The sequence below is a fragment of the Kribbella sp. NPDC051586 genome, from assembly GCF_044453965.1.
GTDB lineage: Bacteria > Actinomycetota > Actinomycetes > Propionibacteriales > Kribbellaceae > Kribbella.
In genome coordinates, this window is record NZ_JBITDF010000007.1 from 1 (window position 1) to 48,279 (window position 48,279).

The 48,279-nt window shown below is 69.1% G+C and carries 44 protein-coding genes; 20 read left to right on the forward strand and 24 right to left on the reverse strand.

What is annotated here, in order from left to right:
* Positions 1-125: 125 nt before the first annotated feature.
* Positions 126-404: a helix-hairpin-helix domain-containing protein gene (locus tag ACIA58_RS41030; protein WP_396409299.1), complete on the reverse strand. Its 279-nt coding sequence runs from the start codon at positions 402-404 to the stop codon at positions 126-128.
* Between the two features lie 73 nt (positions 405-477).
* On the opposite strand from ACIA58_RS41030, the gene ACIA58_RS41035 reads away from it, so the two are divergent.
* Entirely contained in the window at positions 478-957 is a 480-nt protein-coding gene (locus ACIA58_RS41035; RefSeq protein ID WP_396409300.1) for an AAA family ATPase, read from the forward strand.
* A 4-nt stretch (positions 958-961) separates the two neighbouring features.
* Here ACIA58_RS41035 and ACIA58_RS41040 read toward each other — a convergent pair whose 3' ends face one another.
* The 7 genes from ACIA58_RS41040 to ACIA58_RS41070 form a co-directional block, all read right to left on the reverse strand.
* Positions 962-1,609 (reverse strand): hypothetical protein, encoded by a 648-nt coding sequence (locus tag ACIA58_RS41040; RefSeq protein ID WP_396409301.1) that lies wholly within the window; start codon positions 1,607-1,609, stop codon positions 962-964.
* 290 nt (positions 1,610-1,899) lie between these two features.
* Positions 1,900-3,714, reverse strand: a complete 1,815-nt coding sequence (locus tag ACIA58_RS41045) for a glycoside hydrolase family 76 protein (protein ID WP_396409302.1) — start codon at positions 3,712-3,714, stop codon at positions 1,900-1,902.
* Position 3,715: 1 nt separating this feature from the next.
* Positions 3,716-6,436 (reverse strand): AbfB domain-containing protein, encoded by a 2,721-nt coding sequence (locus ACIA58_RS41050; RefSeq protein ID WP_396409303.1) that lies wholly within the window; start codon positions 6,434-6,436, stop codon positions 3,716-3,718.
* 109 nt (positions 6,437-6,545) lie between these two features.
* A complete protein-coding gene (locus ACIA58_RS41055; RefSeq protein ID WP_396409304.1) occupies positions 6,546-9,662 on the reverse strand; it encodes a chromosome segregation ATPase in 3,117 nt (1,038 codons plus the stop codon).
* Positions 9,659-10,321 (reverse strand): hypothetical protein, encoded by a 663-nt coding sequence (locus ACIA58_RS41060; protein ID WP_396409305.1) that lies wholly within the window; start codon positions 10,319-10,321, stop codon positions 9,659-9,661. Before ACIA58_RS41060 ends, ACIA58_RS41055 begins: the two co-directional genes overlap by 4 nt.
* The gene (locus ACIA58_RS41065; protein WP_396409306.1) at positions 10,314-10,913 is read right to left on the reverse strand and encodes a hypothetical protein; all 600 of its coding nucleotides are present in this window, start codon (positions 10,911-10,913) and stop codon (positions 10,314-10,316) included. Before ACIA58_RS41065 ends, ACIA58_RS41060 begins: the two co-directional genes overlap by 8 nt.
* Positions 10,910-12,100, reverse strand: coding sequence for a hypothetical protein (locus ACIA58_RS41070; protein WP_396409307.1), 1,191 nt, complete (start codon positions 12,098-12,100; stop codon positions 10,910-10,912). The genes ACIA58_RS41065 and ACIA58_RS41070 overlap by 4 nt, the downstream gene beginning before the upstream one ends.
* A gap of 280 nt (positions 12,101-12,380) precedes the next feature.
* On the opposite strand from ACIA58_RS41070, the gene ACIA58_RS41075 reads away from it, so the two are divergent.
* From ACIA58_RS41075 to ACIA58_RS41090, 4 genes are read left to right on the forward strand one after another with little or no spacing between them, the layout of a single operon-like run.
* A complete protein-coding gene (locus ACIA58_RS41075) occupies positions 12,381-13,172 on the forward strand; it encodes a TrmH family RNA methyltransferase (protein ID WP_396409308.1) in 792 nt (263 codons plus the stop codon).
* Between the two features lie 45 nt (positions 13,173-13,217).
* On the forward strand, positions 13,218-14,195 hold the full coding sequence (locus tag ACIA58_RS41080) for an SGNH/GDSL hydrolase family protein (RefSeq protein ID WP_396409309.1): 978 nt from the start codon (positions 13,218-13,220) through the stop codon (positions 14,193-14,195).
* 35 nt (positions 14,196-14,230) lie between these two features.
* Positions 14,231-14,869, forward strand: coding sequence for a maleylpyruvate isomerase N-terminal domain-containing protein (locus ACIA58_RS41085; protein ID WP_396409310.1), 639 nt, complete (start codon positions 14,231-14,233; stop codon positions 14,867-14,869).
* Between the two features lie 14 nt (positions 14,870-14,883).
* Positions 14,884-15,084 carry a hypothetical protein gene (locus ACIA58_RS41090; protein ID WP_396409311.1) on the forward strand — a complete coding sequence of 67 codons (201 nt, stop codon included), beginning with the start codon at positions 14,884-14,886 and terminating at the stop codon, positions 15,082-15,084.
* 27 nt (positions 15,085-15,111) lie between these two features.
* Here ACIA58_RS41090 and ACIA58_RS41095 read toward each other — a convergent pair whose 3' ends face one another.
* From ACIA58_RS41095 to ACIA58_RS41105, 3 genes are read right to left on the reverse strand one after another with little or no spacing between them, the layout of a single operon-like run.
* Positions 15,112-16,017, reverse strand: a complete 906-nt coding sequence (locus ACIA58_RS41095) for a hypothetical protein (protein WP_396409312.1) — start codon at positions 16,015-16,017, stop codon at positions 15,112-15,114.
* Positions 16,018-16,054: 37 nt separating this feature from the next.
* Complete coding sequence (locus ACIA58_RS41100; RefSeq protein ID WP_396409313.1) at positions 16,055-17,332, reverse strand: SWIM zinc finger family protein; 1,278 nt, start codon at positions 17,330-17,332, stop codon at positions 16,055-16,057.
* A complete protein-coding gene (locus tag ACIA58_RS41105; protein WP_396409314.1) occupies positions 17,325-20,144 on the reverse strand; it encodes a DEAD/DEAH box helicase in 2,820 nt (939 codons plus the stop codon). The genes ACIA58_RS41100 and ACIA58_RS41105 overlap by 8 nt, the downstream gene beginning before the upstream one ends.
* A gap of 103 nt (positions 20,145-20,247) precedes the next feature.
* Here ACIA58_RS41105 and ACIA58_RS41110 point away from each other — a divergent pair, with 103 nt between their 5' ends.
* Positions 20,248-20,847, forward strand: a complete 600-nt coding sequence (locus ACIA58_RS41110; RefSeq protein WP_396409315.1) for an alcohol dehydrogenase catalytic domain-containing protein — start codon at positions 20,248-20,250, stop codon at positions 20,845-20,847.
* Positions 20,741-21,211, forward strand: coding sequence for a zinc-binding dehydrogenase (locus tag ACIA58_RS41115; protein WP_396409316.1), 471 nt, complete (start codon positions 20,741-20,743; stop codon positions 21,209-21,211). The genes ACIA58_RS41110 and ACIA58_RS41115 overlap by 107 nt, the downstream gene beginning before the upstream one ends.
* A 20-nt stretch (positions 21,212-21,231) precedes the next feature.
* On the opposite strand, the gene ACIA58_RS41120 is transcribed toward ACIA58_RS41115, so the two are convergent.
* Positions 21,232-22,563 carry a diguanylate cyclase gene (locus ACIA58_RS41120; protein WP_396409317.1) on the reverse strand — a complete coding sequence of 444 codons (1,332 nt, stop codon included), beginning with the start codon at positions 22,561-22,563 and terminating at the stop codon, positions 21,232-21,234.
* A 122-nt stretch (positions 22,564-22,685) separates the two neighbouring features.
* Here ACIA58_RS41120 and ACIA58_RS41125 point away from each other — a divergent pair, with 122 nt between their 5' ends.
* Complete coding sequence (locus ACIA58_RS41125) at positions 22,686-22,883, forward strand: DEAD/DEAH box helicase (RefSeq protein ID WP_396409318.1); 198 nt, start codon at positions 22,686-22,688, stop codon at positions 22,881-22,883.
* Between the two features lie 67 nt (positions 22,884-22,950).
* Here ACIA58_RS41125 and ACIA58_RS41130 read toward each other — a convergent pair whose 3' ends face one another.
* Positions 22,951-24,195 carry an MFS transporter gene (locus ACIA58_RS41130; RefSeq protein ID WP_396409319.1) on the reverse strand — a complete coding sequence of 415 codons (1,245 nt, stop codon included), beginning with the start codon at positions 24,193-24,195 and terminating at the stop codon, positions 22,951-22,953.
* A 396-nt stretch (positions 24,196-24,591) separates the two neighbouring features.
* On the opposite strand from ACIA58_RS41130, the gene ACIA58_RS41135 reads away from it, so the two are divergent.
* Positions 24,592-27,156: an MXAN_6230/SCO0854 family RING domain-containing protein gene (locus ACIA58_RS41135; RefSeq protein ID WP_396409320.1), complete on the forward strand. Its 2,565-nt coding sequence runs from the start codon at positions 24,592-24,594 to the stop codon at positions 27,154-27,156.
* 171 nt (positions 27,157-27,327) lie between these two features.
* Positions 27,328-27,876: a hypothetical protein gene (locus ACIA58_RS41140; protein ID WP_396409321.1), complete on the forward strand. Its 549-nt coding sequence runs from the start codon at positions 27,328-27,330 to the stop codon at positions 27,874-27,876.
* 99 nt (positions 27,877-27,975) lie between these two features.
* On the opposite strand, the gene ACIA58_RS41145 is transcribed toward ACIA58_RS41140, so the two are convergent.
* From ACIA58_RS41145 to ACIA58_RS41155, 3 genes are read right to left on the reverse strand one after another with little or no spacing between them, the layout of a single operon-like run.
* The gene (locus ACIA58_RS41145; protein ID WP_396409322.1) at positions 27,976-29,367 is read right to left on the reverse strand and encodes a sensor histidine kinase; all 1,392 of its coding nucleotides are present in this window, start codon (positions 29,365-29,367) and stop codon (positions 27,976-27,978) included.
* On the reverse strand, positions 29,367-31,016 hold the full coding sequence (locus ACIA58_RS41150; RefSeq protein WP_396409323.1) for an FAD-dependent oxidoreductase: 1,650 nt from the start codon (positions 31,014-31,016) through the stop codon (positions 29,367-29,369). The genes ACIA58_RS41145 and ACIA58_RS41150 overlap by 1 nt, the downstream gene beginning before the upstream one ends.
* A 52-nt stretch (positions 31,017-31,068) precedes the next feature.
* Positions 31,069-31,827 (reverse strand): FadR/GntR family transcriptional regulator, encoded by a 759-nt coding sequence (locus tag ACIA58_RS41155; protein WP_396409324.1) that lies wholly within the window; start codon positions 31,825-31,827, stop codon positions 31,069-31,071.
* A gap of 131 nt (positions 31,828-31,958) precedes the next feature.
* Between ACIA58_RS41155 and ACIA58_RS41160 the strand changes: the two genes are divergently transcribed.
* The 9 genes from ACIA58_RS41160 to ACIA58_RS41200 are packed head-to-tail and all read left to right on the forward strand — an operon-like array spanning position 31,959 to position 41,515.
* A complete protein-coding gene (locus tag ACIA58_RS41160) occupies positions 31,959-33,470 on the forward strand; it encodes an ABC transporter substrate-binding protein (RefSeq protein ID WP_396409325.1) in 1,512 nt (503 codons plus the stop codon).
* On the forward strand, positions 33,467-34,414 hold the full coding sequence (locus ACIA58_RS41165) for an ABC transporter permease (protein WP_396409326.1): 948 nt from the start codon (positions 33,467-33,469) through the stop codon (positions 34,412-34,414). Before ACIA58_RS41160 ends, ACIA58_RS41165 begins: the two co-directional genes overlap by 4 nt.
* Positions 34,411-35,229, forward strand: a complete 819-nt coding sequence (locus tag ACIA58_RS41170; RefSeq protein ID WP_396409327.1) for an ABC transporter permease — start codon at positions 34,411-34,413, stop codon at positions 35,227-35,229. Before ACIA58_RS41165 ends, ACIA58_RS41170 begins: the two co-directional genes overlap by 4 nt.
* On the forward strand, positions 35,226-36,179 hold the full coding sequence (locus ACIA58_RS41175) for an ABC transporter ATP-binding protein (RefSeq protein ID WP_396409328.1): 954 nt from the start codon (positions 35,226-35,228) through the stop codon (positions 36,177-36,179). The genes ACIA58_RS41170 and ACIA58_RS41175 overlap by 4 nt, the downstream gene beginning before the upstream one ends.
* Positions 36,172-37,041, forward strand: a complete 870-nt coding sequence (locus tag ACIA58_RS41180) for an ATP-binding cassette domain-containing protein (protein WP_396409329.1) — start codon at positions 36,172-36,174, stop codon at positions 37,039-37,041. The genes ACIA58_RS41175 and ACIA58_RS41180 overlap by 8 nt, the downstream gene beginning before the upstream one ends.
* Positions 37,038-38,471 carry an aldehyde dehydrogenase family protein gene (locus ACIA58_RS41185; RefSeq protein ID WP_396409330.1) on the forward strand — a complete coding sequence of 478 codons (1,434 nt, stop codon included), beginning with the start codon at positions 37,038-37,040 and terminating at the stop codon, positions 38,469-38,471. The genes ACIA58_RS41180 and ACIA58_RS41185 overlap by 4 nt, the downstream gene beginning before the upstream one ends.
* An 11-nt stretch (positions 38,472-38,482) precedes the next feature.
* A complete protein-coding gene (locus tag ACIA58_RS41190) occupies positions 38,483-39,244 on the forward strand; it encodes an SDR family NAD(P)-dependent oxidoreductase (RefSeq protein ID WP_396409331.1) in 762 nt (253 codons plus the stop codon).
* A 22-nt stretch (positions 39,245-39,266) separates the two neighbouring features.
* Complete coding sequence (locus ACIA58_RS41195) at positions 39,267-40,637, forward strand: amidase (protein WP_396409332.1); 1,371 nt, start codon at positions 39,267-39,269, stop codon at positions 40,635-40,637.
* Between the two features lie 2 nt (positions 40,638-40,639).
* Positions 40,640-41,515, forward strand: coding sequence for a hypothetical protein (locus ACIA58_RS41200; RefSeq protein ID WP_396409333.1), 876 nt, complete (start codon positions 40,640-40,642; stop codon positions 41,513-41,515).
* On the opposite strand, the gene ACIA58_RS41205 is transcribed toward ACIA58_RS41200, so the two are convergent.
* From ACIA58_RS41205 to ACIA58_RS41225, 5 genes are all read right to left on the reverse strand, one after another.
* The gene (locus tag ACIA58_RS41205; protein ID WP_396409334.1) at positions 41,512-42,159 is read right to left on the reverse strand and encodes a hypothetical protein; all 648 of its coding nucleotides are present in this window, start codon (positions 42,157-42,159) and stop codon (positions 41,512-41,514) included. The genes ACIA58_RS41200 and ACIA58_RS41205 overlap by 4 nt on opposite strands.
* A 102-nt stretch (positions 42,160-42,261) precedes the next feature.
* Positions 42,262-42,573, reverse strand: coding sequence for an NADPH-dependent F420 reductase (locus ACIA58_RS41210; RefSeq protein ID WP_396409335.1), 312 nt, complete (start codon positions 42,571-42,573; stop codon positions 42,262-42,264).
* A gap of 17 nt (positions 42,574-42,590) precedes the next feature.
* Positions 42,591-43,325, reverse strand: coding sequence for an SDR family NAD(P)-dependent oxidoreductase (locus ACIA58_RS41215; protein ID WP_396409336.1), 735 nt, complete (start codon positions 43,323-43,325; stop codon positions 42,591-42,593).
* 38 nt (positions 43,326-43,363) lie between these two features.
* Positions 43,364-44,299 carry an SDR family oxidoreductase gene (locus ACIA58_RS41220; RefSeq protein ID WP_396409337.1) on the reverse strand — a complete coding sequence of 312 codons (936 nt, stop codon included), beginning with the start codon at positions 44,297-44,299 and terminating at the stop codon, positions 43,364-43,366.
* A 49-nt stretch (positions 44,300-44,348) separates the two neighbouring features.
* Complete coding sequence (locus ACIA58_RS41225) at positions 44,349-44,996, reverse strand: NADPH-dependent F420 reductase (protein ID WP_396409338.1); 648 nt, start codon at positions 44,994-44,996, stop codon at positions 44,349-44,351.
* 185 nt (positions 44,997-45,181) lie between these two features.
* Here ACIA58_RS41225 and ACIA58_RS41230 point away from each other — a divergent pair, with 185 nt between their 5' ends.
* A complete protein-coding gene (locus ACIA58_RS41230) occupies positions 45,182-46,090 on the forward strand; it encodes a LysR family transcriptional regulator (protein WP_396409339.1) in 909 nt (302 codons plus the stop codon).
* 96 nt (positions 46,091-46,186) lie between these two features.
* Here the strand turns inward: ACIA58_RS41230 and ACIA58_RS41235 are convergent, their stop codons facing one another.
* The 3 genes from ACIA58_RS41235 to ACIA58_RS41245 form a co-directional block, all read right to left on the reverse strand.
* Complete coding sequence (locus tag ACIA58_RS41235) at positions 46,187-46,573, reverse strand: VOC family protein (RefSeq protein ID WP_396409340.1); 387 nt, start codon at positions 46,571-46,573, stop codon at positions 46,187-46,189.
* A gap of 354 nt (positions 46,574-46,927) precedes the next feature.
* On the reverse strand, positions 46,928-47,821 hold the full coding sequence (locus ACIA58_RS41240) for a carboxymuconolactone decarboxylase family protein (RefSeq protein ID WP_396409341.1): 894 nt from the start codon (positions 47,819-47,821) through the stop codon (positions 46,928-46,930).
* The gene (locus ACIA58_RS41245) at positions 47,818-48,162 is read right to left on the reverse strand and encodes a 4-oxalocrotonate tautomerase family protein (RefSeq protein WP_396409342.1); all 345 of its coding nucleotides are present in this window, start codon (positions 48,160-48,162) and stop codon (positions 47,818-47,820) included. Before ACIA58_RS41245 ends, ACIA58_RS41240 begins: the two co-directional genes overlap by 4 nt.
* Positions 48,163-48,279 lie beyond the last annotated feature (117 nt).

Genomic DNA, 48,279 nt, shown 5'->3' on the forward strand with positions numbered 1-48,279 from the left:
GATGGTACTGCGACCGGGAGGTCGTGGGAGAGTAGGACGCCGCCGGACATTCACACTGTTAAGGGCCACCCCACCCGGGGTGGCCCTTAACACATATACAGCCCGGTTTCTCGTGGCCGGCCTTCTCAAAGGGCCCGTTCGGCGAGGAGCAGTTTCCGCTGCGGTGTGTAGGACCACCACGGGCGGCCCGGGTGGCCGTCCGCCTGATCTGTCGCCGACATGATCGTGTCCAGGAGACACGGGTCGTGACGTACACCGTCCCGGTCGCAGATCGTTTCGTAGATCTCGAAGGGATCGCGGCCGGCTAGGTCGTCGACCTGCGTGATTCCAGCGCGACCCAGATACCCGGCTACCGCGGCGCCGACATTCATGAGGCTGGTCAGGTCGCTTGATGACTTAGGCATAGTCCGACGATGCCTCGGCAGTACACCCGGCGTCTTGAACAGATCGGACACTCGCGCCACTTAGGATCGGTGGGTGGCTGTGTTGGTGTTGATCGTGGGTTTACCTGGTGCCGGCAAGACGTCGTTGGCCCGTCGGCTCGAGGAGGAGCGCAAGGCGCTCCGGCTCACGCCTGACGTGTGGATGGACGCGCTTTTCCACACCAACGAGTTCGACGGACGCCGTTGGGTACTGGAGTCCGAGCTGTTCTGGGGCGTCGCGGCGAGGGCACTAGAGCTTGGAGTCAACGTGATCCTCGACTACGGCTGTTGGTCGGAGGAAGAGCGCGACCTTTTTCGCACCAGGACGCAACAGCTGGGCGCGAGCGCGGAGATGATTCTTCTGGATCTGCCGATCGAGCAGTTGTGGGAGCGGATCGAGAAGCGGAACGCGGACCTGCCGGCCGGCACCTTCCGGATCAGTCGGGAGGAGCTGTACGAGTGGAGCACCCGGTTCGAGGTGCCGACGCAGGACGAGCTCGAGCGTTGGGACCAACACAGCGTGGTGACCGAGTAGCGATCTACTCGGGCGCGATCCCGACCAGTGCGGCGGCCGCGCAGATGTGGACCGGCGTGAGGTCGATGGGGGAGACCGGCGCCTGGAGGAGCGTGCCGCGCTCGTACGGCGTGAGCGTGATGTCGATGCCCGGTGCGCCGGCTACCAAGCCGCGGACGTACGTCAGCCAGCCCATCATCGGAATGCCCCGACGGAAGACGCCGGCCGCCGCGGCGAGCTCGGTGTCGGCGATGCTGGCCCAGCCGGGCTCCCAGATCGTGACGACCGCACGGAGCACCTGGGCGAAGCGCTCCGACTGCTCCAGCGCGTCCTCGTCGCTCCAGTGCAGCGTGAGCTGATCCGAGACCGTCGTCATCGTGCCGCCCATGGACAGATCGAACAGCCATGGCAGCTCGCCGGTGCTCTGCAGGTGGAGACGCGTCGTACTGGTGCCGTTCGCGAGCACCTTCGTGGTGGCCTCGACCATCTCTTGGAGCGGAGTGGAGCCGTCGGCCTCGAGGACGTGGTACCCCCAGCGCTCGTCCTGGGTCCAGTTGTGAACGTCGGGGAACGCGACGGCGACGGCGGTCAGCGTGCGGCCGACGCGGAGCGCGCGGTGCTCGACAGTCTCGTCACGGTGCGACCATTGGGCGCGGAGCAGCCAGGAGCCCATTCACGCCCTCCGATCATGAGGCGGCCGGATCTGCGGAGGTAACACTGCGGCACCGGATGACACTGTGGCGGATGACACTGTGGCACCAGCTGCCATGGCGGCGCCGGATGCAGGTGACGGTACGCCGTGATACGACCGCTTGACCAGAGGTCCGCCTACTCGGTGTGAGCAGGGGACAGCGATCTCTGGAAGCGTCACTGCACCAGTCTGCTGCACCTACCGGTCAGTGGTCAGCACCGGGGTCCGATTTTGGTAATCACCCAACGAAATCTGGACAACTGTCAAAGAGTTCAGCTCTTCGAGGTCGCCGCCAGCAGCCCGCTCAAGGCGCTCGCCTGCGTACGCCAGTCCCGCACACCTCCGCCGGCCCACCGTTGGCCGAGTCTGTTCAGCGAGTCGCGGTCGGTCTGCCAGATCGAGTCGGCCTGCCGCTGAGCATATGTCCGGTACGACGCATCGCCGGTGGAGTGGGCCAGATCCATCAGATACCGCATGAACACGCCCTTGAACTGCTTCTGGTTGTCGTCGCAGCTGCCGGCCGGGTCGCACGATTCGCTGAGGATGCCACCCGGACTGAGCAGCGAAGACGACATCGCGGCATCGCCCAACTGCCGAGCCTCGGCGAGCAGCGAACCGTCCCCGGTCGCCCGCCAGAGCTCGAGCGCCCCACCGATGGCCAGCCCCTGGTTGTACGTCCACACGGTCTGGCCGTTGTTGGCGCACGAGCCGGTCAGCCCGTCGTTCACCAGACCGGCCGAGTTGATCATGCCGCTGGCGCGGAACCAGTTCCATCCCGTCGTCGCCCGCTGCAACCAGACCGTGTCGCCGGCCAGCCGGTTGTGCAACGCCGCGGCCAGCCGGACGTAGAGCCCGTTGGTCACTGCGTTCTTGTACGTTCGCTCGCGGTCCCACCACACACCGCCGCCGCACGTCCCCGTGTCCCAGTAGCCCTGCACGTAGTTCGCGATCGTGACCGCCATGTCCAAGTACCGCTGGTCGCCAGTCAGGTCGTACGCCTCGACCCAGGCGATGCCCCACCACTCGGTGTCGTCGATCGCCCGGCTGATGAAGTTGCCCTCCAGCGCGTCGCCGCTCTTCTGGCCGGCTGGGAACACGCCCTTGTTCTTCTCGAACACCTCGTTCACGATCCACTGCAGATCGGTACGGCGGGTGCGCTGCTGGTAGTCCATCAACGTCGTCACTGCGACCGCAGAGTTCCACCAGCTCGAGAGCCACCACGCGGTGTAGGGCTGGTACGAGTACATCAACGCGTCGGCGGCTGCGTCGGTCCGATCAGTTGCCGGCCGCGCCCACGCCGTACAGCTGCCGCCCTGGCCTTCGACGGCACGCCCGCAAGCGCGGACAGCGCCGCCGTACAGCTTGGAGAGTGGATCGGTCGTTGCATAGAGCCGAGTGCTCGTCGAGGTCGCGCCGGAGCCGACGCTGGTCCGGCCGAGCGATGAACCGTCGGGCCATGACGCGCCTTCGTTCCAGGAGCGGTCAAGCCGGACCTCGTCGCCGGCGGCGCCGTTGGCGATCGTTCCCCAAGCCATGCCGCGGTTGTCGACATGGAGCGAGATCGTGCGGTTGGACAGAGTGGTCGACGGCACAGGCTGGTTGTCGCCGGATGGTCCGTCGCTGCCATCGCAGGCTGCCGCGCAAACGGCAGGGTGTACCCAGGCCGTGCAGTCGACGCCGGCCGCGTCACCGCACGCACGGATCAGGCCGCGTCTGTGGCCAGCTGGATCGGCCAGGTTGTACATGAGGGTGCGTGTGCCGGTCCATCCGGATGGGATCCACGCCTTGCCGAGCAGTCCGTCCCAGGTCGCGCCGCCGTCCCAGCTGCGGTCGAGCCAGACCGCATCGTTCGTCGTGCCGCCGTCGATGCTGCCCCACGCCATCGCGTCCTTGTCCGACACGTGCAGTACGACGTGACGCCCGTTGATCACCTTCTCCGGTACGGGGAATGTCTCCTCCTGTGCCTTCGACGGATCGAGGGTGTCGCATGCGACCGAGCAGACCTGGTCCGCCTCCACCTGCGCCTGGGCGGTCAGGGCACCCGCAGACAGCGCCAGTCCGAGCACAGCTGTCACTAGACGTCGCATGTCAGCCTCCGAGCCCGGGCTGGTCGGCCCACGTTGTGTCGGCGTCGTACGACCCGCCGCCGTCCCACGGGTTCGCCCCGCTGGCAGTGGCGATGTAGACGAGCTCGCTGGCGTGGCGGACGTAGTACGTCGGGTAGTTGATGGACTGCAGCGACACATTGCCCGCTCCGCCGGCGCGTGGCGGCTGGGCGCAGAACGTGGCGTCCTTGCGGAACGTGTCGGTGCCGTCGTCGGACGCCTTCTGCAGCCGGTAGTTGCTGTGCCGGAGGTACTGCCCGGGAAAGTTCACCGATTCGAGCGAGTAGCAGCTGCTCTCCGCTAGTCCCGGTCGGACGACGAAGCTCGCGTCCTGGCGATCCGTGAGCGACGAGTTGACGTCGATCACATCGGTACGTGCGAGCCCGTCACGATGACGCAAGACCCGGTCGGTGTAGCCGGCCGTAGTCACGCGGAAGGTTCGTACCTGGCCGACGGCGAGATCCGCGCCGCTGCGCCACCAGGCGGGGACCAGATTCCAAGTCGCGTCGTCGCGGAACGAGGCGTCAGTGTCAGCGCCAGGGTTGGGGTCGAGCCACACCTCGGAGTTGCGGTGCCGCAGGTAGTACCCGGGGCGCGCCGCCGACTCCAGCGACGTACCGCCGCCGCTCAGCCCGGGATGGGCGCAGAAGGTCGCGTCGGCCGGGTCGGGATTCGCCTCTTTGTAGATACGGAGATCTCGCTGGCGCAGGTACTGACCGGGGAAGTTGCGTGACTCGAAGGAGTAGCAGCTGCTGTTGGACAGCCCAGGCCGTACCCAGAACGTCGCGTCCTGCTTCAGAGTCTGGTTGCTGGCGGCATCGATCACGTCGGTGTTGGCCACGCCGTCGATGTGCCGCAGATAGCGGTTCGTGTACGACGGAGTCGTGACGCGGAACGAGACCAGCTTCCCGGTCGGGAGCGTCGTACCGTTCGCGGCGGCGAGCACCTGCTGGTTCACCGCCCGCACCCGGGCGAAGTCCATCTTCTGCACCTGGCGGTCGTAGGTGTAGAAGCCGTTGATCTCGTCCTCGACATCGGTCGGCTCGGTGTAGACCGATCCGGACAGCCCGGAGCCGTTGATCAGGTCAGGCAGCTGGCTGGTGATCTGCACGTACCGCGTGGTCAGCGCGTCGCTCGTCGGCAGCATCTCGTACGCGAAGCTGTTGCCGCTCGGCCACTCGTGGCCAGGGACGTGCAGCCCGAGGCCGCCGTACTCGCCGAGCTGCAGCACCCGTGTCGTCGACGGCGCCCGCGCGATACCGGGGCCGACGTACATGTGGTCGTCGATCACGTCGCCGTTGCCGGGATCCGGATCGGAGTCACAACAGTTCGAACCGGAGTTGTGGTTGACCAGGCGGCTCGGGTCGAGGCTCTTGACCAGATCGGCGATCCGGCCGGCCTCGAACTCGCCCCAGCCCTCGTTGAAGGGGATCCACTGCACGATCGAGGTGATCTGCTTGTGGCTCTCCACCATGCGGCGCAGCTCGGACTCGTAGCGCGCCTCGCCGGTCGCGGAAGCGTTGCGTCCGGCAACCAGCGACGGCATGTCCTGCCACACCATCAGCCCGAGCTTGTCCGCCCAGTAGAACCAGCGCGCCGGCTCCACCTTGATGTGCTTGCGGACCATGGTGAAACCGAGCGCCTTCTGCTGCTCGAGATCGAACCGCAGCGCGTCGTCGGTCGGCGCGGTGTACAGCCCGTCCGGCCAGAATCCCTGATCGAGCGTGCCGAGCGCGTAGACGAACTTGCCGTTCAAAGTCGGCCGCAGGAACCCGCCCAGCATCGCCTTGCCGACCGAGCGCATCCCGAAGTACCCGCCGACCGAATCGTCGCCCAGTGAAACGCGAACGTCGTAGAGGAACGGGTCGTCCGGCGACCAGAGGTGCGCATTGGGTACTGGCACGCGGAACTGCGTGCCGCTGACACCGGTCGCCTCGCCGACGACCTGACCGCCGGACAGCACCTCGGCGCGAACGGCCTGACCGGCCGAGGAGGCCTGCACGGTCAGGTCCAGACCGCCGGCCGCGACGTTCGGAATCGTGTCCAGCCGGGTGATCCAGGTCGCCTGCGTCGGCTCGAGCCACACAGACTGCCAGATGCCGGACGAAGGTGTGTACCAGATGCCGCCGCGGTTGATGCGCTGCTTGCCGAGCGGGATGTCCTCGCTGTCGACCGGCGCCCAGACGCCGACGACGATTTCGTTGCTCCCGGCCCGCAAGGCCGAGGTGATGTCGTACGAGAACGCGTCGTACCCGCCTTCGTGGACGCCGAACAGGACGCCGTTCACCCAGACCTTCGACTGCCACATCACCGCGCCGAAGTTGAGCTGCACCTGACGTCCCGACCAGCCGGCCGGGACGGTGAAGGTCCGCTTGTAGTACATCCGGTCCTCGTGGCGCTGGATGCCCGACAGTGCGGACTCGATCGGGTAGGGAACCAGCACCTCTTCGGGCAGGGAGCCGGTCGGCGGGTTGTTCAGGTCGCTCGTCGGCGCGAACTGCCACACGCCGTTCAGGCTCTGCCACTCGGACCGGGTCAACTGCGGCCGCGGGTATTCCGGGAGCGGGTCGGTGACCGAGACCTGATTGGTCCACGGCGTGGTCAGAGGTGGCGGTTTCGGCGTGAAGGCACTCGCGTGCAACGGCGTCAGCAGTACGGCGAGGAGGCCGAGGACCGTGGTCAGCAAAGCCCGACGTGACAGCATGTGGATCTCCCTGGGGCGGTAGGAAGAGAGCGCTCTCACCTGGTGAGTATGAGGACCTCCGCCGCCAGGTCAAGACCTCGCGTGATTGTTTCTGTCGGAAATTGTCGGACTACGTCAGGGTAGGCGAGGCCAGCTCCAGCGTCGGAGTGGACCCGCGGTACGACGTCATCCACTCGCGGAGCAGCTCGACCCGGGCCTCGTTGTCCTCGTTGCCCTTCACGACCGGCGCCTGGTTGTACGCCATCGTGTCGGAGCTGCGGCGGAGCTTGACGTACAGCCGGGACGAGGCGAGTGCGTACCGCTCCATGTCGTCCTGGAGTGCGCCGATGACGGTGATGTTCCGGTCGCGACCGATCTGCTCGAACAGCGCGACCGCCTCGCGACGGTGCTGCGAACCGAGGTTGCGCCCGAGCTCGTCGAGGATCAGCAGCAGCGGACGGTCCGACCCGCCGGCGAGCGCCGCAGCGCAGACCAGCTTCACCGCCTTCTCGTCCATCTGGGCGGTGTTGCCCTTGACGTTGAACGCGGAGAACGGGCCGCCCTCGGAGCGACGCCACTTCGGTGTGACCGTCCAGCGCCACGGCTTGTCCGGCTCGGCGGGCGGGTCAGGCTCGGGGAACTCGAGCTTCGCGCCGTACCCGCCGTACTGCTGGTCGAGGCGGTCGAACTCCTGTGACACCAGGCGAAGCCGCGCTTTGATGCCATCGGCAAGGGATGTGCGGTGGGCGCGGGCCGTGCTCTCCGCTTCGTCGAGGCCCTCGCGGGCGCGCTCGAGAGCGGCGTTCCGCTCGGCGCGCTGGCTTGCGATCTGCTGTTGCTGCAGGCTGTCGAACGTCTCGTGCTGGGCGAGGTGGCTGCTGAGCGTCCGGTGCAGCGCGGGCACCAGTCCGACGCGATCGCCCAGCGTGCCGCTCGTCCAGCCGTCCGCGCCGTTCAGGATCTCCCAGAGCTCGGTCGGGATCTCCTCGCGCGAGCGGGCGTTCGGGAAGCAGCGGCGGATGACGTCGTCGAGCAGTGTGCAGGCCTGGTGGTTCCAGTCGGCCGTCGTGCGCCGTTGCGCGTCGTCGGGCAGGCCGAGGATGAACTCCTCCGCCTCCGCGGGTGTCCCGCCCCAGGCGGTGGTCCGCGTGGTCAGGTCGAGCGTGGTCTGCTCCTCGAGCAGCGCGAGCCGGCGACCGGTCAGGTCGTCGAGGATGCGGTCGTGATCGCGGCGGGTCGCTTCGAGGTTCTTCAGTCGCTCGTCGCGCACCAACTGCTGGCCGGCCGCGGCCTCCGCGGATTCCTTTGCTGCTTGGAGTTGTGGTGCAAGCGAGTCGCGGTCGGTCTCGTGCCGGTCGATGGACTCGCGGAGCTGCAGGATCTGCTCCTGGACCGCGTCCGCGTCGGCCAGCGCCTGAGCGGCTGCGGTCCGGCGCTCTGCCTGCTCGACCCGGGAACGCGCCTGCTCCAGCGCGGCGGATGCGACTGCGCGGGCCGCTTGGGCGGCCTCCACCCGACGCCCGGCTGCCTGGATCCGGGCGGTCCGGCCGGTGATCGGCTCGTCGAACTGACCGACGGCGACGACACCCGCGGCTTCGTCGATGTTCTCCTTGGTCGCGCGCTCACCCAGGGCCGCGAAGAATCCGTCCAGTGCGAACCGCTTGTCCGCCGACTTCGGCCCGCGGCGCAACTTCGGCGCGCCCGGACGATTCGCCAGCACCAGCAGGAATCCGGGGTACCCGGCGTCGGCCAGCGCGGTCGTCGCAACCGTGGCGTCACCGGCGTCGATGACCACCGCCTCGCGGTACGGCGCGAGCCGCGGCTCCCACTCGGCCCGGTCGGACTCCGGCAGCTCGGTGATGTCGGTCAGCGCACCGCACTCGATGCCTGCGGTCTCGAGCACCTGCTGCTGGGTCGCGGACACGGTCTGACCGCTCTCGGCCTCACGGAGGTCAGCCGTTGTGTGCTCGACGGCGACCCGCGCGGCGTGGTCGCGGCCGATGTGCTCCTCCAGCACCTCGCGGGCTTCGGCCTGCTCCTCACCGGCCGCGGCCAGGTCGCGGCCGTCGGCCGAACGACCCGCCTCGAGCAGCCGCCGATGCTCCTGACCGAGGCGCTCCAGCTGCTCCCGCACCGAACGCTGCGCCAGATCGAGCTCGCGGTCGCGGGCGTCCAGCTTGTCCCGCTCCTGACGGGTCAGCTGGACGTCCCGGAGCATGCCCTCTTCGTTGCCAAAGGCATCTATCTCCGTGTCGACAGATTCCTTCCGGGCTTCCTGCTCAGCAACACGTTCGTCGAGGACGCCGAGCTCCTGGAGGATCTCGCGGTTGCGGGCGTCGCCGTCGATCAGATGCCGGGCGCTGCGGGCCTGCCAGGACTCCTTGGCTGCCGCGAGCGCCTCCCGCGCGGCGGCGCGCTGCAGGATGCCGGCCTCGACGGTCGCCATCTCCTGCTCCCACCGCTGCAGGTCGGCCGTCGCCTGCTTGGTCGCCTCGCGCTGGGTGTGCTCGGCGGACCGGTGCGCCTGCTCCTGCTCGAGCTCGTGGTCGAGACCGGTGAGCGTCGCGATCGCGTTGAAGATCCGGGCCGGGCCGAGCTCGTTGAGCGGCTCGGCGAGCAGGTTGGCGGTCGGACTGGAGCGCACCGAGGTCGACAGGAACGACACGCAGCGGACCTGCCCGCCGTACAGGACCTGGGACAGCTTGTTGGCGTGGAAGTCGGTGCGGCCGTTCGAGTGGGGGAGGGCCACCCAGAGGGCGTCGGCCCCGGCGGCGCGCTCGGCCTCGGTCGCGCCGTACGGGATGTGCAGGCCCTGCTTCCAGCGGAGATCGATGTACGACGCCTTGCGGTTGATGCGGATCCAGACGGTGATCGCGGCGGCCTCGACCTCGTCGAGGTCGGTGAGATCGGGGTCGGAGAAGACGCCGACGATGTAGCCGCGGTCGACGTTCGACCAGTTGCCCTCCTGGCCGGCCGCTTCGGCGGTGAACAGCAATTCGGCCGCGCCCGGAGCACCGCTGGTGAGGCGCCACTGGTCGTCGGCGTGCAGGAGGCTCAGCGCGGCGATCCACGACGACTTGCCGGCGCCGTTGGAGTCGGTCGGGCCTTGGCCGGCGACCGTGATCAGGCCGCGGCCGATCATCGGGATCGGGTGTGTGGACAGCCGGGACAGATCGACGACCTGGACCCCGAGCAGCACTTTCGACCCGAGAATGTCGAACGGCCCGTCCTCCGCAGCGGCGCTCATGCGTCATCTCCCGTTGTAGTGCTGACTGGTACGCCGTTGCGGGCGCGGATGGCTTCGGCGATCGGGCTGGCCGGGGCGGCGGCGAGGATCAGTTGGTCCTGCAAACGGCGGCGCGCTGCCGGTGTCAGGCGCTGGAGCTGTGGACCCGGGATGTACGACGGGCCGCCCGAGTGATCGCCCGAGAGCTGGATCAATCCGGCGGCGCGCAAGCGCTGCAGGGACAGGCGTCGCTCCTCGCCGCTGATCCGGGTCGTCCGCAGCTCGTCGACCGTGGTGGGCCGCGCGGACTTCCAGCTGTCGCCGGTCAGGATGCCCTCGCTGCGCGGGATCGCGACCGAGTGGACCAGCACCAGGACCAGCACCGCACGATCGATGACCGACAGCGGCTGCCAGCCCTGCGCGGTCAGGCTCGCCGCGATGTCGTCGTCGTATCCGGCGGTCCAGTGGGTGCCGTCGACGTGGACGAGCGTCCGGCCGATGAGCTTGAGCATCCGCTGCACCTGCCGCCGGAGCGTCACATCGCGGAGGCCGGCCAGCTGTACTTCGGCGACCGGGTGCGCGGCGTACTGCACCGCGCTGAAGGCGGCGAGCACTTCGTCCCGCGCGCGGTCGCTGAGGTCCTGGAGCAACGAGTCGAACAACGCGTGCTGCTCAGTCATCCAGCACCTCCTGGCGCTCGTCGCCCTCCGGTCCCGGAGTGGAAAGCACCGCAGGCGGCGGCTCGGGAAGGTGGCGGCAGAGGTCGCGGAGGGTGGAGAGATCGGTCGGGGTCCAGGTGACGACGCGCGGTCCGAGCCGAACCTCGCCGGCCTTCTCGTCCCAGCGGATCCAGTGGGTGGCGTGCAGGCGGCGGAGGCTGCCGATGATCAGCGTCAGGTCGCTCGACTGCTCGGGGCGGCCGCGCATCCCGGCGTACACGGATCTGATTTGGGCGAGCGTGCCGATCTCACTCGGCCAGGCCGGCGCGCTGCGGTCCGTCCAGCAGCAGGTGACGCAGATCGCGAGCACGCGAGCCGTCTCGTTCGGCTGCTCGACGGCGACCGGGGGAGAGCCGAGCTCCTCGAGGACGCTGTGACCCGCGCCCGAAGGCAGGGTCGGGACGAGCCAGACGGTCGAACCATCAGGCGACGCCGCCCGGGTGAGGCCGGCGACGGCAGGCGTGTCTGGGTCGACCTCGAGCGGGCCGGCAGACTGCACCTTGGCCCACCACAGCGCGTTGTACAGCCGCCGCTCGACAGCCTCCGTGCTCATCGCGCCACCCTGCGGAACACGCCTTCGGTGGCCCAGGGCGTCCCCGCGGTCGGGTCGATCCGCATGCCGTCGGACCAGACCAGCTCGTAGTCCAGCTCGTCGTGCAAATGCGCCGCGGTCAGCTCGGCCAGCACCCGTCGCGCCGTGATCCAGTCGCCGGCATCGTCGATGACCTGCACGATGTCCACCTCGGACCGTCCCGCCAGCACGCGCTCGGCCTCGGCCCGCAGGTCCTCCCGATCGGTCGCGGCAGCAGACTCGGGCGCATCCACATCCCCGGTCGGGCGCGGGGGCGCCATCCGCGCGCTGCCGGTCCGGCGTCCCGTCTCGACCGCCTCGACCATTGTCTGCGGCGAGAAGTCCGGCGCGGCTGCATCGAACAGGAGGCCATCGAGTACGCCGGCCAGCGCCTCGGGCTCACTGCTCCGCGTGAACGTCAGCCAAGTCTCGATCGGGAGCAGCCCGAGCGCCCGCGTCGTGCCGGCTCGCTCGACCAGGCGGCCGGCGGCCAGCTGGACGGCGTCGGCGTACGCGGCCAGGGCCATGCGGAGCGATGTGCAGTCGCGGTGGAGCTCGGGCCAGCGCTCGAGAACGATGCGGTGCACCTTCTCGGCCTGCTCGATCAGGCGCTCGTTGCCCCAGGCGAGCTGGGCGTTCTCCCGGAGCTGGGCGGTGGTGCTGGTCGAGACCAGGATGGCCAGCTCGTTGCCGAGGAGGCGGAAGACCTTGGTCATCCGGCCGATCGACTCCCGGCCGTTGTCGGCCGTCGCCTGCGGATCGCTGACGCTGTGCGCCTCGAGGGTGAGGAGCTGGTGCAGCTCGGCCTGACCGCCCTGGACCGACATCCGGCGCAGGAACATCAGCATCACATACGGCGCGAAGGCGGCGCGGTGGCGCAATTCGTTCGGACGGTCGACGAGTTTGGTGATCGCGCCGTACTGCCGGAGCACTTCGAAGCGGCGGACGATCAGGTCGTGCGGATACGCCCGGCAGGCGAGGGTGGCCTGCTCGACCGTGAGACCGTCGCTGCCAGCCTCGGCGAACGCGTCCAGGATGGCCTGGTCGACGTCCAGCAGGTCGGGGTCGACGATCATCGCGCCGGCCTCACGGGCGAGCACGGCGAAGACCTGACGGTAGACGCGCAGGACGGCCGCTTCAGCCTCGGCGTCGAGCAGTGTCGCGTCCATCCGCACTCCCTCCCGTGTGATAGCAGCTGGGCTACCAGAGAAAAGGACTCTAACCACCCGCACCGACAGACCAAAACTCACCCGCCACCAGCCTGTGGAAAACCGGATGACGAGCGGTGCGGAGCTGCCTACCATCCGAGATGTGATGAGAATCCTTGGCTGACGCGGTCGACAGGCCGCGTCAGTACCACGGCGCCCCACGCGGCGTCGCCCCGCCGGTGCGGGCCCTGTCGCAGGGCTCCCGGCGCGCTTGCTGATTCTCTCCATTCGGAGCTTGCACATGACTGTGCACAACGCGCGTTCCATCGGCGCGCAACATCCCCGTGTCCGTGACCTGCTGACCCTGCGGAAGGACGGTTCACCCGGCCGGATCATGGTCGAAGGCAGCTGGGAACACGACCGACTGCTCACCACCACGACCCCGATCGACGCCTTCTTCTGGTGCCCGGAGGTCGCCACGACCGAGGTCCACCGGATCGCCGAGCGGGCCACCGAGGTGTACCGGATCTCGGAGAAGCTGCTCGCCCGCCTCTCCCGCAAGACCCGGTCCGACGGCCTGATCTCGATCGCGCGGCTCCCGGAGTGGCGTCCGCACACGTTCGAGTTCACCAGCGAGTCGCTGGTGCTCGTCGCCGACGGCGTCGAGTACGCCGGAAACCTCGGCACCCTGATCCGTACGGCGGACGCCGCCAACGTCGACTGCCTCGTCCTGACCAGCAGGCGGGCCCGGCCGACGCATCCGTCGGTGTACTCCGCCAGCCGGGGCACCGTGCTCTCGACGCCGATCCTGGAGTTTGACGACATCCCGTCGGCCGCGGAGTGGCTGCGCAGCCATCGTTTCCGCGTCCACCTCGCGGATCCGGCGGCGACGGGCACTTATCGCGTTCCGCAGTACGACGGGCCGACGGCGTTCGTGGTCGGGTCGGAGGGTTCCGGGCTGTCGCGGGAGTGGCACGACGAGGGGTTCGACGCGGTGTCGATCCCGATGCTCGGGCAGGCGGACTCGCTGAACGTCGCGCTGTCGGCCGGGATCCTGCTGTTCGAGGCGCGGGCTCGGAAGGCGGGCTGGTGAGCTCGGCAGGCAGAATGGCACGGCAACCGACAAGAGGAGTGTGCCGTGCCCTTCGAGCCAGGCGAGGTCGTCGCCCCGTCCGATCCGCGCATCGTCCTGGAAGGGCAGTGGGGACACCAGCCCGGCGTGGCGATCACCGTGAACTCGGGCTCGCGGATCTCCTTCTCGTACGCCGGTGAGCGGCTGCAGCTGCTCTTCGACACCGACGGGCTGACGGTCGCGCCACACCTGTGGATCACCGTCGACGGCGAGCCGGAGCTGCACGTGGTCGAGGCACCGGTCATCGAGTTGTCCGCGCCGGACGGGCGACACCAGGTCGAGGTCGTGGTCAAGGACGTGAACGAGCACGCGAACCGGTGGAACCCGCCGTTCGGGTGCGCAGTCGTGTTCGCCGGCCTGGTGCTCGACGTCAACGCACGACTCCGGCTGGGCGGACGCCCGAGCGGTCCGCGGTTCGAGTTCTACGGCGACTCGATCACGCAGGGCGTGCGGTCGTTGAGCGTGCACCCGGAGTCCGAGGGCGCGGACGGCACGACGTCGTACGCGTATCTGACCGCGCGGGCGTTCGGCGCGACGTCGTACCAGGTCGGGTTCGGGAGCCAGGGGATCAGCAAGCCGGGGAACGGCGAGGTGCCGGCCGGCGTGGACTCATTCGGCTGGAACTTCGCGGGCTCACCGGCCGAGCGGGTCGAGTCGTCCGACGTGGTCGTCATCAACCTCGGGGTGAACGACCCGACCCTGGACGTCGAGGAGTACGCGGACTACGTACGACGGGTGCGCGCGGCGTACCCGGACACGACGATCGTGTCGCTCACACCCTTCAACGGGAAGCATGCGGACACGATCCAGGCCGCGGTGAAGTCCCTCGACGATCCGAAGCTCAGCTGCATCGACTCGACCGGCTGGATCACCGAGGACGACTGCACCGACCAGGTCCACCCGTCGGTCGCCGGCCACGCGAAGATCGCCGCACACCTCGTCGACGCATTGGAGGAACAGACCTCGCTTCGCCGGATCACCTGAGATGCTCGTCCTTGTGTCCGGCGAGAGGAGCACGAGTGGATAAGGCCGAGGATCTCGAAGTGGCGGTCGATTGCGTGGTCGACGCGTTGCGGCCGGCGGTAGAGGCCGACTGGGACGTACCGGCGGGGTCGATCGAGTGGACCTGCCGGGCGACGGCTGAGCACATCGGGCAGGCTCACCTGCATTGGGCCTCGCAGCTCGCGGTGCGGGCGCGCACGAAGTACGTCCGCTGGTCGGCGCAGGCCCAGGAGCTGGCGCCTCCTGCCGGGGTGCTGGATTTCGTCGAGGCCGCGGGGCGGATCCTTGCGCTCGCGGTGCGGGCGAGTCCGGCCGGCACGCGCGCCTTTCATCCGTGGGGGATCGGCGATCCGGAGGGCTTCGCGGCGATGGGATGCGTGGAGCTGCTCGTGCACGGGCAGGACCTGGCGAGCGGCCTGGGCTGCGCCTTCGAACCGCCGTCCGAGCTGTGTGAGCGCGTGCTGGCCCGGCTGTTCAGTCATGAGCCGCGAGGCGCGGACGACCCTTGGCTCGCTCTTCGCTGGCTGACCGGGCGTACGTCGATCCCGGGTGCGCCGTCCCCGGAGTCGTGGAAGTGGCGCCCGACCCCGCTGGACGAGACGTGGGATCCCGCGCCGGTCGCCGACCCGATGCCGTTCACACCGTTGAGCCGCTAGGGCAGGCTGGACGGATGGCGGACAAGTTCTCCAGCGTCGACGACTACATCGCGTCCTTCCCACCCGACGTACGCGAGATCCTGGAGCAGGTACGCCGTACCGTCCGGGCCGTCGTGCCCGCGGCGGGGGAGAAGATCAGCCACCAGATCCCCGCGATCACCCTGGACGGGACCCGCTCGACAAGCCCGTCCCGTACGACCTCATCACCCGCCTGACTCAGGCCTTCCTCGCCGCGCGCTGATTCACTCGTACGCCGGGGCGATCGCTTGGGCGAGTGCGACGAGCAGGCCCGGGCGCAGGGTGCTGCCGGGAGTTGCCATCAATTCGATGTATGCGTCTTTGGCGGTGCGGAACGCCACCTCACCGTCTGTCTGCTGCCAGCCCTCCGCGCCGACGTCCACCCGATGCGACTTGAACCCGCCTTTCACGTAGCCGAAGTCGAGCGCCGGATCCGAGCCCAGGCCACCCGATCTGACCACGACCGAGCGGGTCGCCGAGCCCCACTGGCACCGCAGGTAGCCGTCGGTCAGGGCGTCTCGCCGCAGCACCGCCTTCTCGCCGAGCAGTCGCTCGGCTGCCACAGTGCCGCGGGCGCACTCCGGCTGCCCGATGATCGCCGGCGCTGCGGGAAGGCCGCCGGGAAGCGCGATGATCGTCTCCGCGATGGATCGGAGTTCGTCCAGCGTGCCCGAGCCGTCGTTCTCCATGCGTAGCTCGACCGGACGCTTGCCGGCGCGGAAGACGAGCCAGGGAGCCGCGGCCGCCGGGTCGACGGCCCATGAACCCGGCCCGACCTCGCCGTCGACGACCTTGGCCGCGTACTGCATTCCGGTGACCCAATCGACGTCGCTCTGGCGGGACTGAGCGAACTGAGCGTCGGTGACCGGGATGGCGGACAGCGCGACCCAGACCCGATGAAGCTCTTGCGTCGTGTCGACCAACGAGCAGTCGTCCGCGAGCGGCGCGGTCAGGCGGGACTCCGCCTCCGCAGCCTTCCAGCCGGTGAGATGCGGCGCGAGCCGCTCGCACAGGTCCCCGGTCGCTGTCGAGGTCGGTTTCGGCGTTGGCACGACCTGTGACGTCGTGTGGCTGTCGCACGCGCTCAGGCCCAGCAGGACGACAGCTACAGCGGCCGTGATGCGACGCATGGTGATAGTCCCTCCCAGGAACCTCCGTGAGCGGAGCCTAGAGCAGATCGTGGGGATCGGCTGCGGGTGGGCGGTTGAGGGTCCAGTCGCTGAAGTGTTGGTCGAAGCGGTACCAGAGGTTGTCGGGGCCGAGGCGGAGTTGGAGTTTGCCGGCGGTGACCCGGTTGGCTTCGGTGGTGGCCTGGGGGAGGGCCTCGAGCGCCTCGGCGACGGCCTCCGGGGAGACGTCTTGTGGCTCGTCAATGGTGACGGCGAGACCGCCGGGGCCGGCCTCGCGCCAGGCGACTGCCCAGGTGGTCAGTTGGCGGGCGGAGATGCCGGCTCGGTGGGCCAGGTCGGCCAGCTCCGGCGTGCCGAGGGCGTTGGCTGCCCGGCGGGCCAGATCCTGCTCGAAGGTCAGGTCGAGGCCGCCGTCTCCGTCGCCCGACGCGAGCTCCCAGGCGCGACGAGCGGCGTCCGTTGCCAATGCGATCAGATCCCGTACGTCGACACCGGACGAACGTGGCGGATCCAGCACCCGCACTGCTGCTGGCACCCCGGGCGCAGAGAGCGGCCGCGGCGGCACCGGCACAGGCACCACACCCACCACCGACCGCTCGGCTGCCGGCGGTACGTCGGGGCCGGTCATGTGGCGGGCGAAGGCCGCTATCGCGGGGATGCCCGCGGGCGGGGGAGTGCGCGGTGTGGCGACCGGCGCGGTCGAAGTACCTCGGCGGGTGCGGAGGGCTGCCAGGAGCTCGTCCTTGCGGCGACCGCGAAGCAGGAGCAGCGCGAACGGGTCGTCGTCCAGCGCATCCGCGATGAGGTAGCAGACGGCCGCCGAATGCTTGCAGGGGACGGCGAAGTCGGGGCAGGTGCAATGCGTGAGAACCTCGCCGGCGCCAGGCAGAAGCTCGAGCCCGGCATCGCGGACGTCGTCGATGACCTCCGGCGGTAGCTCGCCGTCCAACAGCGCCGCGACCCGACCGATCTGCGCCGAGACCACCTCCAGCACCGAGTCCCACTCGGCACTCGAGAACGCGCGGATCCGCACAGTCACGTGGTACGGCGTGACGCGGCTGCCCTGTACTACTGCCTCGACCTCACCCGGGCTGACGGTCAGCTCGACGACGCTCCCGCGCCGCGCGTACGACCGTCCACGCGACAGCCGCCCCGGATCGAGCCGCGCCCGCTGCTCCAGCGCCTCCAACCACGCACGCCCCCACCACGTCGCCCCGAACGGCCGCCTGCTCCCCGGCCCCTTCGCCGCGGGCAACCCGGCGTCCTCGCCCTTCCGCCGCCACCCCTGCCATGGCACGCGATCCTCGTCAGCCATCGGATTTCCCAACGGCAGAAGGGTTGTACGCACTCGCTGAGCCGGACTTGGCCGGGGTCGTCGACAGCTCGACGAGCTCGGTCAGCTCGGTGTCCGACAGCTCGCTCAGCCACGCCTCACCCGAGCCGACCACCGCGTCCGCCAGGTCGCGCTTTGCGTTGATGACTGTCGAGATGCGGTCTTCCAGCGTGTTCTCGGTGACGAGGCGATGGACCTGGACCGGGCGATCCTGACCGATCCGGTACGCGCGGTCGGTCGCCTGGTCCTCGACCGCCGGATTCCACCAGCGGTCGTAGTGCACGACATGCGTGGCCCGCGTCAGCGTCAGCCCGACCCCGCCGGCCTTCAACGACAGCAAGAAGACCTGCGCCTCGCCCTCCTGGAACTGTGAGACCAACTGCTCGCGCTTCCGCACCCCGATCCCACCGTGCAAGAACAAGGACTTGATCTGCCGCGCCGCGAGATGCGCCTCGATCAGCCGGCACATCTCGACGTACTGACTGAAGATCAGCACGGACTCGCCCTCGGCCAGGATCACGTCGAGCAGCTCGTCCAGCGCGGCGAGCTTGCCCGAGCGCCGCTCCAGCGGACCGGGCTCGTGCAGGAACTGCGCCGGGTGGTTGCACACCTGCTTCAACTGCGTGAGCAGACTCAGCACCAGTCCGCGCCGTGCGATGCCCTCCGCCTCCTCGATCTTGGCGAGCGTCTCCTTCGCCACGGCTTGGTAGAGCGTGGCCTGCTCGACGGTCAGCGGCACGACGACGTCGCGCTCGGACTTCTGCGGCAGCTCCGGCGCGATGCCCGGATCGATTTTCCGCCGCCGCAGCAGGAACGGCCGGGTCACCCGAGCCAGCCGCGCGGTCGCCTCCTCGTCGTGGAACCGCTCCACCGGCACGGCGACATCGTGCCGGAAGCGGTCGAGCGTCCCGAGCAATCCCGGCGCCGACCAGTCGAGGATCGACCACAACTCGGAGAGCCTGTTCTCCACCGGCGTCCCGGTCAGCGCGATCCTGGTTGCTGAGGGCAACGTCCGCAGCGCGCGAGCCGTGCGGGACAAGGGGTTCTTCGCATGCTGCGCCTCGTCCGCGACGGCCAGGCCCCACGCCACCTCACCGAGGACACGATGGTCCTGGCGCACGACGCCGTACGTCGTGAGCACCACCTCGTCGGGGGCGACGTCGCTGAGGGTCCGACCCGCACCGTGGTACCGCCGGGTCGGCACGTCGGGGGCGAACCGCTCGAACTCGCGCTCCCACGTGCCGAGCAGCGTCGACGGACAGACGACCAGCGTCGGTCCGCGTCGCTCCAGCTGGAGGTGCAGCGCGATCACCTGGATCGTCTTGCCCAGCCCCATGTCGTCGGCCAGGCAACCGCCAAGACCGAGATTGGCGAGCTGCGCCATCCACGCGACACCCCGGCGCTGGTAGTCGCGGAGGGTCGCTCGCAGGCCGACGGGATCGGTGAACGGGGCCGGCTCCTCAGCCGTACGCAGCCGGGCCAGCATCGCGGCAAGCGAACCGTCCGCGTCGAACGGGACCAGCTCACCGTCCACGTCGATGGTCCCGGTCAGAGCAGCGCCGAGCGCCTCAGCACCGGTGAGTTTGCGCGTGGAGCCGTTGCGGAGCCGGCGTACGACGTCCTGGTCCACGCGGATCCACCGGCCGCGCATCCGGATCATCGGCCGTTTCGCTTCGGCGAGCGCGCCGACCTCGGCTTCGGTCAGGTCCTGGCCGTCGAGCGTCGGCCGCCAGCGGAACGCGACCAGATCGTGCAGGCTGAAGTCAGGGCCGGTGATGGCTCCCGGCGTCGGAGTGGCGACAGAGCCGCGGACGGCCAGCTCACCGGCGAACAGGTCGGTCGGCCAGAGGACCTCGATGCCGGCGCCTTCCAACGCGGTGCTTCCCTCGGCGAGCTCTTCGAGCGCCTCGTCGTCGATCGAGACCTCCTCCGGGGCCGCGTCGCGCAGCGCCGAGCCCAGCGGCGGCCAGACCCTCGCCCCGCGGCGCAGAGCGAGGAGGAGATCGGTCTCGGCGCGCTCACCGAGGGCCGTGAGTACGGCGGCTGGTGCGTTCCACATGTCCGCGACGTCGACCAGCAGACTCGGGTCGAACCCGCTGCGGAGCTGCAGGACGCCGCGGAAGGTTTCTTCCTCTTCGGGTGGCTCGATGCGGAGGACGAGACGAGCACCCGCTTCCTCGGCGAGGGCGGTCTCGTCGAGCCAGCTCGACGGTCCGGTCAGGGTGGCCGGCTCCGCGGCGGCGAACGGCGCGGCACCGGGGCGGGTCGCGACGGCTGCCGCCGGCGTCCGGACGATGGTGTCGGCGAGCGCGTCCCAGAAGGCGCGGACGAGTTGCCCGGGGTCGACCAGCCGCACGGGGCGGGTGCCCTCGATGGGCAGCGCATGACCGTACGCCGGCATGGCGGCGCTCAGGTTCCGCAGCCAGGCGTGGTCGAGGGGGTCGAGGGGTGCCACGCGCCAAGCGCCGTACCCGTCCGGGCTGCGATCCGGCACCAGCCGCCCGCGCCCGATCAGCACCAGCCCGGCCAGGCCGGCCGCCCGCCAGGCCGCCCAGCTCGCCGATCCGTCGTCCCCAGCGCCAGGTGCGGCGTCGTCCGGGGCGGTGAGTCGGGCGAGCAACTCGGGCATCGTCAGGAGGCGGGCGGGCACTGTCGTCCGGCGGACCGTCGAGCCGCGCGGCAGGACGAGGTCGACCGTGCCGTCGGCCTGCTCGCCGGCAGCGGTCAAGTCGCCGTACAGCGCCAGCCGGCCCGCGCGCGGCGGGTCGGCCGGGACGAAGACGGCGTCGAGCATGCCCCGCACAGTACGCCGGACCACCGACAACTTCCGCGCTTGACCTGAACCAAAGTTGAGGTTGCATTCTCGGAACTCCGAGACAACCAGAGAGAGTGCGGATATGCGTGCAGCTGTAGTCACCAGGTTCGGCGGTCCGGACGTGATCGAGACCCGCGACCTGCCCGACCCGGAGCCTGGCGCCGGCCAGGTGCTCGTCGAAGTCCGAGCGGCCGACGTGATCTTCGTCGAGACCGCCATCCGGCGCGGTGGGCAGGGCAAGTTCTTCCACGTCGAGCCGCCGTACGTCCCGGGCGGTACCCGCGGCGGACTGGTCCGCGCCGTCGGTCCCGATGTGTCGACGGACTGGATCGGCAAGACCGTCGTCGGCCGGGGTGACGGCTTCGGTGGCCACGCCGAACTCACCGTGACCACCAGCGACCTGGTGGAGGTACCGCCCGAGCTCGACCTGCAGACCGCGGTCGCGGTGTACGGCGATGGTCTGACCGCGCTGATGCTCGAGGAGCTCGCGCCGTCGATGACCGGCCAGGACGTGCTGATCACAGCATCGGCCGGTGGCATGGGCCTGCTCCTGATCCAGCTGGCCCACAAGGCACGTGATCGCGGCCGCCCGCGGCGAGGAGAAGCTTCAGCTGAGCCGGGCCCAGGGCGCCGAAGTACTGATCGACTACAGCAAGCCCGCATGGGAGAAGCTGGTGCTTGAGGCAACGAACAACCGCGGCGCCGGGATCGTGTTCGAAGGCGCCGGCGGCGAGCTCGGGGCGGCTGCCTTCACCGTGGTCAAGGACGGCGGCTGGTTCTCCGCACACGGTGCGCCGAGCGGCGGGTTCGCACCGATCGATCCGGCCGAGGCCGAGCGCCGCGGCGTCACGGTGAAGGGCATCATGGACCTCCGCGCCGACTCGACCACCACCACGATCACCGGCGCCGACGTCATCGCCCGCGCGACCGCAGGAGACCTGGTCCCGGTCATCGACCAGACCTACGACCTCGACCACGTAGCCGACGCCCACCGGGCCCTCGAGAACCGCACCCTCCGCGGCAAGGCCCTGATCAGGCTGCGGTAGCCGCGAAGAAGGTCGGCAAGCTACTGGTGGGGGTCGTGGCTGGGGTTGTCCGCCTGGCCGGTGATGCCTGGGCGGGCGGTGACGATGCGGTTGCGGCCGTCGCGTTTCGCGCTCAGGAGGGCGTTGTCGGCGGCGAGGATCAGTTGGTCCATCGTCTCGGCGACGTCGGGATACACCGCCGCGCCGATGGACGCCGGTACGCCGGTGATCACGGCGCTGGTGGCGGTCGTGGTCTCCACCGTGACGCTCAGGCAGCTGAGCCGCTCGCGGATACGCCCGGCCACCTCGAGCACCTCGCCCTCGGAGGCGCCGGGCAGCAGCACCGCCAGCTCGTCGCCGCCGACGCGAGCGACCAGGTCGCCCTGCCGGACCTCGCCCCGGATGCTCTCGCCGACCGCGCGGAGCGCTTCGTCGCCGGCCGGGTGGCCGTACGTGTCGTTGATCTCCTTGAACTTGTCCAGGTCCAGCATCAGCAGCCCGACGGTACTGCGCAGGGTCTGGGCGCGGGCGAGCTCGGCCGGGACCGCGTTGGCCCAGTACGCCGGAGTCGCCAGGCCGGTCTTGACGTCGGTCCCCGCGGCGCGCTGAAACTGCGGCAGCAGCAGATCGCGGTGCAACGTGAGCACCGTGACCATCAGGACCGGGACGACCCAGGGGTACGACGCCTGAAGCGCGGCTACCGCGACGCCCAGTCCAAGGCCCGCGACCACCACGAGTTGGTCGGCCAGATCGCCGAGTGCGCCACGGGCAGTGGCATCCGGCGAGGACAACAGGATCGCGCCGATCACCAGCGCGAAGTTGACCAGCCACCAGACCGTCGCGGCGCCGAGCACGACCAGTAACGACCAGGGCCCGGTCGGCACCCGCGGCTCGGTCAGGAGGCCACCGGCCCGCACCGCGGCGGCGGCTGCGGCGCTGGCCAGGATGAACGTGCCGGCCGAGAACACCTTGCGGTGCGCGATGGTCCGTCCGTACACCCGGATCCACGAGTAGCTGTACGTGATCACGACCAGCGCGACCACCAGGCTCAGCGGGAGCAGCAACAGGCCGGCGAAGACCCACAGGCTCTTCAGATTCGTGTACGGCGAAGTGTTGGCGGCCATCTCGCGTCGGCGCTCGATTCCGCGGGCAGACTCCAGGTGCAGGACGGAGGCAGCCGTCAGCACACCGAAGGCGAGCCACTCGGCCCGCGTGACGCCGCGGGCACCAGAGATCGTCGAGCCCACAGCCAGGGTGGTGATCATGACCGCGACAGCGTCGACCCCGAGCACGTACAGCAGTGCCGGGCGCGGCAACGACCAGAGCTTCCACCGGCGGGGTGGCACCCAATTGCTCCGACCGATCAGAATCATGTGGCCTCACAACACGGATAGACCTGAACGGTTATTCCTGAATAGTAACGGCCCGTTCACGCGAGGTCAGCACCGGCCCGCGTTTCGTCCCATCTGACGGATGGCGAAGGAAGGACAGCACCATGTCGAAGATCAGCACCGGCAACGAGTGGTTCCGCGGCGGCAACGAGTGGTTCACCGGCGGCGGCAACGAGTGGTTCCGCGGTGGGAACGAGTGGTTCACCGGTGGGAACGAGTGGTTCGCGCAGAGCGGCAACGAGTGGCTCCGGCGTACCGGCCGGCCCGGTAATGAATGGTTCAACACCGGTAACGAGTGGTGATCCCGGAATTTCTTTACTGACATTTTACGGAGCGTGTCGGGAGATAATTGCGCGGATCTCCGGCAACTCACTCGGCGCCGCTTTGCGCGGCGCCGTTCCCGGCCCGGCGGGCGCGTCTCCACGCAGCGCCCGCCACGAGGGCCGCGCAGGCGCCGGCGGTGCCCATGACGCCGAGCGCGAGCGACGGCGCCCAGCGGTCGGCGAGCACGCCGGCGAGTAGGATCCCGATTCCCTGGCTGCTCTTCAGGGCCGTGCTCGCGACGCCGAAGGCCTGACCTCGCTGCGAGTCCGGGACGGCCTGGACGAAGGCCGCGCTGGTCGGCAGGTGGTAGGCCGAGGCAAGGCCGGAGATCGCCCACAGTGCCACGGTCGTGGGGAGGTCCGGCGCCAGGAAGCAGAGGATCAGTGGCACGCAGGCGAGGACGGCCAGCGGCCCCAGCAACCGCAGTCGTCGCTCCGGCTGCCAGGCGGTGATGAGCCACATGCCGGCGACGGCGCCCGCCGGGCTGGCCGCCAGCAGGAGACCGGCGGCAGTGGTGCCGTGACCGATCTCGTGGGCGTACGGAACCGCGAGGCCTTCCACCGTCACGTAGAAGCCGGCGATGGTCGCGAGCAGGACCAGCGTGCGGAGTTGCGGCGTACGGGCGACGAGCGAGATCCCGGCGGCGAGATCCCGGAAGTAGCCGGCTGGTGGCGCATCTGTGCCACTTGTCGGGACGGGCCGTCGGTGCACCCCGAAGGCGATCAGAAGCGCCGACAGCAGGAATGTCGCGGCGTCGAGGAGTAGGCCGCCGGATGTGCCTACGGCGACCACCACGACGCCGCCGAAGCCGAAGCCGAGGACCTGGCTGAACTGCACGACCATGTCGTTCGCAGCCTTGCCCAGCACGTAGTGATCACCGGGCAGTACGGCGGGCAGCGTCGCCCCGCGCGCTGCGTTGAACGGCGAACCGAACGCCTGCAGTGCAAGCAGCAACAGGATCACCACGAGCAACGGCAGCGCCTGGATCGCCATGCCTGCAACGAGAATCGCCCGTGCGAGGTCGGTGACGATCATCACTCTACGTCGTGGGTACCGGTCGGCGAACCCGGCCAGCAACGGCCCGAACAAGAGGTCCGGCACGTAGGTCAGCGCATAGGTGACCGCGGTCAGTCCGGCCGACGCGGTCCGGTCGAAGACGAGCACCGACAGGGCGACGCGGGCGAGCTGATCGCCCGCCACGGACAGCACCCCGGCAAGGAACAACGCCCGGAACTCACCGTGCCCGAAGACGTCGCGCCAGCGCGCCCGTTCGCCCACCTCGACCGACATACTCACGACGTTAACCACATTCCGTGGCCCGACACCTCCCGAGTGTGACCAGCGCCGTGTCCTCACGTGGTTCAAAGGTTTGCTCGCGGCGCATCTGTGCCAGTTCACGGTCAGATCATGGGACCCGGTGGCGCAGTATTTGGGTGAACGTTCTACTCTGTAGATCTCCGGTAGCGGGGTCTGGGCGGGGCGGCCCCGACCCTGCTACCGGAGCTCTTCTTTGCCGGGCGGTAAGCCGGGCGGAACAGGGCCCCGGAACTGTCGGTGCGGCCCGATAGCGTTCTCAGTGCCAGGGGCGGCTCCTGGACGTGCTTCCTTCTCCTTCACCAGGCCAAGTAGCGCGTCCGCTCTCCGCCCCTGGCGCCGTCATCACAGGACGCCGAACGGGGAGAAGCCATGCCGGAAGCATCAGCGCAGGCTGCGGTCCTGCTGCGCCGCCGCCGGCACGTCGACACCACGACGTTGACCCCGGCGGTGCGACGCTCCGCCTGGCAATGGCTGCGCCGTCCGCTCACCATCCAGACCGGCCTGTCCGCGCTCCAGGCCGACTTGATCCAGCGAGGCTTCCTGCTGTCTGTCGGCCTCTACCGGTACTGCGCCTCGCTCTCAGCTCCCGCACTTGCAGCTTTCGGAACTGCGCTGCTCGACCTGCTCGACGCCGAGTCCGGTCACGATGTCCACCACGCGCCGCTGTTCCGTGGCTTCCCGGAGAGCGTGCCGGGCAACACCGAGACCTTCTATGTGAACAGAGTGTTCGCCCGTCTCCTCCAGGAGCCCGATCAGCCTTGTGTGCTGTGCGGTGACACGAAGGCCGTGCATGCGGTCTCGCCGTGCGCCCATCTGGTCTGCCGGACCTGCTGGGACGGGTCGGACTTCAGCGCCTGTCCGCTCTGCCTGCGCCGGATCGATCGCAAGGACCCGTTCCTCAAGCCGTCGTTCGACGAGGAGCAGCCCGCGCACGTCCGCTCGGACCGCCTGCGGCTGCTCTCGCCGGCGACGGTCGACTCGGCGCGCGAGACCCTCGCGTCGCTGCTGGTGCGGCGCTCGCCCCTGTCGGCTTCGGATCGCGCCGACCTGCAGGTGTTGCTCGACGGCGCCGATCCGTCCTGGCTGCCGGACGAGGTGCCGGTCCGGGAGACGCGGGCGCTCGTCATCGCGCGTTTCCTCGCCGATGATCCGGAGCTGATCGATCGCACCGACACCGCTACCGACGTACTGCGGCTGATCTATGCCTTGATGGACGCCGACCCCGGCCTGCGGACGCCACCGGCCCGGCGGAGGTCGTTGCCGCGGGCAACTCGACGGCTGGTGCTGGAGCGGTTGGACCGGCTGCCGGTGGAGACGCTGGTCGAGGACCTGCTGCGCCACGAGCGCGCCTGGAAACGGATCGCGGAGAATCTGCATCCCTTCGAGTTCGCGACCCGGTTCCCGGTGGCGGCGCTGGCGTTCGCGATCCTGCGCCGGACCGATCCGGATCTCGGCACCGCGGCCGGGCGGGCGGTGGCCGGTGAAGCGTCTCGGCATCCGTTGGTCCGGGTGGAGGCCGGGCGGCTGGTGATGAGCACGTTCGCCGCGCGGGTCGAGGGCGCCTTCGCGCAAGGCCGGCCCGAGCAGGCGCTCGACCTGCTCCGGGAGCGTCCCGGCGAGCTGGTACGCCGCCTTGTGCACCTCGCGCGGGCGCTTCCGCCCGAGCAGCACGCGCTGCTCGTCGAGGCGCTGACGACCGCCGTGTCGGACGTGTCGCCGGTGGTGATCACGGCTGCCCTCGGCCAGGTCCGGACGCCGCCCGGCGATCTGCGGCTGTTCTTCCCGCGCGGCGGGACGGCGCGGATCTGGACGTCGGTCGACGAGCGCGAGCCGTTGCCGGCCGAGCTGGCCCTCGAGCTGTCCGGTGTGCTGACCGGAGAAATGTTGCGGCGGGCAACGGATCTTCCGCGCTGGCGGCGGGTGTTCCTGGACGAGGAGCTGACCCGCCTGGCCGCGCCGGGTTCGGAGCGGAGTTCTTCGTCGAGCCTGCTGCGGATGACGCGGGGGAGCGCGGTGCCGATCCCGCAGGACGAGCTGCTGCGGCTGTTCCTGCACTGGGTGGAGCCGGCCGGACGGCGGATCGATCTCGACCTGTCCGTGGCGGTCTTCGACGAGGAGTGGGCGTTCGTCGGGTTGTGCGACTACACGCGACTGCGGTTCGACCAGGACGCGCTGGTGCATTCCGGCGACCTGACCTCCGCGCCCGCGCCGCACGGGTCGACCGAGTTCGTGGATCTCGATCTGCGGGCGGTACGGCGGCTCGACGGCCGGTATGTGCTGCCCGTGGTGTTCAGCTACAACGACGTGCCGTTCGATCAGTTGGAGCGCGGGTTCGTCGGGGTGATGCGCCAACCGAACGGTCTGTTCGATCCGGCCGCGGTCGAGGAGCGGTTCGACCTGTCCGGGCCGGCCAAGATCCTGATGCCGTTCGGCGTCGACCTGCGGACCAAGGAGCTGCGCTGGTACGACGTGAACCTCGGCGCGGCCGGATACGGTCACAACGTCGCGAGGTACGGCGGCCGGCTCGGGCTGATGGCGGCGACGCTGGAGGAGGTGCACGGGTCGGGGGATCGGGTCAGCCTGTGGGAGGTCTGCTGCTGGCATGCGGCGGCGCGGACCGACGAGATCGCCGTCCGGTGCGCCGACGGATCGGTCGTGGGGTACTGCCGGCAGCCGTCCGAGGAGCTCGCGGCGTTCGCGCGGCGGGTGACGGCTCGGTTGGAGCCCGACCGGCGATGGGACGACGACGCGGTGAACAAGGCCGACTTCGTCGCGGTTCTGGCCGGTGATCTCACACCGCGACCTGGGACGGAGGTGTTTGCGCTGCACCCGCGGCTGCTCGACCACGCGAGCGTGTCCCTGATCGACGCGCCGCACCTGCTCGCCGTCCTGGCCCCGGACACTCGCGCCCGCGCGAGCCTACGCCCGGTCTGAGACCCGCATCGTGCGCCCGGACGGAGGCGCGGGGGACAGGCGGCCCCTTCGCCCGGGCGAGTCTGGCAAGGGCCTGAGAAATATTTGACAGTTCCGTGACGGAGGCGGGGGTGTCGCTTTGGTGCGCTCCGGTGCAGGAGTACAACGGAATTGACGCGAAGGGAGCCACGAATGACGTACGACGTGGTGGTGCTCATCGAGCGGGAGATGAGTGAGGGCGACGCGCGCCGCGTTGCCGCCCTGTACGCAAGACACGAAGAAGCCGTTGACTACCACCTGCTGGTCTCCAGTCATCCGGACAGCGGATTCGGTGGTCCGATGGCGCTGCTGGGCTCGACGTTCGCGGATGTGGCCGGCCTCACCGGCTCGGCGTCCGTGGTCGGCACGGCCACAGGGCCGTCGGCACGGGGCGGCCCGACGGACGCTCTGGGCCGGACACCGGTGGCCACCCTCGCGGATCCGGCCGTCGACCTCGCGTCGGTGATCGAGCACAGTTCGCGCCGCCTGCGGGCTGCGAGCGGCTACCAGGTGCATGTGTCCATCACGCACGGCGAGATCATGCTGGCGCTGATGCAGATGGTGAAGGCCACGGGCTGCAAGGAGGTCGTGGTGGTCGCCTGGCCGGAGACCGCGGCCCGTTTCGTCTGCTCCGACTGGTCCGCGAAGGCCCGCAAGCTGCTGAAGGTGCCGCGGGTCCGGATTCTCGAGCACGACACCTGAGGACCCGTACCGAACGACAGGACGTGGTCCACGCCGGAGCGGGCGGGCTCCCAGGCGTGACGGCGCGCACCGCCACTACCTCCTGTCGTTCGGTACGAATCAACGAGCCGGGCTGGGCTGCCGCGGCAATCGCACCTGGAGTGTGGTCTGGCCGGGTCGCGACGTGATGGTGATCGTGCCGCCGTGGTGCTCGGCGACGATCCGCTGGGCGATGTCGAGGCCCAGACCAGTGCCCTTGCCGACGTCCTTGGTCGTGTAGAACGGCTCGAACGCCCGCGCCGCGACCTCGGCCGGCATGCCGCGGCCGGTGTCGGTGAACTCGACCACGATCCGGTCGCCGTCGGTCCGGGTCATGATCCGCAGCGTGCCGGCGCCGTCCATCGCGTCGACCGCGTTGTCGATCAGGTTGGTCCACACCTGGTTGAGTTCGCCCGCGAACGCGTCGATCCGCGGTACGTCGGCGCCGTACTCGCGGATCACCTCGACGCCGTCGCGGAGCTTGTGCCCGAGCATCACCAGCGTGCTCTCGATGCCCTCGGTGACGTCGATGGTCTGGATCGAACCGCGGTCCATCTGCGAGTACGAGCGGACCGCCGCCACCAATTCGGTGATCCGCCGCGTCGACTCCTTCACCTCACCCAGCAATGTCGCCGCGGACAGCGTGCTGGCGACCCATTCGAGGCCGGGCTCCAACGCATCGTCGAGTACGTCGGCCGCGCGCTCGCACCACTCGACACCGGCGCCCGCGGCGGCCAGTGGCGGCGCGATGAACCAGTCCTGTGCGACACCGTGATCGCCGAGCCAGTCCGAGATCGCCGACTCGTGATCGGCGAGATCGACCGGATCCGGCACCGCCGCACCCGAACCGAGTTCCAGGCGCAGCTCGTCGAGCGCACCGAACTGCGCCGCCGTCACGTCGCCCTCCGCGAGCCGGCGCAGCGCGGACAGCAGCGTGACGCAGGCGGTGTCGAGCGCGCTGACCGAACGGGCCGCGGCCGCGGCGGGGTTGTTGATCTCGTGCGCGAGGCCGGCCGCCAAGGTGCCGAGCGTGATCAGCGATTCGCGCTGCCGGGCCGTCGACTCGATCGCCCGGGCGGTCCCGTACACGCCCTTGATCAAGTGTCCGGCGAGCGGGAACCACGCATCGATCCGCTCCCGCAGGAGGTCGGTCGGCACCCGCAGTACCCGTCCTTCGGCCAGACCGCGGCCGCTGGCGAGGTACGCGCCGTGCTCGTCCCAGGCCCGGAACCCGCCGGCCCAGCGTCCGGGGACGTCCATCTTCCCCATGACCGTGTCCTCGCGGCCGATCTTGCGGTGCAGCGCGATCACGCCGTCGACGAGCACCCACCAGAAGTCCGCCGGCTCGCCTTCGTGGAACAGGTCGACGCCGAGCTCGATCGGGACCTCGGTGCTGCCGTCGATCAGCTCGTCCAGTTGCGTGTCGGTCAGCCCGGCGAAGAGCGGGATGTCCCGGAGGTCGTCGGCGCGCATCAGACGGTCGCCAGGTAGCGGTGGACGAGATAGACCGACATGGCGCCTTCGCCGACGGCGGAGGCCACCCGTTTCATCGAGTCCAGCCGAACGTCGCCGGCGGCGAACACCCCCGGCACGCTGGTCTCCAACGCGTACGGCGCCCGCGGCAGCGCCCACCGATCGAACCCGATCACGTCGGGCCCGGTCACCACGAAGCCCTTCTCGTCGCGTGCGACGGAGTCGCCGAGCCAGTCGGTCCGCGGGATCGCGCCGACGAAGACGAACAGCCAGCTGGCCGCCACCTCCTCGACGCGACCGGAGTTGCGGTCGGCCAGCGTCAGGCTCTCGAGGTGGCCTTCGCCGCGGCAACCGACCACCTCGGTCCGGCACCGCACCTCGACGTTCGGCGCTTTGGTGATCTTGTCGATCAGGTACCGCGACATGGAGCTCTCGAGCGACTCGCCGCGGACGAGGAGGACGACCCGTTTGGCGTAGCGCGAGAGGTTGAGGGCGGCTTGTCCGGCCGAGTTCGCCGCGCCGACGATGTACACCTCGTCGTCCTGGACCTGGCTCGCCTCGCTGGCGGTTGCGCCGTAGTACACGCCGCGGCCGGTGAGGTCGGCGAGGCCGTCGACGTCGAGGCTGCGATACGAGACGCCGGTCGCGACGATCAACGCCCGGGCCTCGATCTCACCGGATCCTTCCAGCAGTACGGCGTGCACCGGGCCGCGCGATTCAAGTCCGACCACGGAGCGTGCCAGCACCATCTCGGCGCCGAAACGGGAGGCCTGTGCGACCGCTCGCTGGGCGAGGTCCGAGCCGGTCAGTCCGCGCGGGAAGCCGAGGTAGTTCTCGATCGCGGCGCTGAGTCCGGCCTGGCCGCCGGGTGCCTCGCGTTCGATGATCACCGTGCTCAGGCCTTCGGACGCGGCGTAGACGCCGGCGGCGAGGCCCGCGGGTCCGCCGCCGACGATGCAGACGTCGTACAGCGGTTGCTCGGCTCTGGTGCGCAGGCCCAGCGCCGAGGCCAGATCGAGGGTGGTGGGGGAGCGCAGCGTGTCGCTCTCCGGGATCAGGACCAGCGGGAGATCGTTGTCGGAGGCATCGGCCAGGTCCTTCAGGCGTTGGGCCTCGGGGTCGCGTTCGACGTCGTACCAGTGGTACGGCACGTGGTTGCGGGCCAGGAAGGTCTTGATGTCGTGGGCCCGGTCGGACCAACGGTTGCCGACGACACGGATGTCGGAGACGTGGTCGGGGTTGGCGTGCTGCCAGTCGCCGAGCAGGTCGTCGACGACCGGGAACAGCTGGTCCTCGGGCGGGTCCCACGGCTTCAGCAGGTAGTAGTCGAGGCCGATGTCGTTGATCGCCCGGATCGCGACGTCGGTGTCGGCGTACGCGGTGAGCAGCAGGTACTTCGCGCTCGGTGCGTGCTCGCGGGCGCGTTCGAGCAGCTCGATGCCGGTCATGCCGGGCATCCGCTGGTCGGTGGCGATCAGCGCGATCGGCTGGTTGCGCAAGGCCAGTTTGGTCAGTGCGGCGAGAGCCTGATCGCCGGAGGTCGCGCGCACGACCAGGTAGTCGTCGCCGTACCGGCGGCGCAGGTCCCGGGAGATCGCCGCCGAAACCATCGGGTCGTCGTCGACAGTCAGAATCGCAGGTTTGCTCACGCGGTGCCCCCCACCAGTGAAGCGATCCCCGTCAGAATGCCACGGGATGCGCTCAATCCTCTATGAGCGCACGCAACGTTTCCTGCTCGGAGTCTGGCACGTACCCGGCGTAGTAGTCGAACATGTTCTGCCGGGCCAGGCGGGCGGCGGCGTGGCCGTTGCCGGTTCGGATCGCGTCGACGACCTCGGCGTGGTGGTGCAGCGACTCGAGCATCAGGGCGCGGCTGTTCGGCGCGTGGGCGATCTTGTCGGAGATCAGGCTGAGTACGACGCCGCGGACGACCTCGTTGCAGGTCTGGATCAGCGAGTTGCGGCTGATCCGCGCGATCAGCTCGTGGAATGCGAGATCGGCCTGGCTGAACGCGTCGAAGTCGACGTCGATCGCGGCTCGCATCGCGACCAGCGTCTCCTCGAGATCGTCCAGCTCGTCGGGCGTGCGCAGCCGGGACGCGACCTGGATCGCGGCGCCGTCCATGATCATCCGGAACCCGATCAGCTCGCTCAGGGTCAGCTCGTCGACCCGGGCCAGCCGGACCATCTGTTTGCGCAGCGCGGACTGCGAGAACGGCAGGATCTCCGGACCGTTCGGGTCGCCGGGCCGGGAGCGGACCACGCCGTTGCTCTCCAGCACCCGCAGCGCCTCGCGGACGGTCGAGCGGCTGACCGCGAACTGCGCGACCAGCTCGCGCTCGCTCGGGAGTCGCTGCCCCGGGGCCAGGTCGCCGCGGGCCAGCGCGTCCTCGATCTGCTCGACGATCCGTTGGTACGCGCGCACGGGTTGTACCGGCTGGAACTGAGGTCCCGTTGTCACCCGGCGCACCCCCTAGTCGCTTGACAGGCACTTGAGCAGGGACAAATCTAGTGGCCCAGTGGTACCTAGTCCACTGGTCGGACCAGTACCGGAGTAGTCGCAGCAGTAGTAGTGCCTCTGAAGGAGTTGGCGTGAAGTCGTCGTTTCGCATTCGGGCGGTCGCGTTCGTCGCCTCCGCGGCGGTGCTGGCCCTGACCGCCTGCTCAGCAGGGTCGAGTACGTCGTCGGGCAGTTCGCCCGGCGGCGACCAGAAGCTGTCGATCGGTCTGGTCGCCGAGCCGGCCAGCCTGGACTTCACCACCACCGACGGCGCCGCGATCCCGCAGGTGCTGCTCGGGAACGTGTACGAGACGCTGGTCAAGCAGGACGACTCCGGCAAGATCGTGCCGTCGCTGGCGAAGTCGTGGACGGTCTCGCCGGACCGCAAGACCTACACCTTCGACCTGGTCGACAACGCGAAGTTCACCAACGGCAAGCAGTTCACCGCCAACGACGCGGTGTTCAGCATCAACCGGGTGAAGACCGCGTGGACGATCTCGCTGAAGGCCGCGATGGACGTGGTCAGCCAGGCCAAGGCGCTCTCGCCGACGCAGCTGCAGGTGACCCTGGCCAAGCCGAGCAACGACTGGCTGTTCCGGATGACCACGCGGATCGGCGCGATGTTCTCGGAGAGCGGCGTCAGCGCGCTCGCGACCGCCCCGGTCGGCACGGGGCCGTTCAAGTTCTCGAAGTGGAACCGCGGCGACTCGATCATCATGGTGCGCAACGACGACTACTGGGGCAGCAAGCCGTTCTTCCAGCAGATCACGCTGAAGTACTTCAAGGACGCGACCGCGCTGAACAATGCGCTGCTGACCAGCACGATCAACGTGATCAGCACGGTCCAGGCGCCCGAAGCGCTCAGCCAGTTCACCAGCAATTCGAAGTACCAGGTGATCGAAGGTACGACGAACGGCGAGGTGCTGCTGTCGTTCAACAACTCCCGGCCGGTGTTCAAGGACGTCCGGACCCGCCAGGCGATCCGGATGGCGATCGACCACAAGGCGCTGCTGGACACCTGCTGGGCCGGTCGCGGGAAGCTGATCGGCAGCATGGTGCCGCCGACCGACCCGTGGTACGAGGACCTGACCGGCGTCGCGCCGTTCGACCTGGCCAAGGCGAAGTCGTTGCTGCAGGCATCCGGTGCGGCCGGCAAGACCCTCCGGCTGCGGCTGCCGACGTTGCCGTACGCAACGTCCTGCGGCCAGGTGGTCAAGAGCATGCTCGAGCAGGCCGGACTCAAGGTCCAGATCGACCAGCTCGAGTTCCCGGCGGCATGGCTGACGACGGTCTTCAAGAACGCCGACTACGACATGTCGATCATCGCGCACGTCGAGCCGCGCGACCTGGGCGCGGTCTTCAACGCGAAGTACTACACCCGGTACGACGATCCGACCCTGCAGGGCTATCTCGCCGCGGCGGACTCCGGCGACGAGGCCGCGCAGGTCGACAACATGAAGAAGGCGGCGCGCCGGCTGTCCGAGCAGGCCGCGGGCGACTGGCTCTTCCTCCTCCCGAACCTGATGGTCGCCGACAAGGACATCAAGGGACTGCCGACCAACGCGATCACCGAGAACTTCGATCTCTCCAAGCTCGCGCGATGATTCTCCGCCTGATCGAGCGCACCGGCGTGTTCTTGGTCAGTCTCGCGGTGAGCTCGGTGCTGGTGTTCGCGTTCATGGCGGTGCTGCCCGGCGACCCGGCCCGGGTGGCGCTCGGGGTGAACGCGTCCGATGAAGCGGTCGCCGAATTGCGCCGGCAGTTCGGCCTCGACCGGCCGCTGCCGACGCAGTACTTCGACTGGCTCGGCGGACTGCTCCACGGTGACCTCGGTACGTCGTACGTGTCGAAGGTGGCGATCGGGCCGCAGGTGTTCGATCGCCTGCAGGTGACGCTGTGGCTGGTCGTCGCCGGGATGATCATCGCGCTGGCCATCGCCGTTCCGGCCGGGACGGTGATGGCCGCGCGGCATCGTAAGGCCTCCGGACTCGCGCTGTCCGCGGTCTCCCAGATCGGTGTGGCGGTCCCGGCGTTCCTGGCCGGCATCCTGCTCATCGTTTTGTTCGCAGTGAAACTCGGCTGGCTCCCTGCGAACGGCTGGACGCCACCGGCCCAGGATCCCGGGATGTTCCTCGAACAACTGATCCTGCCCGCGCTGTCCCTCGGCCTCGTCCAAGGCGCCGTCCTCACCCGCTACGTCCGCAGCGCGGTCCTGGACGTGCTCCGCGAGGACTACCTACGCACGGCGCGAGCCAAAGGCCTCCGCCCGTTCCAGGCACTGTGGCGCCACGGCCTCCGCAACGCCGCCGTCCCTGTCGTAACAGTCCTCGGCCTGCAGCTCGCGACGCTCCTGATCGGCGCGGTCGTGGTCGAGCGAGTCTTCGTCATCCCAGGACTGGGAAGCCTCCTCCTGGACGGCGTCTCGAACCGCGACCTCCTTCTTGTCCAGGACGTCGTGATGGTCCTCGTCCTCGCCGTCCTCCTGGTCAACTTCGTCGTCGACCTGCTGTACGTCGCGCTCGACCCGCGACTGAGGACGGCGTCATGAGGCGAGTGAACCCGAGCCTCGTCGCCGGCGGCGTGATCGTCGCAGGCATCGTCCTGATGGCGCTCGTGTCCTTCGTCTGGACCCCGTACGACGCGACGCTGGTGACGCCCGCCTCGCGGTTGCTGAAGCCGTCGTGGTCGCACTGGTTCGGGACCGACAAGTTCGGGCGGGACGTGCTCAGCCAGATCATGGTCGGCTCGCGGACGACGCTGTTCGTCGGCGTCGTCGCGGTCGGCGTCGCCGCGGTGATCGGCGTACCGCTGGGAATCCTGGCGGCGATGATCCGGCGATGGCCCAGCGAGGCGATCATGCGCGCCAACGATCTGCTGCTCGCGTTCCCGGCGTTGCTGTTGGCAATCATGTTCGGTGCGGTGTTCGGGGCGAGCACGCTGACCGCGATGATTGCCATCGGCATCGCCTCGGTGCCGAGTTTCGCGCGGGTGATCCGCAGCGGCGCGCTGCAGGTGATGCGGACCGAGTACGTGCTCGCGGCCCGCGCCGCCGGGCGACGGCCGTGGCCGATCGCGGTCCGGCACGTCCTGCCCAACGTGACCAGTCTGATCACCGTGCAAGCCTCGGTGTCGTTCGCGATCGCAGTACTCGCGGAGGCGGCGCTCTCGTTCCTCGGGTACGGCACGCCGCCGCCGACACCGTCCTGGGGCCGGATGCTGCAGGAGAGCCAGGAGTTCCTCTTCAGCGCACCCCGGCTCGCGATCTTCCCGGGGATCGCGATCGCCGTCGCCGTGCTCGGTTTCAATCTCCTCGGCGACGGCCTCCGTGATCGCTTCGACCCCAAGCTGGAGGACCGGAGATGAGCAATGTGCTGACGGTCCGCGGGTTGTCGGTCAAAGTGCGCGACACGACGCTGGTGTCCGACGTCGACCTGACGGTCGGCGCGGGGGAGCGGGTCGGGCTGATCGGAGAGTCGGGATCCGGCAAGTCCTTGACGGCGTTGAGCGTCCTGGGGCTGCTGCCCGAGGATGTGCTGGCGGGCGGTTCGGTCCGCCTCGACGGGGTCGACCACGAGTTGATCGGCGCCGACGAGCGCCGGATGTCGCGGGTCCGCGGCCGTGATATCGCGATGGTCTTCCAGGAGCCGATGACCGCGCTCAACCCGACCATGCGGATCGGCGACCAGCTCTCCGAAGCGATGCTGATCCACCAGACCAGACCCAAGTCCGCGGCCCGGGCCGCCGCGGCCGACCTGCTCGAACGCGTGCAACTCCCGGCCGAGACCGTGCGTGCGTACCCCCACCAGCTGTCCGGCGGCCAACGCCAGCGAGTCGTCCTGGCCCTTGCCCTGGCCAACGATCCGTCCCTGCTGATCTGCGACGAGCCGACCACGGCGCTGGACGTCACCGTCCAGGCTCTCGTCCTCGACCTGATCGTTCGCGGCGTGATGGACCGCTCGTCCGCACTCCTCTTCATCACCCACGACCTCGCCGTCGTCGCCACCGTCTGCGAACGCGTCCTGGTGATGTACGGCGGACGCGTGGTCGAATCCGGGCCCGTCGGCGAAGTGTTCACCCGTCCCCGCCACCGCTACACCGAGGGACTGCTCGCCGCATCCGACCTCGACACCACCTCCCGGCGCCTGACCACGATCCCGGGCAACGTGCCGCCCGCTGGCAAGTTCCCGTCCGGCTGCGTCTTCCGCACCCGCTGCGCCCACGCCACCGCACTCTGCGAGGAGATGCCGCAATGGTCGGGCGACGAGGCTGAGGGCTTCGCGTGCCATCACCCGGCGGGGGCGGCCGATGTCTGAGCACATCCCGACGACCCACGAGCTCGAGACGCCGACCGCCGTCCAGGTCGTCGATCTCGTCCGAGACTATCCGCGACCGCGGACGTCGCTGTTCCAGCCGGCTCCGGTCGTGCATGCGCTGCGCGGAGTGAGCCTGGAGGTCAAGCAGGGCGAGCGGTTCGGGATCGTCGGGGAATCCGGTTGCGGCAAGTCGACACTGCTCCGCATCATCGCGGCCCTCGACCGCGCGACGTCGGGGAAGGTGATTGTCGAAGGCACCGATATCACCCGGTTGTCCGATCGCCGCCTGCGGTTCCTCCGCGAGAACCTCCAGCTCGTCTTCCAGGATCCGATGAGTTCGCTCGATCCACGGATGCGGGTCCGCGACATCATCGCCGAGCCGCTCGTCGTCCAAGGCCATCCCGCCTCGGGAGATCGGGTGCGCGAGCTGCTCGAAGCCGTCGGCCTGTCGGCGGACGCGGGGGATCGATACCCGCACCAGTTCTCCGGCGGCCAGCGCCAACGCATCTCGATCGCGCGGGCGCTCGCGCCACGCCCGCGCATCCTGATCGCCGACGAGCCGGTCAGCGCCCTCGACGTATCGGTGCGTGCCCAGGTCCTGAACCTGATCTCGGATCTGGTCGACGAGCTCGACCTCACGCTGGTGTTCGTCTCGCACGACCTGTCCGTGATCAAGCACGTCTGCGACCGAGTGGCCGTCATGAACGCCGGCCAGATCGTCGAGACCGGCTACACCGGCGACGTGTACGCCGCCCCGCAGCACCCGTACACACAACGGCTCGTCTCCGCCATCCCCACACTTCAACGCGCCCTGTCCGGCGCGACGACGTCCGACCTGCTCGCGAAGGGAGATCCAGCGTGAAGTTCCCAGCCGGCCTGCCGATCGGTGAGGCATGGGTCGAGGCACCGGCGACCGCTCCGGTCGTCTTCCCGTACGACGGTTCGACGGTCGCGGACGCACCGGTCGGTGACGTCGAGTTGGCGCGGGCCGCCCTCGACCACGCCCTGTCCGTGCGCGAGGCGGTGGGCCGAATGCCGTCGTACCTGCGCCGGAAAGTCTTGCAGAGCGTGCATTCCGCGGTCCTCGCCGCGCGCGACGAGTTCATCGAGCTGCTGGTGCTCGAGACCGGCAAGCCGTTGGTCGACTGCCGGGTAGAGATCGACCGGACGCTGCTCACACTGCAGACTTCGGCCGAAGAGGTGGCTCGGCTGCACGGCGAGACCGTGCCGCTCGATCTGCTGCCGAGTGGCGAAGGGCTGCAGGGTTTCTGGGTACGGAAGCCGATCGGTGTCGTCGTCGGGATCACCGGGTTCAACTACCCGCTACTGCTGGCGGCGCACAAGATCGCGCCGGCGTTCGCGGCAGGCTGCCCGATCATCGTGAAGCCGGCGCCGCAGACCCCGCTCGCAACGCTCTGGCTGACGCACCTCATGCGCTCCGCCCTCGCGGATGCCGGTGCGCCGGAGAGCGCCGTTCAGTTGGTGACCGGTGGAGCGGACGTCGGCGCGACGCTCACCACGGACGACCGCATCGGCGCCGTGTCGTTCACCGGATCCGCCGCTGTCGGTCATCGCATCGCGCGCGACGCCGCCCCGACGAAAGTCCTGCTCGAGCTGGGCTCCAACTCCGCCTTGGTCGTTGCCGAGGACGCCGACCTGGACGCGGCCGCCGACGCGATCGTGCGCGGCGGGTATTACGCCTCCGGCCAGGCTTGTATCTCTGTGCAGCGTGTCATCGCCGTCGACTCGATTCGTCAAGCATTGCTGGAGAAACTCAAAGCTCGCCTGCCCGGTGTGGTCGTCGGGGATCCACGCGATCCGGAGACGCGGGTGTCGGCGTTGATCAACGCTGCGTCCACGGCCCGCGTCCGCGAGTGGGTTGGCGATGCGGTCCACGCGGGCGGGTCGATCGCCTACGAGGCGCCCGGCGACCTACTCGGTCCGATCGTGCTGACCGACGTACCAGATGGTCTGCCGGCGTGGGACGAGGAGATCTTCGGGCCGGTGATCGCAGTACGGTCCGTGCCGGATGTCGACAGTGCGCTGCGCGCGGTGAACCAGACGCGGTACGGGCTGCACGCGAGCGTGTTCACGTCGTCGCTGGACACCGCGTTCGCCGCGATCGACCGGCTGGAGGTCGGGGGAGTGGTGATCAACGACGTACCGGGGTTCCGCTCCGACGTGATGCCGTACGGCGGCGTGAAGGACTCCGGCACCGGCCGGGAAGGCCCTCGCTTCGCCATCGAAGAACTCACCACGACCCGGATGGCGATCATCCGTCCCCGCCCGTGAGAGGTGGCCCAATGGACTACGCGAACCTGTTCCGGCTCGACGGCAAGCACGCGTTGGTGATCGGCGCCGGCAGTGGGATCGGGCGGGAGAGCGCGCTGGCTCTGGCGGCGCACGGTGCGCGGGTCACGTGCGCGGACCGGGACCTTGCCGCTGCCCGTGAGACGGCGGGCTCTGAGCTTGCGGCGTACGAGCTGGATGTGCTGGACGACGCGGCGATCGCACGGGCGGTGGGTGAGCTGGATCCCGTGGATGTGCTGGTGTTCACCGCGGCGACCAACGTGCGGAAGCGGATGCTCGACTACACCGGTGCGGAGTTCGATCGAGTGGTGTCGCTGAACCTGCGGGCGTCGTTCGAGCTGATCCGCGCGTTCGGCAGGGGGATGGCGGAGCGAGGGGCCGGCAGCATCATCGGGTTCAGCTCGATCCGCGGGACGACGGTCGAGCCGGGGCAATCGGTGTACGCGGCAACGAAGGCCGGCCTGGTGCAGTTGTTGCGTACGGCGGCGGCCGAGCTCGGGCCGTCCGGCGTACGCGCGAACGCGATCGCTCCCGGCGTCGTCGAGACCCCGCTCACCGCGCAGATCAAGGCCGACCAGGGCTGGTACGACGCGTACGCGCAGAAGGGCGCACTCGGCCGGTGGGCCCAACCGAGCGAACTCGCGGGCGCGGTGGTGTACCTCGCGTCCGACGCGGCGAGCTTCGTGACCGGGAGCGTGCTCGCGGTCGACGGCGGCTGGACCGCGGTCGACGGCCGCTTCGACCCACCGAACTGATCAGCTAGCTGAGGGAGCCTGGATGAATCTCGCCGACCTGACGGCCACTGAACTGCTGGCAAAGTACAGCGACGGCTCGGTGTCGCCGGTCGAGGTGATCGAGGACGTTCTGGCCCGGGTCGAGGAACTCGAGCCTCGGATCTGCGCGCTGTATGCGCTCGACCCGGACGGTGCGCGGGCAGCCGCGCACGAGTCCGAGCGCCGGTGGCGGGTCGGTACGGCGGGGGCGCTGGACGGCGTACCGGTCACGGCGAAGGAGAACATCGCGACCCGCGGTACGCCGGTACCGCAGGGAACTGCGGCGACCGTGCTGACCCCGGCTGCTGAGGATGCGCCCGCGGCCGCTCGATTGCGCGAGGCGGGGGCGGTGATCTTCAGCAAGACCACGATGCCGGAGTACGGGATGCTCTCGTCGGGGGTGTCGACGTTCCACCATCTGACGCGCAATCCCTGGGATCTGTCCCGGACGGCAGGCGGATCGAGCGCGGGCGCGGCGGCCGCGGCGGCGGCTGGGTACGGGCCGATCCACCTCGGCACCGACATCGGCGGGTCGATCCGGCTGCCGGCCGGGTGGTGCGGGCTGGTCGGGCTGAAGCCGACTCACGGTCGGGTCGCGGTCGGCAATCCGTACCCTGGGCGGGCGATCGGGCCGCTGACGCGTACGGCGCCCGATGCGGCGCTGGCGTTGTCGGTGATGTCCGGGTACGACGCTCGCGATCACACGTCGTTTCCGGCTTCCGCGGACAGCTACTCCGTCGAGCTCGAGGGGCTGCGGGTGGCGTTGCTGCTCGATGCGGGCGTTGGGTTGGCCGTCGATCCTGCGGTGAGCGCGGCGATCTCGGCGACGGCCGACGTACTGTCCAAGGCGGGCGCTGTCGTCGAGCCGATCGGCCCGATCATCACGCGGGAGATGCTCGACGGGCTGGATCGTTTCTGGCGGATCCGCTCCGCGACGGACATCGCCGCGCTGCCCGAGGAGCGGCGCGCGAAAGTCCTTCCGCAGATCCGGGAGTGGGTGTCGACGGCGGGGGATCTGTCCGGGGCCGACGTGTTCCACGGGTACAGCCAGATGGGTGCGATGGCGGCTGCGGTCGGGCGGGTGTTCACGGCGTACGACGTGATTCTGTCGCCGGTTGCGCCGATCACAGCTTTTGCGGCGGAGCTCGCGTATCCGACCGACGACCCGTCGAAGCCGTTCGAGCACATCGGGTTCACGGTGCCGTACAACATGTCGCAGCACCCGGCGACCACGGTGAACGTCGGATGGTCCGCGTCCGGGCTGCCCATTGGCGCACAGCTCGCCGTACCGCATCATCAGGACATGAAGGCCCTGGCACTGGCCGGCTACCTGGCCGACCACCAAACCGAAACCCGAGCCTGGCCGATGGAGTAGCCATGCACGACCCCGCCGTGATCTCCCACTGCTACCGCCTACTCGGCTCCACCACCGAGGCCCTCGAGGTCGCGCGGGCAACAGCGGGGACCGGCCTGGAGGCCGGCAGCGGCGGGCTGGCGAGTGGCGTTGTGGAAGCCGCCACGCTCGCCTGTCTTGCCCGCGCCGGGACCCGTCCGCTCCCGTCCGACCTGGCCGCACCCGATGCGCATCCGGAGGGTGCCCTCTCCGAGAACGCCGAGATCCTCTGGCTCGAGCCCATCCCCGAGCCCCTGATGGACGGCCGCCCGATCGACCTCGGCCTGATCGCCGCCCTCCAGCGCATCCCACCGCGCGAGCGGGCCGCGACCGTCCTCCACGACATCGAGGGCTGGCCCACCACCCGCATCACAAACCTGCTCGGCGACGTACGACCCACACCGATCACCTCTCGAGCCACCGTCACCCCCGACGAAGCGCTCCTGGCCCGGTATCGCGCGGCCTTCGAGCAGTACGACGTACCGGCGATCGTCAGCCTCTTCACCGACGACGCGATCTGGGAGATGCCGCCGTTCACGTCCTGGTTCCGCGGCGCCCGCGACATCGGCCGCCTCATCTCCACCCACTGCCCCGCCGAACACCCCGGCGACCAGTACCTCGTCCCCCTGAAGGCCAACGGCCTCCCCGCCTTCGCCGTCTACATGCGAGACCCGAAAGACAACCTCCACCGAGCCTTCCAGATCCAGGTCCTGACCCTCACCGCCACCGCGATAATCCACGCCGTGGCCTTCTTCGACCTCTCCCTCTTCCAAACCTTCCACCTACCCGACCTCCTCCAAGGCCTCCCACCCAACCCCTACGACGGCACCCTCCGCCCCCACATAGAACGCCGCCACTAGCCAGCAGCGTCGAGGCGAGCGACCGCGGTGTTGAGGAACTGGATGAACGTGGCGTCGGTCGGGAAGGTGTCGCTGTCCGCGAGGAGCCTGAGCAAGGTGCCGCCGCGCGCGACGTAGGCGGCATAGGCCGCGGACTTCGCAGTCCCGGTCCGGATGACGATGCCATCCTTCAGGCCGGGGACCGTGAGCCGGCGCGGGGACGCCTCGAACGTCTCGCCGTCGTACCAAGTGCCTTTGATCGTGGCGCAGCGCGGGAGTGTTGCGGCGATGCGTTGGACGACGGGCAGCCGTGGCGCCGGCCAGGAGTAGATGAATTCGGTGACGGAGATGGGGTTGTCGTCCACCCGGATGAAGTACTGGCCGCGGATGGCCGTTGCCGGTGCGCCGAGATCCCGCATCGGGTCCCGGACCATCCAGCAGTCTGCCGGCTCGTACGTGACAGTCGACGCCAGCGTCGGCGTGGGATCGGTCGCCACACCGCCTTGCCAGCCCTTCGGTAGGTCGGCAACGGTCAGCGCAGCCTTGGAGGCCTGCGCGACAGCTAGCGGAACGACCGTCGGCTGGCTCGGAGTCGGTGTGGCGTTGTCGGTCTGCTGAGTGCAGGCAGTCAGCAGAAGTACCGAGAGGACAGCGAAGCGGCGCACTTAGTGCTCGCCGTACGTCTGGTGGATCTTCGCGGGGCTGCGCAGGTTCAGCACCTGAGCATGCTAGCGGGCGCCGGGCAACTTCCTGAAGTGGCCTTGTTCTTAAGGCCGCGGGCCGGATGCGTCGGCGGCTTTGAGGTTGTTGATGCCGACGATGATCTTGCCGGCCAGCGCGTCCCCGAACTGGCGGACGACCGGCACGGCGCTGTTGTACAGCACCGCGAGGATGACGATGTCGCCGGCTGGGGCGGCACCGAATGTCCCGCTTGTGGCGCCGCCGCCGAGTGACTTGGCCAGAGCCGCGGACCTGGCCGTGTCGCGGCCGATCACCTCGACGGTGTTGCCGCTCTTGATTGCCAGGGTGCCGATGGTGCTGGCCATGTTCCCCGCGCCGATGATGCTGATGCTGCTCATGATGTCCCTCTCTCCGGTCAGATCGCCGTGGTGCCGCCGTCGGCAACCAGTTCGAGCCCGTTCACGTAGCTCGAGTCGTCCGAGGCGAGGAACAGCGCGACCGCCGCGATCTCCTCAGGGCGGCCCATCTTTCCCCGCGGGATCAGCGACTCGAACGCCGCTTTCGTCTCCTCGTCGAACAGTTCCTCCTGCTTCGCTGTCGCGACCTGGCCGGGGGTCAGTACGTTCACCCGGATCCGCCGGTCCTTCAACTCGTTGAGCCACACGCGGGCCCAGGCCTGCTGCACGGCCTTGCTTCCGGCGTACAGACTCCAGCCGGGGAAGGCCCCGAGTGAGGCGTTCGACCCTGTCATGAAGATCGAGCCGTCGTCGTTGATCAACGGCAGAGCCTTCTGCACCGTGAACAGCGTCCCGCGCGCGTTCAGCCAGAACGCGGCATGGAACTGCTCCTCGGTGATCTCACCGAGCCTGCCCGGCTCGCCCATCCCGGCGCTGGCCCACAGGACGTCGATGGAGCCTTTCTCGTTCTCGACCGTTTCGTACAAACGGTCAAGGTCTTCGAGGTTGGCCGCATCGCCCTGCACTGCGGTCACGTTGCGGCCGATCTGCTGTACGGCGTCGTCCAGCGCGTCCTTCCGCCGGCCCATGATGAAGACATGGGCTCCTTCGGCCACGAACAATTCGGCACCGGCCAGCGCCATGCCGGTTGATCCGCCGGTGATGACCGCTACCTTGCCATCGAGCTTTCCCACGATTACTCCCTTGAATTGATGAATATCCGGAACAGCCGTCAGCTGGCGGAGAAGTAGTGGCCGTTGTCCAGATCGGCGAGCAGGCCGGGCTGGGTGGGTTCCCAGCCGAGCGTTCGGCGAGTGATGAAGTTGGACGCCGGATAGGTCTGCGTGACGATGTTCGCGAGGAACCCGAAGTACCCCGGTAGCACCAGCTCGTCGACGGGAACGCTCACGACGGGCAGGCCAAGACGGCTGCCGATGGCCTCCGCGATCGCGCGGAACGGGACGGCCCCGTCTCCGACCGCGTGCCAGTACCTGCCGGCCGGCCCTTTCTCCAGAGCCAGCCGGAACAGGGAGGCGCTGTCGCGGACGTGTACGGCGTTCCACAGGTTCGCGCCGTCGCCGGGATAGCCTGCGAAGCCCTTCTCCTTCGCTAGCGCGATCAGCCGCACGAGGAAGCCGGAACGATCGGTCGTGCTGTGGGCGATGTTGGCAAGCCGCACGACCGACGCCCGCACGCCCCGCTCGGCGAGGCCGACCACGGCGGTCTCCACGGCGTTACGAGCCCGCAGGGTGCCCCTGTGCTCGTCGCCGACGGGAAGGGCCGGATCGTCCTCGGTGGCCGGCCGGCCCAGGTTCCCTGGTGAGCCTATGCTCCCCGCCGCGACGAGCGGTTTCCCGGTGCCCGCCAGCGCCTCGCCGTACGCCAGCATGATCGGGACCTCCGCGGCGGCCACGACATCGATCCCGCCGGAGGGCAGCAGGTCCTGCCGGTGCGCGACGTGGATGACGCCGTCGGCATCCGCGGCCGCCTCCTTCAGCCCGTCGAGATCCTGGAGGTCGCCGAGACGTACCTTCGCGTCGAGCGCGGCCAGCGCCGCCGCGGCGGCGTCCGATCGGGCCAGGGCAGTGACCTCGTGCCCGGCGGCGACGAGCTCGGGAATGATGTACGAACCGGAATGGCCGGTCCCGCCGGCGACGAAGACGCGCACGCTGTGTCCTTGTGGGTAGGTGCAGGGAAGAGGAGGGATGTGGGTGCGCTCAGCCGAGAACATCGACCCCGAGGGCGACGTCGAAGGTCCCGGCGCCGTGGCGGGCCAGGCCCATCAGCAGCAGGCCGACACCTTCCAGCCAGTGGGCCATCTCGAGGCCGCCGACATCGAGCGGACGCAGCCCGAGGCTCTCGATGAACGTCGACACGTCGGCCTTGGCCCGTGCGTCGTCCCCCGCGAAGAGCACGTCCAACGGACGGCCCTTGGCCAGGACGTGGCCGAAGACGGTGTTGAACGCCTTCACGACGTGCGCGCTCGCCGGGGCGGCCTTGGCGATCTCCTGTGCTCCGGACGTGCCGTCAGGCGTGACGAGCCCGGTGGCGTCGGCGTTGAAGGTGTTGGAGATGTCGATGATGATCTTGCCGGCCAGCGCATCCCCGTACTGGGTGACGACCGCCACGGCGCTGGTGTACGGCACGGCGAGGACCACGATGTCGCCGGCAGGGACGGTGCCGAACGTCCCCACTGTGGCCCCGCCGCCGGGCCCCGTGGCCAGGTCCGTGGCAAGGTCCGTAGCCAGGTCCGTGGCCTTGGCCACGTCGCGGCCGACGAGCTCGACCGAGTTGCCGCCCGCGACCGCGCGCGCCGCTATTGAGCGGGCCATTCCGCCTGAGCCGATAAAACTGACGCTGCTCATATGTTCCTGCTTTCTGGAGCTGGACAACACAGAATTCCCGACCGATCCGGGTAAGAATCCGGTGCGGAATTCCTCGATAGAATTCGCTCGTGCCCCATTGACAATGCCACTGGCCGGAGTGCGTGTCCAAGACCTCTTTCAGCCGTGGTGATACCTTGAAGGCATTGCCGGACCGGGAGGCTCCCATGGATCTGGACCTGCGCAAGCTGCGCTACTTCGTCGCTGTCGCCGACCGGCTGCACTTCGGCCGCGCCGCCGAGGATCTGCACATTGCGCAACCGGTGCTCAGTCGCCAGATCCGCGCTCTGGAACAGGATCTCGGTGCCTCGCTGTTCACCAGGGACAGTCACGGCGTGGAGCTGACCGACGCGGGTCGACAGCTGCTGGACGACGCCGGTCCGCTGCTCGCCTCGGTGCGCGCGGTTCGGCGCCGGGTGTCCGTGGCCGGCCGCGGGAGCCAGCGGCTGGTGATCGGCTTCCGGACCGGTATCCCGGTCATCCCGGCGGCGCGGGCGTTCGAGGCCCGGAACCCGGACGTGGTCGTGGACGTGCAGCGGATGGAATGGGACGACCAGGCCCTGATGCTGCTGGACGGCCGCGTCGACGTCGGCTATGTGCGGCTGCCTATCGACGAGACCGGGCTGCGCCTGACTCCGCTCTACGCCGAGCCGCTCATGGTGGCGCTGCCCGGCGATCACCGGTTGGCCGGCAAGGAGGAGGTCTCCGAGGCCGACCTGGACGGTGAGCCCGTGGTCTGGCATGCCGACCCGCGCACGCAGCCCACCAGGCGCCCGCACCCGGATTCCGGACTCCGGGCGCGCGGGGTGGAGGAGAAGCTCGAGCACGTCGCGGCAGGCCGGGGCATCTCGTTCGTCGGGCGGTCGGAGACCGTCTTCTATTCACGACCCGACATCAGCTATGTGCCGATCCCGGAACTGACGCCTGAACAGGTTTGCCTCGCCGTCGCGGAATCGCGCACCTCGCGAGTGGTCGACGACTTTTTCGCCGCGGCACTGGAAACGGCCGAGATCACCGCGGAATGCGGAAATTACGAAATGTGGCAGCCGCGTATTCAGGGCCCGGCAAAGTCATGACGTAGGACCGTGGCCTGCGTCAACTCGTGCGGTCGTGGCGATCCTGTGCATGTCGTGACTGACCTGACCGTCGCTCCTCGGCCGGCGATCGCGACCTCAGCCGGCAACGGCGTACAGGCTGGATGGCAGGCCGGATGACCCGATGAGGTGGGGTGCGGGGTCGAGGAGCCGGATACAGGCGCCCGTGCGGTCGGCGAAGATCGCGTAGCGGCCGAGCGGGCCGGACATCGGCGCGACCAACCAGTCCAGGTCGCCGTGGGCCTCGAAGAACGCGTCGACGTCGCCGACGTCGTACACACCACCCGTCCCGAGTGCCCCTTCGGCCGGATCGCGGACCAGCGCGATGGTCGCCTCACCGCCCGGCGGGGCCAGCAGCGCGGTGTCGTCATCCGGCCACGCCACTGTCTGCAGGCCGATGCTGCGGTAGTAGTCGACGCTCGCGTCGAGGTGGTCGACCGGGCGGAGTTCGAACAACAGCTTCATTGCGTTCCCTCCTGGGTTCCTAGAGATCGTGACGTCCCACACCGCCCGGCCGCTGCCGCCGGGCTTGCCGTACTGCATGGATCCGTTCGGCTCTCATCGTCAAGCGCTCCGCTCGACGTCGAGGTCGATCGCCTCGACCAGGTCCCGGGCGTCGCACTGCCGGTCGTCAACTGAGCCGGCCGGCCGAACTCACGGACGGACCAGTGCGCATCACCATGCTCAACCTCCTGAGAGACGACGTCACCTGGTGTCAGTACGCGATACGTTTTTAACATGTCATCGGATGGATGACAATCCTCTTGTCGTCCATCCGATGACATGCTAGGTCGCTGTCCGTGGATCGGCTGTCGGTTGTCAGTCCGCGCGGACTCCTGAAAAGGGGAAGGTTCCACCGCCCGAGATAGTGATCGAGCCGGTGAAGGTGTCTCCTTCGATCAAGGCCGTGACGACGAGATCGAACCGCATCGGATCGGTCATCTCAGCGGTGAAGTCGATGCGGTCGCCGTTGATGGTTCCGGTGGCGATCGCCACTCCGACACCGAGTTGGGTGTCCCACATCGAGCCGGTCAGTGAGTCGCCGGACGCCTTGAGGTCGAGCAGGATCAGTTTGGACCCTGCCGGGTGGGCGAAGGTGACTTCCCACTTGCCGTCCGGACCGGTCCTGCCGCTGCTCGGTCTTTCCGTCCCGACGGTCTCGACCTGCGCGGCCGCCTCGACAGGGCGTCCCAGTTCGGGCTGACCGGGTTTGGGCTCGATGCCTGCCGAGTTCAGTACGCCCGCCATCATCCGGTAGTAGCCAACGAGGAACAGGATCTCCAGGATCTCGGCGTCGTCGTGGTTCGCCGCGAGCGCGGCCCACGTCTCATCGGTCACGAACGCGCCGGCGCACAGTTCGTCGGCGGCGCGCAGCGGGGCCTCGTCCTCTGGCGCCCACCTCGCCTCAGGTGCGGACAGCGCGTTGATCTCGTCCGCTGTCGCGCCGGCTCCGAGGGCGGCCGGTACGTGGTTGGCCCACTCGTACGGCGCTTCGGCGCGCAGTGCGACGCGCAGAATCATGAGCTCCCGGATGCGGGGCTGAAGCCTGCCCTGGGACAGCAGGTAGGCCCCGAGACCTGAGGACGCCTCCATCAGCTCGGGATTGCGGGCGAGCACCTGGATGACCGTGTCGGCACCGAGCTTGGCGAGTTTGCGCTGGCCGGGGTCCATTTCGTCGAGCGGTAGCGGCAGGATTCTCCTGTTTGTCGTCATTCTGGGCCGGCCTGCCCTGCGACGCCCCAGTGCGAGGGTGGCACCTCCTCCAGAATCACCCAGACACCCTCGGCGGTCTGACCGGGCCGGCCGCACACGTCGATGAACGTGTCGGTCAGGCGCCGGATCAGCTCAGCTTTCTGGTCCTGGTCACGACCGGGAAACATGGAAACGCGGATCAGTGGCATGGTCGATCTCCTCCGATGACATCTTGGCTTGCGCGGCGTCGCGGTACGGCTCCGAATCCGGCGACGAGGAGCATCAGTGTCGCCGCTCCCGGCGGCCAGGTCGCGCCGGATCGTTCGACGCGGCCAAGGCCTCCTCCCGATCCATGTTCTTATGGGTACACAGCGGACAGCTAGATGTACTGCCCAGGGAGGTTGGTTAGGCGGGTGATGGGTGGGAGTTTGTTGGTGGCGGTGTGGGGTCGGTGGTGGTTGTAGTGGTGGAGCCAGGCG

Coding starts and splice junctions, on each gene's coding strand:
- ACIA58_RS41105 (WP_396409314.1), bottom strand. CDS start 20,144: ATGCTCGACGCCGTCTTCGTCCCGGCCGACCCGCCGCGCGCGGGCCGG.
- ACIA58_RS41225 (WP_396409338.1), bottom strand. CDS start 44,996: ATGAGCAGCGTCAGTTTTATCGGCTCAGGCGGAATGGCCCGCTCAATA.
- ACIA58_RS41050 (WP_396409303.1), bottom strand. CDS start 6,436: ATGCTGTCACGTCGGGCTTTGCTGACCACGGTCCTCGGCCTCCTCGCC.
- ACIA58_RS41090 (WP_396409311.1), top strand. CDS start 14,884: ATGGCGGACAAGTTCTCCAGCGTCGACGACTACATCGCGTCCTTCCCA.
- ACIA58_RS41070 (WP_396409307.1), bottom strand. CDS start 12,100: ATGGACGCGACACTGCTCGACGCCGAGGCTGAAGCGGCCGTCCTGCGC.
- ACIA58_RS41030 (WP_396409299.1), bottom strand. CDS start 404: ATGCCTAAGTCATCAAGCGACCTGACCAGCCTCATGAATGTCGGCGCC.
- ACIA58_RS41045 (WP_396409302.1), bottom strand. CDS start 3,714: ATGCGACGTCTAGTGACAGCTGTGCTCGGACTGGCGCTGTCTGCGGGT.
- ACIA58_RS41230 (WP_396409339.1), top strand. CDS start 45,182: ATGGATCTGGACCTGCGCAAGCTGCGCTACTTCGTCGCTGTCGCCGAC.
- ACIA58_RS41170 (WP_396409327.1), top strand. CDS start 34,411: ATGAGGCGAGTGAACCCGAGCCTCGTCGCCGGCGGCGTGATCGTCGCA.
- ACIA58_RS41065 (WP_396409306.1), bottom strand. CDS start 10,913: ATGAGCACGGAGGCTGTCGAGCGGCGGCTGTACAACGCGCTGTGGTGG.
- ACIA58_RS41210 (WP_396409335.1), bottom strand. CDS start 42,573: ATGAGCAGCATCAGCATCATCGGCGCGGGGAACATGGCCAGCACCATC.
- ACIA58_RS41195 (WP_396409332.1), top strand. CDS start 39,267: ATGAATCTCGCCGACCTGACGGCCACTGAACTGCTGGCAAAGTACAGC.
- ACIA58_RS41100 (WP_396409313.1), bottom strand. CDS start 17,332: ATGGCTGACGAGGATCGCGTGCCATGGCAGGGGTGGCGGCGGAAGGGC.
- ACIA58_RS41145 (WP_396409322.1), bottom strand. CDS start 29,367: ATGCGCGCCGACGACCTCCGGGACATCCCGCTCTTCGCCGGGCTGACC.
- ACIA58_RS41175 (WP_396409328.1), top strand. CDS start 35,226: ATGAGCAATGTGCTGACGGTCCGCGGGTTGTCGGTCAAAGTGCGCGAC.
- ACIA58_RS41200 (WP_396409333.1), top strand. CDS start 40,640: ATGCACGACCCCGCCGTGATCTCCCACTGCTACCGCCTACTCGGCTCC.
- ACIA58_RS41055 (WP_396409304.1), bottom strand. CDS start 9,662: ATGAGCGCCGCTGCGGAGGACGGGCCGTTCGACATTCTCGGGTCGAAA.
- ACIA58_RS41235 (WP_396409340.1), bottom strand. CDS start 46,573: ATGAAGCTGTTGTTCGAACTCCGCCCGGTCGACCACCTCGACGCGAGC.
- ACIA58_RS41125 (WP_396409318.1), top strand. CDS start 22,686: ATGTCGAAGATCAGCACCGGCAACGAGTGGTTCCGCGGCGGCAACGAG.
- ACIA58_RS41060 (WP_396409305.1), bottom strand. CDS start 10,321: ATGACTGAGCAGCACGCGTTGTTCGACTCGTTGCTCCAGGACCTCAGC.
- ACIA58_RS41165 (WP_396409326.1), top strand. CDS start 33,467: ATGATTCTCCGCCTGATCGAGCGCACCGGCGTGTTCTTGGTCAGTCTC.
- ACIA58_RS41180 (WP_396409329.1), top strand. CDS start 36,172: ATGTCTGAGCACATCCCGACGACCCACGAGCTCGAGACGCCGACCGCC.
- ACIA58_RS41075 (WP_396409308.1), top strand. CDS start 12,381: ATGACTGTGCACAACGCGCGTTCCATCGGCGCGCAACATCCCCGTGTC.
- ACIA58_RS41140 (WP_396409321.1), top strand. CDS start 27,328: ATGACGTACGACGTGGTGGTGCTCATCGAGCGGGAGATGAGTGAGGGC.
- ACIA58_RS41120 (WP_396409317.1), bottom strand. CDS start 22,563: ATGATTCTGATCGGTCGGAGCAATTGGGTGCCACCCCGCCGGTGGAAG.
- ACIA58_RS41135 (WP_396409320.1), top strand. CDS start 24,592: ATGCCGGAAGCATCAGCGCAGGCTGCGGTCCTGCTGCGCCGCCGCCGG.
- ACIA58_RS41095 (WP_396409312.1), bottom strand. CDS start 16,017: ATGCGTCGCATCACGGCCGCTGTAGCTGTCGTCCTGCTGGGCCTGAGC.
- ACIA58_RS41040 (WP_396409301.1), bottom strand. CDS start 1,609: ATGGGCTCCTGGCTGCTCCGCGCCCAATGGTCGCACCGTGACGAGACT.
- ACIA58_RS41240 (WP_396409341.1), bottom strand. CDS start 47,821: ATGACGACAAACAGGAGAATCCTGCCGCTACCGCTCGACGAAATGGAC.
- ACIA58_RS41130 (WP_396409319.1), bottom strand. CDS start 24,195: ATGTCGGTCGAGGTGGGCGAACGGGCGCGCTGGCGCGACGTCTTCGGG.
- ACIA58_RS41190 (WP_396409331.1), top strand. CDS start 38,483: ATGGACTACGCGAACCTGTTCCGGCTCGACGGCAAGCACGCGTTGGTG.
- ACIA58_RS41110 (WP_396409315.1), top strand. CDS start 20,248: ATGCGTGCAGCTGTAGTCACCAGGTTCGGCGGTCCGGACGTGATCGAG.